Raw genomic sequence first — 48,084 nt, 5'->3', positions numbered from 1 at the left:
GCAGGAGCAGGAGCAGGAGCAGGAGCAGGAGCAGGAGCAGGAGCAGGAGCAGGATGAGCCTGAAGCCGAAACGGTCATCCAGGCAAGACTTCCGGAACAAATCGATATCCACTGGCCCGACTCAGCAACAGCTGAATCCACTCAGCAGTCCGAAGATAACTCACCGACAGAGCGGGCAGGCAAAGCCACTGAAAATCCGCCACAGGATGTGGTAGAAGATAATCCACTGCACCTGCAGAGCGACACAACTCTCTTTTATCCCCCCGCCAGACCCCGGCGAAAAACCTGGTTATGGCTGACACTTTCCCTATTGGCTTCCGCTCTGCTGGCTGCACAGTACCTGTATTTTTTCGCCGATGTGATTGGCGAGGATCCGGGCAATCGGCAATGGATAGGCCGCTATTGCGAGGTGGCGGGCTGTGAACTGTCACCCCTGCAGGACCTGAACAAAATCAGCAGCGATCAATTAATGGTCTACAGCCACCCGGATATACCCGATGCCCTGAGCGTAGATGCTGTCCTGATCAATGAGGCCAGCTTTGCACAACCTTTCCCGTCGCTGGTGCTAAGATTTGAAAACCTGCAGGGGGAAATCCTTGCGCAACGCCGTTTTCAGCCCAAAGAATACCTGCACGGAGACCTGGCCGACATGACCATGATGCCCGCCAGACAACCGGTGAAACTTAAGCTGGAGCTGATTGATCCCGGACAGGACGCCGTCAGTTATCTGCTATTCATTCCCAAATAATCTTTATTCCGTCGGCCAAGAGCGGGTATCATCAACACCCCGTTTTTTCCGAGCTTAGATTGAGGCAACCCAACTTGGTGAAGATTGGTCAACATGCGCTGGCATCACGAACCATACTGGCACCCATGGCCGGCGTGACAGATTTGCCATTTCGCCAACTCTGTCGAGCACAGGGTGCTGGCATGGCCGTATCGGAGATGATCACCTCCGATACCCGCCTGTGGCACACCCGGAAGAGCCAACAGCGGCTGATCCACAAGGATGAGCTCTCGCCTAGATCTGTACAGATTGCCGGCAGCATCCCCTCACTCATGGCAGATGCCGCCCGACAAAACAGGGAGCTCGGTGCCGAGATCATTGATATCAATATGGGTTGCCCCGCCAAAAAAGTTTGCAAACGGGCAGCCGGGTCGTCATTGCTCCAGGATGAGAAGTTGGTAGCAGCTATTCTTTCCGCCGTGGTCAGGGCCGTCGACATCCCCGTCACGCTGAAAATTCGCACCGGGTGGGACACTCAAAATCGAAACGCGCTCAACATTGCCCGGATTGCCGAAGACTGCGGCATCCAGGCGCTTGCTGTCCACGGACGCACCCGCGCCTGTCGCTTCAACGGCCAAGCTGAATACGACACAATTGCGAGCGTGGTTCAATCAGTCGATATCCCGGTATTCGCCAACGGTGATATCCGTTCTGCGAAGGATGCCAAAGCAGTGCTTGACCACACCGGTGCCACCGCCGTGATGATTGGCCGCGCTGCCCAGGGCAATCCATGGCTCTTTCGTGAGATCAATCACTACCTGGAACACGGCTCGCTACCGGAATCCCTCTCCGGGCAGGAATTCGCTGCCCAGGTGGTTGACCATATTCGCGCCATACACAGGCACTACGGGGAATATTCAGGTATCCGGATTGCCCGCAAGCATGTGGGCTGGTACGTTGAACGCCTGCCCGGCGGTGAAACCTTTCGCCGGTCTTTCAACCAGCTGGACAACCATAACGAACAAATAGACCACCTGCACACCTACTTGGCAGGACAGAACAATTGGGACCAAGCCGCATGAGCGCCATTGATACATTCACTATCCAGGCCGAGGTAAGTGCCGAGCCATCGGATACCACGCACCATCACAAATCCCTGCGCCTCTGTGTGGAAACCGCACTGCAACAATACTTCCTGCATCTGGACGGACAGCCGACCAATGATTTGTACCAGCTGGTACTTACAGAGGTGGAGGAACCCCTGCTTGAGGCGGTGCTCAGCTATACCCGCAACAACCAGAGCAAGGCGGCAGAAATGCTTGGCCTGAACCGTGGCACACTGCGAAAAAAACTCAAACAATACAATCTACTATAAAATACCAACACTGAGGACCATATGAGCGACTTGCGTAAAGTTTCCCGCGCCCTGATCAGCGTCTCGGACAAGACAGGCATTGTTGAATTCGCTAGGGCATTGTGCAGTCAGGGAGTCGAGGTCCTCTCTACAGGCGGCACCTACCGCCTACTCAACGAGAATGGCATCAGTGTCAGGGAAGTCTCGGATTACACTGGATTCCCGGAAATGATGGACGGCAGGGTCAAAACCCTTCATCCCAAAGTGCATGGAGGCATCCTCGGTCGCCGTGGCACCGATGACAGCATCATGAATGAACATGGCATATTGCCCATCGACATGGTGGTGGTAAACCTCTACCCCTTCGCCACCACCGTGGCCGATCCCGCCTGCGATTTGCCAACCGCCATTGAAAATATTGATATCGGCGGCCCTACCATGGTTCGCTCCGCGGCTAAAAACCACAAGGATGTCGCCATTGTGGTCAATGCCGGCGACTACAGTGCAGTGCTGGATGAAATGCAGGCCAACGGCGGCCAACTCAGTTATGACACGCGCTACAGCCTGATGGTCAAAGCCTTTGAGCACACTGCCGCCTACGATGGCATGATCGCCAACCACTTCGGTGCCCGCCCTTTCAATTTTGAGCCGGGCACCAACGAGAAACGCGACTTCCCCGACACCTTTAACACCCAGTTTCTGAAAATTCAGGAAATGCGCTACGGCGAGAATCCACACCAGAAGGCAGCCTTCTACGTGGAGGCCAGTCCGGCGGAGGCCAGCGTCGCCACCGCCCGTCAATTGCAAGGCAAGGAGTTGTCCTACAACAATATCGCCGACACTGACGCAGCCCTGGAATGCGTCAAGCAATTCGATCAGCCCGCCTGCGTGATCGTCAAACACGCCAATCCCTGCGGCGTGGCCGTGGCAGCGGATATCGGGACCGCCTATGACCTGGCCTTTGCCACTGACCCGGAATCCGCCTTCGGTGGCATTATCGCCTTCAACCGCGAGCTGGATGCGGCCACCGCCGAAGCCATCTGCGAAAAACAGTTCGTGGAAGTCATCATCGCTCCCAGCGTCTCTGATGCGGCAGTGACCGCAGTCAGCAGCAAGAAAAATGTGCGCCTGCTGGCATGTGGCCAATGGGGCAAAACCCGCCCACAGGACTTTGACTTCAAACGGGTTAACGGTGGCCTGCTGGTACAGGATCGAGATAACGGTATGGTCTCCGCCGCCGATCTGAAAGTGGTCACCGACCGAAAACCCACAGATGATGAGCTGGCAGACCTGCTGTTCGCTTGGAAGGTAGCCAAAATGGTGAAATCCAACGCCATCGTTTACGCAAAAAACAACCGAACTATCGGTGTGGGGGCAGGGCAGATGAGCCGCATCAACTCCGCCCGTATCGCCGCCATCAAGGCGGAGCACGCGGGACTGGAAGTGACGGGTGCCGTCATGGCCTCGGACGCTTTCTTCCCGTTCCGGGACGGTATTGATAACGCCGCCACAGTGGGCATCAGCTGCGTCATTCAGCCGGGTGGCTCAATCCGCGACGAGGAAGTGATCGCCGCCGCCAACGAACACGGCATGGCCATGGTGTTTACGGGTATGCGGCACTTCCGTCACTGATAATGCACGATGACGTTACTCCTATCACGTTGATTTTGTGGCGGTTGTGCCCTGCCAACACAACCGTCTCTGTCATTTAAGGCAAGAGAATTACGCATGAATATTCTGGTGATCGGCTCCGGCGGACGGGAACACGCACTGGCGTGGAAAGCAGCCCAGGGCAAGGATGTAGAAATGGTTTTTGTGGCACCGGGCAATGCGGGCACAGCGCGGGAACCGGGTGTCCAGAATGTCGCTATTGATGTCAACGACTTTGCAGCACTGGCAGATTTTGCCCAGCAGAACAACGTCGCCATGACCATCGTCGGCCCGGAACAGCCACTGGTGGACGGCATTGTGGATTTTTTCGCCGACCGCAGCCTGCGGGCCTTTGGCCCCTCGAAAGGGGCCGCACAACTTGAAGGTTCCAAGGCCTTTACCAAGGATTTCCTAGCGCGTCACAACATCCCTACTGCGGAATATCAGAATTTCACTGAGATCGAACCGGCGCTTGCCTACCTGCGCGGGAAAGGGGCTCCCATTGTCATCAAGGCCGACGGCCTGGCCGCGGGCAAAGGGGTCATTGTCGCCAAAACCCTGGAGGAAGCCGAAAACGCCGTGCACGATATGCTGGCGGGCAACGCCTTCGGCGATGCCGGCCATCGGGTAGTTATCGAAGAGTTTCTGGCTGGTGAGGAAGCCAGCTTTATTGTCATGGTGGACGGGGAGCACATCCTGCCAATGGCGACATCGCAGGATCACAAGGCTCGGGATGACGGTGACTTGGGGCCGAACACCGGTGGCATGGGGGCTTACTCCCCCGCGCCGGTGGTGACTCCTGAAATTCACGAGCGCGTCATGGCTGAGGTCATTCAGCCCACTGTGCAGGGGATGGCCGCAGAGGGCAACCGTTACACCGGTTTCCTGTATGCCGGGCTAATGATCATGCCCGACGGCACCCCCAAGGTGATTGAGTACAACTGCCGCTTCGGTGATCCGGAAACCCAGCCGATCATGATGCGGTTAAAATCTGACCTGGTCGCACTCTGTACTGCGGCACTGGACAAGACACTTCACCACTGCACGGTTGATTGGGACCCGCGGGCCGCACTGGGTGTCGTTTTGGCGTCGGGAGGTTACCCAAATGACTACCGCAAGGGTGATGTCATCTCAGGTCTTTCCGCTTCCGGCACAGAAGACAGCAAGGTGTTTCACGCGGGGACCAGAGAGGTTGATGGAGAGGTTGTCACCAACGGCGGGCGAGTGCTCTGCACCGTCGGGCTGGGCAACACGGTCTTTGAGGCCCAGCAGCGAGCCTACCAGCTGGCAGAACAGATTTGTTGGAATGATGTCTATTTTCGCCACGATATTGGCTATCGGGCGATCGCACGGGAGAAGGTTTGAAAGCAAGCTGAGCTACTGCTGCTGACGCTGCAACCAGACCTCAAGGCCCTGAGCATTCAGTTCAAGATCCATGTCAAGATCCTGCTCAATCATCGCCATGTCGGCATCCGGCCAATGAGCCTGTATCCGTGTCAGCGTGAGCGCTTTTATCCGCTTGTAAATCGTGCTCTCCCGCTCTGGCCCAGCCTCCAGAGACAGCGCCATGTCACACCAGACATTTATTTGCTCGCGCAGCGACATCACGTAATTTTCAGGTTCATCCAGCAGGCTGTAGTGGGTGAGATAAACCCGCCGGGGCCGATAACTCATTAGTAAATCCAGCGAACTGAGCAGGCGCTCAGGGGCAAACTGCACTGGTGTTGTGGTGGGCATGATAAACCGATCACTCCCCAGCGCCGGAGTCAGGTAGGCGAGACCAAACGTGTCTCCGGTAAACCAGCCACCACTGACCTTATCCCAAATACAACAATGGTGTTCGGCATGTCCCGGCGTATGACGAAACTCCAGTGTGCGCCCACCCAGATTCAGTCGCAACCCGTCCTCGGCGCTGATGATGCGATCTTCAGGCACAGCCACAAGCTCGCCATACAGCGACCGATAGGTAGACTCCCCGTAGACAGCGATAACACCCGCTACCAGTTTTGCGGGATCCACCAGATGACGAGCGCCGCGGGGATGAACAACCAACCGGGCTTCCGGGTAACGCTGCATTAACAATCCGGCGCCACCGGCATGGTCAAGGTGCACATGGGTGGGAATCACGTAGCGAACAGCGTCTGCCGCCAGACCCAATGAATCCAGTGCCTCACTGATAGCACTCACGGTGTGACTGGTCCCGGTTTCAATAATCGCCACCTCACCGTCGTCCACCAGCAGATAACAACAGGCTTGTCCCGACTTCACGTATTGCGCGTCGATACAATAAATACCGTAACCGAGATGCTGCTGTGGATGACCTATCATCTATTGCCCTCGTGTGTTGATGGAGGATTTTGCTACAATCTTGTCACCATCAACAGTTTAGGGCAAAACCGTGCGCACGAGGCAGCTTACCAAACTCGATCGACTTCTTCTTCAGGTAGACCGCGCCCTTCGCACCCTGGCAGCGGAGCCTCCGGCACCGACCCGCCTGTCACCGGGAAAAACAGCCGACGAGCACACGCTGGATGAGCCTGAAAAGCGGCATGCGATAGGTCTGATGCGAGTCAACCACACTGGAGAGGTCTGTGCCCAGGCGCTTTACCAGGGACAGGCTCTGACGGCCAAACTCTCTTCGGTTCGCACTGAGATGGAACAGGCTGCCGATGAGGAAATTGATCATCTGGCTTGGTGCCAGGACCGGCTCAAGCAGTTGGGTGGACACACCAGCCTGTTGAATCCAATCTGGTACGGCTTGTCTTTTGGAATTGGAGCAACCACCGGACTGGTCAGTGACAAACTTAGCCTCGGCTTTGTGTCAGCCACTGAACAGCAGGTCTGCCAACACCTCAAGAATCATCTCGAAATACTGCCGGGAAATGACACCAAAAGCCGGGCTATTGTGCAGAAAATGCTGGAAGATGAGGGCAAACATGCAGCAGTGGCAAAGGAGGCTGGCGGCCTGGAATTTCCCTCACCAGTGAAGGGCTTGATGTCGCTGATCTCCGGCGCCATGACCAAAACCAGCTACCATATTTAGGACCTGTTAATACGCATTGAATAGCCGCTGTTGTTTACCCAAAATAGTCAACGCGCGCGGGCGGCCTGTCGAGCCTGCTCCTTGATGTCCTGAACAATGCCAATAATCTGATCTTTGACCCATTGGTGAGCCGGCGACTTGATGGTCCGGACATGCTGCACCAATACCACCGGAACGGTATTATCAAACTCCAGTTCTTCCGGGTAGGGTTTACGCACAATACCGTATGACTCACTCTCGATTTTAAGGTCATGCATGGTGGCCATCATCAGGCAATCGGTATGCCACAGGGCATCCATGGCTGTCATCAACTGTGTGGTGACCAGGGTTTTCTGCCGCTTCAGACCATGTTTTGCCAACTCTCGGTCAAACCGGCTCTCGGCATTGGCCGAGATCGGACCCGTCAACAGCAGGTAATACTGAATAAAAGGGTATTCAAGCATTTCCACCAGGGTCAACTTGTCTTTCTTGGCAAGCGGGTGCTCGGCACGCATCCACACGGCTGGCGTGAAACTACCCAGCGGAGTCACATGATATTCACTGCCGTAGGGACGAGAAATTTCGATGGCAAAATCCAGATCACCATCCTCCAGCGCACGTCCTTCTTCCTCGGCCTCACTGGTCAGCGTCAGTGACATTCTCGGCGCTTCCCTGATTATTCTCTGGGTGAGGGTGGGCACCACCTGCACCGCGATGAACTCTGCCGTCATGATGCAAATTTCTCCCTCATAAGTAAGGGGGTCAAATTTGCTACTGGCCACCAAATCCGACACACCCGCCAACAGTGTCGGCAGATGGACAGCCAACTCATTGGTTCTGGGTGTTGGAATCAGCCCTCGCCCACTGCGGATAAACAAGGGGTCATCGAATAGGTCCCGGAGACGCTGAAGGGTTTTACTCATGGCTGGCTGAGTAATGAACAGTCGCTCCGCGGCCCTCGTCACACTGCGCTCTTCCAGCAACACCTGAAGGGCCACCAACAAGTTCAAGTCGACACGGGACAGAATTTTGGTATCCACAAAAACATTCCTATAGATTATGAATACTATTATCTTAATACATTTGAGTCATGGTTAGTCAATGACTATATTGACACTGTACCAAGCGGGGCCAAGACGTAGTTTTCACCAAGCGGCACCCCCTCACCGGTTACCTGGTGTCGCTGAACCCGAAGTCCCGTGAATGTGCCGGATGAGTGAAATACTCCCAGTATTGAATTATCAGGTCATTCAAGTGTAGTTCTCTTACTCCCTCTATATCTTTTTCAGGCAACGCAAGTTGCCTGTTTTTTTGCATGCACAGAAGAAATAAATACAGGGAATGAGTCAGATAAATTTAATACATTTCAATCATGATTAGGCGTGAACTATAGTTAGCCTATTGTTTGTTCAGACAGGTTGGCTTCTCAAACAATCCATTGATACTTTTTATCTCCCTCCTATTTAAAATCCCTTGGGCAGCTTCGCTGCCCTTTTTTTTGCGCGCAAGACACCACCCGGAGAGTCGGGGGAGCTCTTCAACCAGCGCGGGAAGTTTTTGGCGACTGTCAGCCAGAATGGATTTCGTAACTGTGTGTAATTGCGACACCGCCTCTGGTCAACATGATAGACGCGGAACAGTATTTCTCTGCGGACAGTTTTACCGCATTACTCACCAGGTTCTCTTTCAGGCCCCGGCCGGTGACCACGAAGTGGATGTGTATGCTGGTGAACACAGCGGGGACGTCATCCGCGCGCTGCGCATCAATTTCTGCCACACAACCCGTCACATCCTGACGGCTCTTTTTGAGAATATGCACCACATCAAACGATGAACACCCCCCCATACCACAGAGAACCATCTCCATGGGGCGGGCGCCCTGATTTGTGCCACCGTGATCCGGCGGACCATCCATCACGACCTGATGACCAGATTCTGTTTCTGCGGTGAATTTTACATCGCCACCCCAGATGACTTTTGCTCTCATGACGACACTCAATCCAAAAAGTGCCGAAAGGCTAACATAATTGATGTGCCTTTACTCCTAGAATCAACTGACTTGACGCACATGCGTATTGCAATAGGGAGCAACAGGTGATGGTAAAATCTAACTTGGACAGCGAGGCGTTTGTGCCCATAATGGGTGCTCTGTTTGAAAAACCTCGCCATGAGGAGGAAACCAAGTTGGCTCCTGCACCCATCACACCCCACATGCCAAACGCGGAAGCGTTCCTCGCTCACTGCCACCGCAGAAAGTATCCAGCCAAAAGTACCATCATTTACGCTGGCGATGAGGGCGACACCCTCTCCTACATCGTCAAGGGTTCTGTCACTGTCCTGATTGAAGACGACGATGGTCGCGAGATGATTGTGGCTTACCTCAATGAAGGCGACTTTTTTGGTGAAATGGGACTGTTCAAGCAGCCGGATCGAAGCGCCTGGATTCGCGCGAAAACAGAGTGTGAAGTCGGCGAAATCAGTTACGGCAAATTTCAGGAACTCTCCAGACAGCACCCGGAATTTCTATTTGCTATCGGCGTACAACTGGCCAAGCGCCTGCGCGATACCACCCGTAAAGTGGGCGATCTCGCCTTTCTGGATGTTACCGGTCGCGTGGCACGGACACTACTGGATCTGTGCAAGGAGCCCGATGCCATGACCCACCCCCATGGCATGCAGATCAAGATCACTCGTCAGGAAATCGGAAGAATTGTCGGCTGCTCCCGGGAAATGGTTGGCCGGGTACTGAAAACCCTTGAAGACCAGGGGTTGGTGTCGGTAAAAGGCAAAACCATGGTCGTGTTCGGTACTCGCTAATACCGGCTATCTGGTTATATGAAAAAAATTTACCGGGGGCCTGTTTGGCGCTACCCCAATCTAACCCCGCTCGTTACCCCTTCGCCCTGACAGCTCCAGCCTCCCTTAAACTGCCCCAGACGGATACAAAGAATGTCAATGAAAAATGCCGATATTCACTATCCAGTTCCCGGCTCATGTCAGTGCGGAAAAGTAACCTATGAACTGCTGGCTGCACCCATCAAGGTGATCGTCTGTCATTGCCGAGAGTGCCAGAAGCTTTCTACCAGTGCGTTCAGCATCACGGCGATGGTAAAGCGGGACGACTTAAAGATTAACGGAAAGATGCAAGCCTGGGAGCGGTTGGCGGAAAACGGTAACCGAAATTGCGCGACCTTTTGCCCGAATTGCGGCAACCGCATCTATCATTTCAATCCGGCTCAACCGGATATCATCAAACTGAAGCCGGGAACCCTGTCAGACACCCGCATGATCCATCCCGTTATGCATGTCTGGACAAGTGAAAAACAGGACTGGTACCAGATCCCGGAGGGCATCGAGCAACACTGGAAGCAACCCTGGTGACGGCGCTGGGCCTTAATTAAACATTTCCAGCAATTTCAGGCCTGGCTCACCGGCGCGCATAAACGTCTCACCTATCAGAAAGGCATTGACGTCATGCCCTCGCATGGCAGCTACATCATCGATTGTCACAATCCCGCTTTCCGTGATCACAATACGGTCGTCGGGAATTTTTTCCAGCAACTGAAAAGTGGTCTCAAGGGTCGTCTCAAACGTTTTCAGATCGCGGTTATTAATACCAATCATGGGGTTCTCAATCAATAATCCCCGATCGAGCTCCGCCTCATTGTGTACCTCAACCAACACATCCATGCCCAATTCCACAGCAATATCGTGCAGCTCTTCCATCAAGGGCTGCTCAAGCGCGGCGACGATCAGCAGAATACAGTCTGCACCCAGTACGTAGGATTCATAGACCTGATAGGGGTCAACAATGAAGTCCTTGCGCAGCACGGGCAAGCGGGTAGCCTCCCGAGCCATTTTAAGATACTCGTCGGCACCAAGAAAAAAAGCCTCCTCCGTGAGCACGGAAAGACAGGCCGCCCCGCCTTTTTCATAACTTCGCGCAATGCTCACCGGATCAAAGTCTTCCCTGATAAGACCCTTACTGGGAGAGGCTTTCTTTACCTCGGCAATCACCGCTGCAAGCTCCTGGTCAAGCTTGTGTTGCAGTGCCGCGGAAAAACCGCGAATTTCACGCGGCTCCCGGCACTGCTCTCTGAGCTCGGCCATTGAAACCTTTGCCTTGCGAAGCGCAACTGATTCGATCTTGCGATCGAGAATTTTTTTTAGCACCGTCGGTGTATTCACAGCAGCACTCATCATCTAACCAGCTCCTTGAGACAGCGGGTGAACGCTGCCAGATCATCCATCTTGGCCCTTGCCAGGCCGCTGCCTAGTGCATCCTGCGCCAGGCTGACACCTTCTGCCAGATCTGCGGCAACTCCCGCCACATATAGTGCAGCTCCTGCGTTCAGGGCCACCATATCGGAGGCGACTCCACCTTTTTTGGATAGCGCAGATTTGACCATTTCCAGGCTCTCTCTGGCATCGTTGACTTGCAAACTGACCAGCGATCCCCGTCGCAAACCGAATGTCTCCGGGCCAATCGTATATTCGACAATCTCTCCATCCTTCAACTCCGCCACCACGGTATCGGCGGCAATACTGATTTCATCGAGACCGTCTTCAGCATGGACCACCAGTACATGCCTGGCACCCAGCTCACGCATCACCTCGGCCACCGGTTTCAGCCAATGGCGGTCATAGACACCCAGCAACATATTCGGCACTCTGGCCGGATTGGTCAGGGGGCCAAGCAGGTTGAAGACCGTCCTCACACCCAGCTCACGCCTGGGACCGATGGCATACTTCATGGCACTGTGGTGGTTCACCGCAAACATAAAACCAATGCCGACCTCTTCCACACAGAGCGCCACCTGCTCGGGCGAAAGGTCAAGCTGCACCCCCGCACATTCCAGCAGATCGGCACTGCCGCTTTTGCTGCTCACCGAACGGTTGCCATGCTTGGCCACCCGTGCACCGGCCGCCGCCGCCACAAAGCTGCTGGCAGTGGAAACGTTAAAGATTCCAGCATTGTCGCCACCGGTACCGACTATATCGACCAGATGATCGCCGGTGATTGCAACCGGTGTGGCCAGCTCACGCATCACCTGCGCAGCGCCGGTTATTTCTGCAACCGATTCCCCTTTCATGCGCAATCCCACCAGAAAACCGCCAATTTGTGCGGCCGTGGCACCACCGGTCATAATCTGTTGCATCACCGCTCGCATCTCGCCGCTATCGAGGTCCCGACGCTCAAGGATACTGGCTATCGCTTGTTGTATATCCATCTTCTTCAGCCCCGGAGAAAGTTTTGTAGCAGGTCGTGACCGTGCTCGGTGAGAATGGATTCCGGATGGAACTGTACCCCTTCAAGGGCATAGTCGCGGTGGCGCAGGCCCATGATTTCATCCACCTGACCATCTTCGGTCCGCGTCCATGCAGTAATCTCGAAACAATCCGGCAGCGTCTCCCGCTCCACCACCAGCGAGTGGTAGCGCGTAGCCTCGAGTGGATTGGACAGACCCCGAAACACCCCGGTATCTGCATGATAGATAGACGAGGTTTTACCGTGCATCACCTGTCGCGCGCGCACCACTCTGGCACCAAAAGCCTGGCCAATACTCTGATGGCCCAGACAGATGCCCAAAATTGGAATTTTACCGGCAAAGGTTTTCACCAGCGCCACAGAAATACCCGCTTCATTCGGGGTACAGGGGCCGGGAGAGATCACGATTTTTTCTGGCGCCAAAGCTTCCACCTCGGCAATGGTTATTTCATCGTTACGAAATACCTGCACCTCCGCCTTCAGTTCACCCAGGTACTGAACCACGTTGTAGGTAAAGGAGTCGTAATTATCGATCATGAGTATCATGGAGAAAAATATCTCTTTATTTTCAATAAGTTAATTCCATTTAACACGTTTTATTTATAGTTTCCAGTCGATCACAGCATGGCTGTTTGGAGCGGTGACAAAGCGCGGGAAGAACAGCAACCACTGACACCTTTTTATCGAAAGCATCAACACAATGCATCGCTGATCAAAACAGGGCGGGGCAGGGGCACGGACCTGGATCAGGTTAATCGAACCAAGCGAAGACACCCTTGCAACCGGCCTCGCAAAACGGCTGCGATTATAGCATGGCAAGACTCTTGACCGTCTACGGACGCTCCCCCTGCAACGCAACGTCACCCCGGCGAGAAACAACGCATTTGGTCATAGAGATTGTGGTGGCAGAATTGAGCCATCCACATCACTTCAAAGCACATGACATAGAAGTAAATAATGAACACGGGTTGACCGCTGACAGATGCAGCCATAATATATGGTTATTCGAATATACAAATATATTAGGGCGCTTAACAGGTCAAACAATGACAAGAAATGAAAAAGATAAAAAAATTCGCAGAGCCTGAAGGGGTATGCCTCATGGAAGCTGACCAATTTTACAAATGCCTGGCAAACGAGACTCGGTTGCGCTGCTTAATGTTACTGCTTGCCAGGGACGAGCTTTGTGTCTGTGATATTGCGGATGCACTGGACGCCTCACAACCCATGACCTCGCGCCATCTGGCCCAATTGCGGACCTGTAACCTGGTGAGCGATCACCGAAAGGGGCAGTGGGTCTACTACAGCCTCCACCCCGGTCTGGAATCGTGGCAACGGGCGGTACTGGCCACTACACAAGAAGGGCTCGGGACAGAAGCCCCCTTCGGCGAGGATCTGTCGCGCCTTCAGGCTATTGAGCGGCAGAACAGGAGCTGTTGCTGAGAGTTACTATTGAAATATTACTGACTGCAGGCCGCAGTCACGTGCCAGCGACTGAGGCCCATAGCTACCGTTCACTGTTATCAAAAATTTCCGGAGTCGACTATGAGCATCAAAATTGGCATCAATGGTTTTGGCCGCATGGGCCGTCTGGTATTACGCGCCGCCTGGGACTGGCCCGAGCTCGAATTTATCCATATCAACGACCCCGCCGGGAATGCGGCAACACTGGCGCATTTGTTGACCTTTGATTCCGTTCACGGCCGCTGGTGTCACGGGGCCACCGCTGACGACAACGCCATTGTGGTGGGCGGGCAGCGCATGACCACCAGCCGCAACACCCGTATCGAAGACACCGACTGGTCGGGCTGTGACCTGGTCATCGAAGCCAGCGGCAAGATGAAAAAAGTCGTCACTCTCAATGCCTATCTGGCCCAGGGCGTCAAGCGGGTGGTGGTCACCGCTCCGGTAAAAGAGCCGGAGGCGCTGAATGTGGTGATGGGTGTGAACGATCACCTCTACGACCCGGACCGGCATCGGATCGTCACAGCGGCCTCCTGTACTACCAACTGCCTGGCACCGGTGGTCAAGGTGATCCACGAGCACCTGGGCATTCGCCACGGCAGCATGACCACTATCCACAGCATCACCAACACCCAGACCATTCTGGATGCACCCCACAAAGACCTGCGCCGGGCCCGCGCCTGTGGTGAAAGCCTGATTCCCACCACCACCGGTTCGGCCACCGCCATCACTGAAATCTTTCCCGAACTCAGGGGCCGACTAAACGGTCATGCCGTGCGTGTGCCGCTGGCCAACGCATCACTCACTGACTGTGTGTTCGAGGTGGAGACACCGACCACCGCCGAAACCGTGAACCAGTTGCTCAAGGCGGCTGCGGAGGCCGGCCCACTGAAGGACATCATGGGCTACGAGGAACGGCCACTGGTGTCGATCGACTACAAGACCGATCCGCGCTCCAGCATCATCGATGCGTTGTCCACCATGGTGATCAACAACACCCAGGTGAAAATCTACACCTGGTATGACAACGAATGGGGCTACGCCAACCGGACCGCCGAACTGGCGGTGCAAGTCGGGCGCTCGGACCAAAGCACATAGCAATCAAGGCAGTGGGAAACTGGGACATTTAGCAATCGGGGTATTTGAAAAAAGGCACATGACATGTTGAGCCAACTCTCCCCGGCCATCCGGCAGTACCTGGTAGTGACCGGCAACTACTGGGCCTTCACACTGACTGACGGCGCCCTGCGCATGCTGGTGGTACTGCACTTCCATGGGCTGGGTTACTCACCGCTGGAAATCGCGCTGCTGTTCCTGTTTTACGAGATTTTTGGCGTCATCACCAACCTGGTGGGGGGCTGGCTCGGCGCCCATCTCGGGCTCAATCGCACCATGAATTTCGGGCTGGCACTGCAGGTCGTCGCCCTGGCCATGCTGCTGGTACCGGCGGCAATGCTGACCGTACCCTGGGTGATGGCGGCCCAGGCCATGTCCGGCATCGCCAAGGACCTGAACAAGATGAGCGCCAAAAGCTCGATCAAGCTGCTGGTGCCTGCCGACGCCCAGGGTATGCTCTACAAGTGGGTGGCCATTCTCACCGGTTCAAAAAACGCACTGAAGGGCACGGGATTCTTTCTCGGCGGCTTGCTGCTGATGTGGCTGGGCTTTACCGGTGCCGTGGGGGCGATGGCTGCAGCTCTGGCGCTGGTCTGGCTGACAAGCCTGGTATTGCTGAAGAAAGATCTCGGCAGGGCAAGCAACAAACCCAGATTTCGCGATATTTTTTCCAAAAGCCGCGCCATCAACATCCTCTCCGCCGCACGCATGCTGCTGTTCGGTGCCCGGGATGTCTGGTTCGTGGTGGCCCTGCCGGTATTTCTGTCGCAAACCCTGAATTGGAGCCATACACAAACCGGTGGATTTCTTGCCCTCTGGGTGGTTGGCTACGGCGCAGTGCAGGCGATCGCCCCGCGCATTACCGGAAGGGACCGAGAGTCAGTGCCGGATGGCCGATCGGCTACCCGATGGGCAGCGGGCCTGGCTATATTGCCTGCATTGATTGCTCTGGGACTGGTGACAACGGAAATGAGCCCTGCCCTGATCCTGATTGGTGGTCTGCTGCTGTTCGGTGCCCTGTTTGCCGTCAACTCTTCGCTGCACAGCTATCTGATCGTCAGCTATGCTGGCAGTGACGGCGTGTCACTGGACGTGGGCTTTTACTACATGGCCAACGCCATGGGACGGCTGATCGGCACGGTGCTGTCGGGCTGGGTGTTTCAACTGGCCGGCCAGGGCGCGAACGGGCTGGCCGCCTGTCTGTGGATTTCCGGCGGCATGCTGATTGCCACCGTTATCATTTCGCTCGGCCTGCCCAAAAAGGCACACCCCGGGCCCCATGGAACCGAGCCACAAGGATCCAAACCTGAGGGAAAAACACCACAATGAGCCGCCTGCTTGAACTCTGCCGCAATAACCCCCGCCAGACGTATCTGCTGGCGTCCATGCTGGCAGTGTTTTTGGCGATCTATTTCATCCCGGCGGGCACCGAACGCTTTGACAATGCAGTGCTCGAAGCCATTTACCTGACCAACTGGTATGCCCGAGAACACGTCATCCTGTGTTTGCTGCCAGCGTTCCTGATTGCCGGGGCGATGGCCGCTTATATCAGTCAGGGCGCAGTGATGCGTCACCTGGGACCACAAGCCTCCAAACCGGCGGCCTTTGGTATGGCATCGGTATCGGGCACCCTGCTGGCGGTGTGCTCCTGCACTGTGCTGCCTCTATTCGGCGGCATCTACAAACGCGGCGCCGGCCTGGGTGCAGCCATCGCGTTTCTCTACTCGGGTCCGGCCATCAATATCATGGCCATTGTCGTCACGGCCAAGGTACTCGGTGCCGAGATCGGCATTGCCCGCGCCGTCGGGGCCATTATTTTTTCCATCGTAATCGGCACCATCATGCACCTGATTTACCGCAAGGAGGAAAGTCAGCGGGCTATTACAAACACTCGCGGCTTTGGTGGCGAGGATGGGGACAAACCGACCGGGGTCATCGCGACTTTCTTCATATTGATGGTCGGCATTCTGGTGTTTGCCAACTGGACCGCCGCCGACAGCGCTGTCTGGATGCAGATCTACCAGTGGAAATGGCAGATAACTGCACTCCTGTCTGTGGCGTTTGGAGCGCTGCTGGTGTGGCGCTGGCAGTGGCCAGCATCACAGCTGCTGATATTGGCAGCGGTCGTTGTGATTGCCGCACTGGCGGTACCCGCTGCGCCGGAATTGCCATTCGCGCTCGGCATTGCCGGACTGATGCTGATCTCGGCACTGCGTGACAGCGACCGCGAATGGGCTGCGCAAAGCTGGGATTTTGCCAAGCAGATACTGCCGCTGCTGCTGGCCGGGGTGTTTGTTGCTGGCTTTGCCCTCGGGCGGCCTGGCCACGAGGGAATTATTCCCTCTGCATGGGTAGCCGCAGCCGTCGGTGACAACTCCCTGACATCAACGATAATTGCCTCCGTCCTCGGCGCACTGATGTACTTTTCAACACTCACCGAAGTGCCAATTGTCGATGCTCTGATGGGTGCCGGTATGGGCAAGGGACCCGCCCTGGCGCTGCTGCTGGCCGGACCGGCCCTGTCGCTACCCAACATGCTGGTGATCCGCACAGTGCTCGGCACACAAAAAACGCTGGTGTACTGTGGCCTGGTGGTGGTCATGGCAACAACCACGGGCGTCATCTACGGCAACTTCTGGTAAGGCGCCAAAACCATTTTCGACGACATTTCTCAACCACAAGACAGGAGCAACAACCCATGAAATTTACCATTTATGGCTCAGGCTGCGCCAAGTGCAAACAGCTCGCAGCCAATGCCGAAACTGCCGCGACTTCTCTGAACCTGACCTATGAGGTGGAAAAGATCACAGATACCAACGCCATTATCGATGCCGGCATCATGCGCACCCCGGCGCTGGCTATCGATGGTGATATTGTCATCGAAGGCAAGGTATCGTCTGCCGATGAGGTCAAGGCGCTGTTGGGCTGAAGTGCCATTGACCAGTTGAGCGCCACAACATTTTCCAGCTAATTTCCCGGCTAAAGAGTACCCGCAATGACAGAAGCCCCGTCCAGCAAACCCGCGTCTCCACTCAGCCTGTTTGAGCGTTACCTGTCACTGTGGGTCCTGATCTGTATTATTGCCGGGCTAACGCTGGGAACCCTGCTGCCGGATACCTTCCAGCTGCTCGCCGGACTGGAGTACGGCTCGGTCAATTTTATTGTGGCAGTGCTGATCTGGTTCATGGTGTACCCGATGATGGTGTCGGTGGATTTCACCAGCCTCAGGCGCATCCACGAACGGCCCAAGGGCCTGGTGATCACCCTGGCGGTCAACTGGCTGATCAAACCTTTCACCATGGCCGCATTGGGCGTACTGTTTTTTGAATTTGTGTTCGCCGACCTGATCGACCCCGACAACGCCAGCCAGTACATCGCCGGCATGATTCTACTGGGCGCCGCCCCCTGCACGGCCATGGTGTTTATCTGGTCACAACTGACCCGGGGCGATGCCACTTACACCCTGGTCCAGGTGTCTCTCAACGATGTCATCATGATCTTTGCCTTCGCACCGATCGTCGCCCTGTTATTAGGTGTGACCGATATCAGCGTGCCCTGGGAAACCCTGCTGCTGTCGGTGGCGCTCTACGTGGTCATCCCGTTGATAGCTGGCACCCTGACCAGGATGTGCCTGATCCGCAAGGCCGGGCCCGGGATTCAGGGTGAAGCCCAGATATCGCGCTTTACCTCACGCATCAAGCCGCTGTCGGTGTTGGGGCTGTTGGCGACCGTGGTACTGCTGTTCGGCTTTCAGGGACAGATCATTCTCGATCAACCCCTGCTGATTGCGTTGATTGCCATACCTCTACTGATTCAGTCCTACGGTATTTTTGCCATCGCTTACGCGGCGGCCTATTTCTGGCGAGTACCGTTCAATGTGGCCGCCCCCTGCGCCCTGATCGGCACTTCCAATTTCTTCGAACTGGCGGTGGCGGTGGCCATTGGCCTGTTCGGCCTCAACTCCGGCGCGGCGCTGGTCACTGTGGTCGGCGTACTGGTAGAAGTGCCCGTAATGCTCTCGCTGGTGGCCTTCGCCAACCGGACCAGCCACTGGTTTCCCGCGAGCAGGACAAACACATGTCCAGATCCAGAGTGTCAGCCAAGGAAATACTGATGGTGACACCCGTGACCACTACTCTTTCACTCTCAGAGGAAAGCGACATAAACCGGCTACAGTACCAGAGAGATTACACCAAAGCTGGCAGCACTTGGAGGGTTTGACCGGATGATCTGCCCGGCCAACTTTCTGGGGTTGTCAGCCCATTTGATGGCCTTGCTCACATCACCAGATCAGCGGCGCGAAAAATCGCACGAGCCTTGTTCATGGTTTCCTTCCACTCCAGCTCCGGCACCGAGTCCGCTACGATGCCGGCACCGGCCTGCACGTACAGCTTGCCGTCCTTGATCACCGCCGTGCGAATGGCAATGGCGGTATCCATATTGCCGTTCCAGCCGATATAACCTACTGCTCCGCCATACACACCGCGCTTGACCGGCTCCAGTTCGTCGATAATTTCCATAGCGCGAATTTTCGGTGCACCGCTCAGGGTTCCCGCAGGTAGCGTAGCCCGAAGCACATCAATAGCCGTGGTACCCGGAATGACCTGTGCGGTGACATTGGAGATGATATGCATGACATGAGAGTAACGCTCCACCGACATTTTTTCGGTCAGTTTGACCGTACCGGTTTGCGCTACGCGACCCACATCATTGCGACCCAGATCGATCAGCATCAGGTGTTCGGCAATTTCCTTCGGGTCAGCGAGCATGTCCGCTTCCAGCGCACGGTCCTCCTCCGGGGTGTGACCGCGGCGGCGGGTGCCGGCAATCGGTCTCACAGTCACCTCACCATCCTCGAGTCGCGCCAGAATTTCCGGCGAGGAACCGGCAATCTGGAAATCATCCATATCCAGAAAATACAGATAGGGCGAAGGATTCAGGCAGCGCAATGCGCGATACAGATTCAGCGGTTCCCCATCGAAATCCATGGAAAGACGCTGGGAAGGAACCACCTGCATCACATCACCGGCCAGCACATAATCCTTGATTTTATTGACCGCCTGTTTGAAGTTCTGCTCGCCAAAACTCGAGACAAATGCCGATTCCTGCAGACCGCTGCCCTGCATATTGAGGGGAGGCAATTCCGGCAGGGGTTTTGCCAGTTTGACTTCGAGCTCATCCAGACGGGTCTGGGCGAGATTCCAGGCATTCGGCTCAGAGGCATCTTCGTGTACTACCAGAATCAACTTGCCCAGCAGATTGTCGAAAATCACCACTTCGTCGGACACCATCAACAGAATATCCGGGGTGCCCAACGCATCTTGTGGCACAGACTTCTTCAGCCTTGGCTCTATGTAACGAACGGTGTCATAGCCAAAATAACCCACCAGCCCGCCGGTAAAACGGGGCAGTTGCGGCAGTTCAGGCATCCGGTAACTGCTCTGGAATTCCTCGATTTCCCGAAGGGGATCATCCGTGATTCGCGATACCAATTGCTCACCATCGCGCTCGATGGTCAATTGGTCACCGTAAACTTTAAGAATGGTAGTGGCCGGCATGCCAATCAGCGAATAGCGCCCCCATTTCTCGCCGCCATGAACGGATTCAAACAGGTAGGAATAGGGGCCTCTGGCCAGTTTAAGGTAACAGGACAGGGGGGTTTCGAGGTCGGCCAACACCTCGCGGGTCACCGGGATGCGGTTGTAGTTCTGCTCGGCCAGCGCGGCAAATTCTTTCGGGGTCATGGTCATTCCCTTGCGTCATTGGACGCAGATAGATCGGACAATAGGGCAACTTGGATGCCGCCTTTCAGGCAGCGGGGTTCAGCAACTGCGCCATCGCCAGCTGAGGTGAGCAGAAGAACTACAAGATTGGCCGCTACCGGATACCATGGATCCCTCCAATAATCAGTGGGCGCATTCTAAAGGATTCCCCGAAACCTGCAAAGTCGCCTCGGCGTTTCAGCGTAAGGCGGATCGCATGGCGGCAATGGCCGCAGCGTAATCCCCTGCACCGTAGATAGCGGAACCCGCTACGAAGGTATCGGCACCGGCATCGGCAACCGCCCGGATATTGTCGACCGTCACACCGCCATCGACTTCCAGCCGGATATCGCGACCACTGGCATCAATCATCGCCCGTGCTTCGCGGAGCTTATCGAGCGTGGCAGGGATAAATTTCTGGCCACCAAACCCCGGGTTAACTGACATCAGCAGCAGGACATCCACCTTATCCAACACATATTTTACCTGTTCCAGACTGGAGGCAGGGTTCAACACCAATCCCCCTTTGCAGCCAGCATCGCGAATCAGTTGCAGAGATCGGTCCACATGCTTTGATGCCTCTGGATGAAAGGTGATCCAGCTGGCACCGGCTTCGGCGAAGTCGCCAATCAGCTGATCCACCGGTTCCACCATCAGATGCACATCGATCGGTGCACTGATGCCGTAGTGGCGCAACGCCTTACACACCATGGGACCAATGGTCAGATTCGGCACATAGTGGTTGTCCATCACGTCAAAGTGGACAACATCGGCACCCGCTTCGAGAACCGCGTCTACCTCCTCCCCTAGCCGGGCAAAATCTGCCGAAAGAATGGAGGGCGCTATCAGATAATCTGTCATGGTCAGGCCTGTGTACTAATCAATGGCGAGTTACTATTCAATGACGGCTTACTATGCCGCAGAACAGCAGGCGTCGCAATCTGATACACGGCGACCCGAGAAGATTCTGCCGTGGCAAGTAGTGGGCTATTTTTTCTCCGGCGGCTCGGGCACTTCACAGCCCTTGACGCAGCAGCGGCCGGGCTGCCTTGAGGGGCGTTGACCCTCATCAAGCACACCGCGATCCAGCAGCCGCTCCACCAGATTCTGCTTTTCATAGACGGGGTAATTGCGCCAGATCTCACGCTTCATGGCCTCCGGTGAGCCACCACCGTGCAGGGAAATCACCGAATACCAGCCGCCCTGATGAGAAGCGGTCAGGTCCTCGACAAACCGGGCCACCTCGAGACGCTGGGCGGCGGGAATGTCGGGTCGACCACCCAGAACAGCGGCCAGTGATGCGGCGGTTTCGGGATTGTGATCTTCATCGGGGCCGGGCAGGGAGACGATCAACCCACCGGAAACATAGTGCGCCAGTTTGTGCATGTCATAAATCTTGGTGGCCAGCAAAAGCTTGCCGATATTGGAAAAGACCGGATCGGGCATCGCCACGCCGGCGGGATCACTCACGCAGTAAACCGACGCGGCCACACCACAGGCAAAAAAACTTTCGGTGATGGTAATCAGCTCCACCATGGCATCGCGAATATGGCCGTGGCGATCTGGATCCAGACCATTGGCCTCGGTGATCAGCGCACCGGCACCGATCAATAAATCGCCAAACCCGGCCCGGGCACCGATACAGGAGTGGCGGTGATGGGTGGCATAACTGGTGGTCAAAAAACCACCCTCCTCGTATTCACCCGCCAGAAACACGCGCGCGTGGGGCACAAAGACCCTGTCGAAAATGACCACGCCGGTCGACTGGCCATATTTCGCGGAGAATTTTGCCGCGCTCTCACCGGGTCGACCTGCGGGCCGGGCCACGATGGTAATCCCCGGTGCGTCAACCGGCACGGCACAGGCCACGGCGAAATCGGCATCTTCTTCCGTGTGAGTGCGGCAGGGCATCACCAGAAACTCATGCATATAGGGGGCGCCGGTGACAATCGCCTTGGTGCCGCTGATCACAATCCCGTCCACCCGACGCTCCACGATATGCACATAGGTATCCGGATTTTCCTGCTGCCCCGGTCGCCGGGAGCGGTCGCCCTTGGCATCGGTCATCGCTACGCCCAGGGTGAGGTCGCGCTCCTGAACATCGTGCAGATAGTCGAGAAAACGCGGATGGTAATCGGTACCGTGATTGGCGTCTGTCAATTGGGTTGACTGAAACAGCGCATTCAGACCGTCCTGAGACAGGTAACGCTGAGCGCAACCGGATTCGGCGCAGACCAATCTGACGGCTTCCAGCTTTTGCAGCAGGTCATTGGCACTTTCATTGATATGCAACATCCGGTTGACCTGTTTCCCGGAAGTACTCTGGGTTGCCGTCATCAGCGCCGCATGGCGAAGATTGCAGGCATAGTCATAGGTCACTCCCACTGCTGCAATGCCGGGAGCCAGGAGCGGCTCATCCACCACACTGTCTACCTGACTGCCATTGATAAATACCCTGGGTTGATAGCGCCGCAGGGATTCACGATACTCAGCTGCCGTCATCAGCATGGAAAATCTCCCAAATGTTGGTTTGCGGACGCAATCTAACACTGTTAGAATTTTTCTGTCAAACCAAGCCGAGCCTGCCTGTCATGCCAACCTCGCCGACCAAGCAACCCGTCACCGAGTCTCAACAAATCGTCAAGGGCAAGCGCCCCTCGGCCAGCAGTGCGCTGAAACGTGACATCATTCTGCGGGCGGCTCGCCGGGTCTTCGAAGCGGAGGGCCTCGAAGGGGCGAGCTTACGCGCTATCGCCAAAGAGGCCGGATACACCCCCGCCGCGCTGTATTTTCACTTCGATTCCAAAGAGGCTGTCTATGCGGAATTGCTGACCCACTCCTTGACGACGTTGAATACCGACATTGCAGCCGCCATTCAACAGGCCGACACGCCCGTGCAACGACTCAAGGCCTCCGCCATGGCGTTTTTTAATTACTATCGAACTAATCCCGGCGATCTGGATCTGGGTTTTTACCTGTTCCGTGGTGGCATGAAGCCCAAGGGGCTCGGCCGGGCGAGGGATGCCGAGCTCAATCAACAGCTGCAATCCAGTCTGCAACCCATCACGGATGCCGCCCTGGCCATGGGCGCCAGCGCAACCCATGCCAACGAAATAACGGCCAGTGTCTTCGCCTACGCCACGGGCCTGCTATTGCTGGCACATACCGGTCGCATCAGAATTTTCAATGCCAGCGCCGAGCAGATGATGGCCAGTTTTTCCGACACACTGACCACCCGGATCGACGGAGAAATACCATGCTGACAATTGATCCGACGCAATCCCTGCTGCTGGTCATTGATATGCAGACCCGACTGTTACCAGCCATCCATCAGGGCGACCAGGTCATCCGCAACCTCGAACAGCTCATTCAATCGGCCAGAACTCTCGGTATACCCGTCGTTTACACCGAACAGAATCCCGGGGGGCTTGGTGCCACAATACCGGCATTGGCGGCCCGCAAGGGGGAAGCGGTTCTGGAAAAGATGACCTTTGATGCGGTTAAAACCGGGCAACTGCTGGCACTGGCCGGTGACCGCCGACAATGGGTAATTGGTGGCTGCGAAAGCCATGTCTGTGTTCTGCAAACCGTACTCGGACTCAGGATGGCGGGCAAGAAGGTCTATCTGGTGAGCGATGCTACCGGTTCCCGAAAACCCCATGATCGCGAAACGGCCATTGCCAGAATGGCCCGCCACAGCTCGGAAATCGTCACCACCGAAATGGTGATTTTCGAATGGTTGGAAAGCGCCGAGCACCCCCGGTTTCGCGATCTGCTGCAACCGCTGAAATAATCAGAGGAAACCGACCAGGGACCTGCAATCCCGATCCGGAGCCTTTTTGGTATGGCGGGTGAAATTCACCCGTAAATATGAGACAGTTCAATCTCCTTAATACCAGTCTGAACACCCCATGAACACGCACAGTTTTCGTCTGATCGTATCCTGTCCGGACCGCGTTGGTCTGGTGGCCGCCGTGAGCTCATTCCTCGCCAGCGAGGGTGGTCTGCTGACCGAAGCAAACTACTATCGGGACCCCGACAGCAACTGGTTCTTTATGCGCCAGGTGATCGCCGCCGATTCGCTGCCCTATGGTGCGGAGGAACTCACTGCGCGCTTCGCGCCGCTGGCAGAACAATACGACATGCAATGGCGGCTGACGGATACCAGCAAGCCGAAACGGGTAGTGTTAATGGCCAGCACCCAGGCCCACTGTCTGTCTGACCTTTTATACCGCTGGCGCAGCGGTGAAATGCAGTTTGATATCCCCTGTGTGATCTCGAACCATGATGAACTGCGCAGTTATGTGAACTGGCATAATATTCCCTATCACCATATACCGGTGGATCAGAGTGACAAGACGGCGCACTTTGCAGACGTGGCAACGCAAATTGCCCAGAGCAGGGCGGATGTGATCGTGCTGGCGCGCTACATGCAAATCCTGCCGCCGGCACTGTGCGCCACCTACCCGGGACAGATCATCAATATCCACCACAGTTTTTTGCCGGCCTTTGTCGGAGCAAAACCCTACCACCAGGCGGCGGAAAGAGGTGTGAAGCTGATCGGCGCCACCTGTCACTATGTGACCAGCGACCTGGATGCCGGCCCGATTATCGAGCAGGATGTGGTCCGCATCAGCCATCACGACAGCGTTCCGGACCTGGTGCGCAAGGGCAAGGATGTGGAAAAAAATGTGCTGGCCAAAGGCCTGCGCTATCACCTTGAGGATCGCGTGCTATTGCACGGCAACAAAACTATCGTTTTTGAATAGCACCGCCTGCATCATCGGCGGCCATTTTTGCCCGACATCCAGAATTTCTGCATTTCGATATACATGAAAGAGGCCGTCCAGCCGATCAGGATAAGACCGATCAGGGCTTCCAGTACGGAAAGAAAACGGATATGGCCAAATGGCTCGATGTCGCCATAGCCGAGCGACGTGTAGTTACTGAAGGAGAAATAAATACAGTCCAGCAGGGAGCCGTCAAAGTTGCCGCCCAAAGCACTGCCCCCCACTTGCAGCAGCAGATAGTAGGCCCAGGCAAAAACCCATATTTCCGCCACATGGGCAATGAAGGCCGCAAAGACTGCCACCAGAACCCGCAACCGTGGCCGGATATTCAGCATTGGCAAAACCGTCGCCAGCCGCGATAACACCTCATAGTGAATGAGCACAGCCAGGGCAACCACCACCGAATTGAAGCCAAAAACGCCAGCAAGCTCTGTCAACTCTAACTCCCCACGATGACAAACCGATATGCCCGGTAGTTGAACAGCACCATGGCCATCATCAATACCACGGTAATAAACCACTCGTTGCCACGCAGGCCGATATGGGACCAGACATAGTGGCGCAGAAACTCCCACTGGGTTACCAGTCGTTCACCGCGCCGCTCGCGCAGCCAGACCTCGAGCCTGGTGAGCGGGCAACGCCAACCCACCAGCATAATCGCAATGCCGTACAGTGCCCCGGCCAAGTGCCACCAGAGCAGGATGGGCCACTGAAAAGCCAGCAAACCACCGGCGATCACAAACAGTACGAAACCGAAATGCACCAGTGCCACCATTAAAATCAGAAAAAAGTAGGCCATAGCGCTAATGTAACGCCAACAACCGGGTATTGCATCTCCCCGAGAGGGCCGCATGCCATTACAGTTATTGCATTCACCAACCGTTGTCGTAACACTTGTCGGAGTTATTGTTCAGGCACACTTATGAAATATACCGACCTGCGAGAATTCATTCAGTTTCTGGAACAACGCGGTGAGCTTAAACGCATCTCCGTGGAAATCGATCCCTATCTGGAAATGACCGAAATCTGTGATCGAACCCTGCGGGCTGGCGGCCCTGCACTGCTGTTCGAAAACCCCAGGGGCTTTGACATCCCGGTGCTGGGCAACCTGTTTGGCACACCGGAACGGGTCGCCATGGGGATGGGCCAGGAGAGTGTCGCCGCCCTGCGCGAAGTGGGTGAACTGCTGGCTTTTCTGCGAGAGCCGGAACCACCAAAAGGCGTTCGGGATCTCTGGGAGAAGCGCCATAAATTCAAACCCATCCTCAACATGCCCGCCAAAGTGGTGAAAAATGCTCCCTGTCAGGAAGTAATTATCGAGGGCGGCGACGTGGATCTGGGCAAACTGCCCATCCAGACCTGCTGGCCCGAGGATGCAGGCCCACTGATTACCTGGCCTCTGGTGATTACCCGGGGACCGGAAAAAGAGCGCCAGAATCTCGGCATCTACCGACAGCAGGTGATTGGCAAAAACAAGCTGATCATGCGCTGGCTGTCACACCGCGGTGGCGCACTGGACTTCCGCGACTGGCAACTGGCGCATCCGGGGAAACCCTTCCCGGTAGCTGTCGCGCTGGGTGCGGATCCGGCCACCATTCTCGGCGCAGTCACCCCGGTGCCGGACACACTCTCTGAATACGCGTTTGCCGGACTACTGCGCGGCGAGAAAACCCGCGTGGTCAAATGTCTGGGCAGCAATCTTCAGGTCCCCGCCAGTGCGGAATTCATTCTGGAGGGTTACCTCTATCCCGATGAAATGGCCGATGAGGGACCCTTTGGCGACCACACCGGTTATTACAATGAAGTGGACCGGTTTCCGGTATTCACGGTGGAGCGCATCACCCATCGTCGCAACCCCATCTATCACAGCACCTATACCGGCAGACCACCGGATGAGCCGGCCATTCTCGGCGTGGCACTGAACGAGGTGTTCGTGCCCATTCTGAAAAAACAGTTTCCGGAAATTGTCGACTTTTATCTGCCACCGGAGGGCTGTTCCTACCGGATGGCCGTGGTCACCATGAAGAAACAGTACCCGGGCCATGCCAAACGGGTGATGATGGGGGTCTGGTCATTTTTGCGGCAGTTCATGTACACCAAGTTCGTGGTGGTTACCGATGATGATGTCAATGCAAGGGACTGGCAGGATGTGATCTGGGCCATGACGACCCGGATGGACCCGCGACGGGATACGGTGATTATCGACAATACGCCTATCGACTACCTGGATTTTGCATCGCCGGTCTCAGGCCTCGGCTCAAAAATCGGTTTCGATGCCACCAACAAATTTCCCGGCGAGACCCATCGCGAATGGGGTCGCCCCATTACGATGGATGCCGGCGTAACGAAAAAAATCGACGAGATCTGGGACTCTTTGGGAATTGAGGGGAATTAATCCTCTCCTGAGTGTCGGAACAGATGGCCGCAACGCACCTCTTCCGACACTCACTCATCTTTTCTCACTTACTTGTGGGCAATGGGTTTCTCAGTAAACAGGTAATCTTTCAGCTCATGATCAAAGGTCGGATCCTGACGGCGAATCCATTCCAGCACCATCGCGGCGTGCTCTTTCTCCTCATCGCGATTGTGGGCCAGAATGGCCTGCAGCTCGGGATCCTTACAGGCATCCACTCGCTGGTTATACCAGTCAACAGCCTCCAGCTCCTCCATCAATGAGGTGATGGCACGGTGCATATCCCTTGTTTTGTCGGTCAATTCGTTAATGGGTTCGTGGTAACCTTCATTGGCCATGTTGGCATCTCCTGTGTATGTCTGATTAAACGCTTTCAGTAATTAATCCGTGTGGCCGACAATCAATCTAGCGACTGCCAGCGGCTAAATCAAATAGTAGGGCCGATTTTCGGCAAGCACAGCCCTGCCCCCATAATACCCCCGATCAGCTCAAGCGTTGTCTGAAATCCTCATAACCAAATTGACGAATCACCCGCAACTGGTCGGTTTCCGGGTTCCACAGGGCAATCGAGGGCAAATTGATGCCATTGAAGGTCGTCGTTTTGACCATGGTGTAATGACTCATATCATCAAAGACCAGTCGCTGCCCCACTTCTAGAGGTGACGCAAAGCTGTAATCGCCAATCACATCCCCCGCCAGACAGGTCATGCCACCAAGCCGATAATTGTGGGCCAATTCACCGGGCAACCCGGCACCGATGACGGTCGGACGGTAGGGCATCTCCAGAATATCCGGCATGTGGCAGGTGGCAGAGGTATCGAGGATTGCCTGGGCCATGTCGTTCCAGGCCAGATCCAGCACCTCGGTGACCAGTACCCCGGTGTGAATAGCGACCGCCTCGCCGGGCTCGAGAAATACCTGCACCTGGTAGCGAGTGCTGAAATCCCTGATCAGCTCAATCAACTCATCCACCTGATAACCCGGCTCGGTAATGTGATGGCCACCACCAAAGTTAACCCACTCCATCTGCGGTAGCAGGTGTCCGAATTTCTCCTCCACCGCCATCAGAGTCCGCTTCAGGGGTTCCACATCCTGCTCACAGAGGGTATGAAAATGCAGTCCGGTAATGCCCTCCAGGGATTGCCCGGCAAACTGTGACAGGGGAATACCCAGTCGGGAACAGGGGGCACAGGGATCATAGATGGGCACATCGCCCTCGGAGTGCTGGGGGTTGATGCGCAGACCAAAGCGCAAATGGGGACGGGCTATTCTGGCTTCCTGTAACAGCGGTTGAAAACGCTGCCATTGGCCGAACGAATTGAACACCACATGGTCGGCCAGCTTAAGAATTTCCCGCAGATCCTGTTCCGTATAGGCCGCAGAAAACACGTGCACCTCGCCGCCGTACTCCTCGCGACCGAGTCTCGCTTCGTGCAAGCCACTGGCGCAGGTGCCGGACAGGTATTTGGCCACCAGCGGCGCCAATCGCCAAAGTGAAAAGGCTTTCAACGCCGCCAGCACCCTGGCACCACTTTCTTCCTGAACCCGATGCAGAATTTTGAGATTTCGCTCCACTGCCAGCTCATCCACGACAAAACAGGGGGAGGGCACCCGACTTGGGTCAAATGTTTCCAGCGCGTTTTCTGCAATTGTGTTATTACCTGTCAAAAATCAAACTCCTGTGTTCAGCACAAATCGTCATCCGGCTTTAACCTCCGGACACCATCACCCTGGGACCACACCGTGGCGCACCATTATACGTCTTTCAAAACCGGTAAAACTGCCGACGACAAACACAACAACTGCCATCGTCCTGCCAATCAACGATCAACTTACCGTCGATGCTACAACCATGTCCGCAGAGCCATAAATGGATTCCATATAACCACACAGGTACTGCTAAACTGTGTCCTAGTGAAGATACAGCCTGCTGACGCTGGCTTATACTTCGCATGTTTACGGATTACCACCCATTGACAAGATATTTCACCATGGATGCACCTCAGCCGCGAACGGATCATCAACACAGTGGGGAGTCCCATCCTCAACCGATAACACCTATCCGTTCATTTCAATGGGTCGGCTACAACGCCGCAGTCGCGTTGCTTTACTTCATCACGGCCAAAGCATCACTGCTCATTTACGTATCTGCAGGGCCTGCATCCCCCATCTGGCTTCCCGCTGGCCTAACAGTTGCCGCATTACTAATCCTCGGGCGGCGCCTGTGGCCCGGTGTGTTTCTGGGCGCGTTTCTGTCAGACCCGATGCTGACGCCAACCGCCGCAGGGGTCATTGCCGCCAGCAGCTATGCTGCAGGCGTGACGGTACAGGCACTACTCGGCGCAACCCTGGCAAGAGCTTACCTTGATCGCCAGGCGCTATCGGTTATACCTGGTCGCGAGTGGCATTTTCTGTTCTCGGCAGGTCCCTTGGCCTGCCTTATGTCACCGACTATTGGCGCCTCATCCCGTTACCTGATGGGCATGCTGCCCGCCGAGAATGTAGCCCAGCAATGGCTGGGGTGGTGGGCAGGGGATTCCATCGGGGTAGTGCTGATTGCGCCCCTGTTGCTATTACTCTGGCCGAACAGCCAACCCGGAGCCAGACCGCGTTACCGGCTTCTGTTACCACTGCTGATGACCACGATACTTTTAGTGGCCGGCAGCCTGACCCTGTCGCGCCTTGAGTTGGCAGAAGCCAGAACCAACTTTTCCCAACAGGTCAAAACACTCACGGAGCTGGGTTTCTTGACGCTGAAGGAAAAGATTTCGCCGCTCTACGCAGTCCAGTCCTTTTTCTCGGCAAGCGAACAGGTAACGGAGGCAGAATTTCTTCGCTTCAACAAGCATATCTCAAATCAACCACATATAGTCCGGATAGACTGGGCACCCCGTGTTAGCGCCGATCGGCGACAGGCATTTGAAACCGGGATGCGCGAACAAGACACCGGTGAATTTGCCATCAGCACCGTAGATCAGGATTGGCAAAAAATCAGAGCACCGGCAGGGGATGACTATTATCCGGTCCAATTCAGCACCCTTTCAGAAGATACTGCCTTCAACCCGCTGGGACTTGACCATGGTCAGTTTGATGATCGCCGTCGGGCGATCAACACAGCCATTCGCTCTGGAGAAGCTACCGCCAAGATTATAAATCTACACCCTTCCCTCACCGATATGCTGGTATTGTTTATCCCTGTGCTTGAACCAGAGAACAGTCAAACTTCCGACCGGAAAGACGTTGTAAAGGGCTTTGTACTCGGCATTATTGATTTCAGACAGCTGTTTCTGCCACTGGATCTCGCCGCCCGGGAAAATCAATTGCATTATCGGGTCACCGGTTTCTCGAACAGCGGCGACAAAACGCTCCAGGTCGGGGCACTGCCTACCGAAATACCCCCTGCCTGGAGTCAAAGCATCCGTGTGGCTGATCAAATCTGGCGACTGGATATGGCGATCGGTAATAACGCCATCAGCCATGTGGTCCGCTGGAGTTTTATCGGTTTCTCGCTGTTGGCTGGATTGCTGGTATCTTTCGCTGTGCTCAGCAGCAGAGCCTACCAACTCGCGAGTTATCAGCATCATCAGGCCATGCATAACAGCAGGGAACTACTGAGTGCGATTATTGAAAGTGCCGACGACCAGGTCGCTGCCGTGGATACCGAATTCAAACTCACGGTATTCAATCCCGCATATGCCGAGTTCGTTCAACAAGTGTTCGAGATGACGCCGGAAGTGGGGCAGATTATCGATGGTATTCCCCCCAAATCCGGAGTCGACGTCGAATATGCCGGTGAAATTCGCAACAATATCAAAAAAGCCCTGGTCGGAGCGGCTGTCAAAACCAGCAAAAAAGTCACCCTGGCCGGTCAGACCAGAGTCTTTGAAGTCAACTATAACCCCATAATCAGCACCGACGGCACCATCATCGGTGCCACCCGAATCGCCCGGGATATCACATCACAACGAGAGCTGGAGGCCAGCCTCCAGCAGCGACTCGATGAGTTGCGCCGCTGGCAGAAAACCACACTTGGCAGAGAATCCCGCACACTCGAGCTAAAACGCGAGGTTAATCAGCTGCTTTTACGTATGGGCAAAACCCCTCGTTACGATGACCGGGGCGAAATACTATGAGCGCGGCCTTCCTGCCACTCCTACAAAATACGGCCCTGTTACTCGCGGTAGTGCTGCTTTATGACATGAGCCGCTCGTTGCACCCACCCGTCAGGCCATCCCTCAACCATATTGTGGTTGGCCTGATCATGGGCACCATTGCTGCTGCCCTGATGCTGTCACCCTTCACTTTTGCGCCGGGTATCCAGTTTGACACGCGTTCGGTGCTGATCACGTTGACAGGCCTGTTTTTTGGCACCCTGCCGACAATTGTTACCGTAATCATCGCTTCACTTTTCCGGCTCTATCAGGGCGGGGCGGGGGCCTGGACTGGCGTCGCGGTGATTCTCGTCTGCGGCACACTGGGTCTGCTGTGGCGACACGTCAGGGCCAGCTCAATGACCACTCTGGACTGGGCAGAGCTGTACAGTCTTGGCATTGTGGCGCATGTCCTCATGTTGGCATTGATGCTGACTCTGCCCGGTGATCAGGCAAATGCAGTACTGGCGACTATCACCCTTCCCGTAATACTGATTTATCCGATTGCGACGGTACTGCTGGGCCTGCTGATGGCAAAGCGACTGCAACAGGAACAGGGTGCCAACCGCCTGGAAGAAAATGAAGAGCGACTCCGACTGGCACTGTCTGCGGCGGGGCTGGGACTGGCGGACATTGACCTGCAAAGCGGCAGACTGATAGTCAACGAGGGCTACAACCGGATTCTGGGGCGTAGTCTTGACCAATCCCACGAAACACTCAGCGCTGCCCTTGCCTGCATCCACCCGGATGACAGACAACACGCTCTGGATACCTTTCGGCGCTACCTGAATAACAGTGTGCGCAAAAAACCCGGCGAGCTCTATCAGGAGTTTCGCATTCGCGATACTGCCAATAACTGGATCTGGGTCGCGTCACTCAGCAAGCTGGTGGCATGGGATGATAGAGGAGTTCCGTCCCGTATGCTGGCCACCCTCACCAATATCAATCCGAGGAAAGAGTTTGAACAGGGCCTTGAGACTGCCCATCGCGAGACGAACCGCCTGCTCCATGAATCAACCCAGGCGCGACTGGCATTGCTGGGGGTGCTGGAGGATCACCAGACCGCAGAAAAGGCACTGAAGGAGAGCGAAAGAGCGCTCAATGAAGTCAGCCGTATCGCTCTGGTAGGTGGTTGGGAATACGATTGCGATTCGGGAATTATGCAGTGGACGCAGCAAACCTGTGAAAATTTCGGCGTTGCAAACAATATCGCACCCAGCTTTTCGTTGATCTATTCCCTGCTTGAGGCCGCCGATCGCACCACCCTGAAGGAGTCGCTGGAAAGCTGCCTCAATGAGGGAAAATCCATCGATCTCGAGCTTTCCATCGTCAGGGACAGGCAGGTTATCTGGCTGCGATTTATCGCCAAGGCCGCCCGGAACACGCTTTACCGTGTCACCCGGCTGAGGGGTACCGTACAGGATATTACCCAGCGGAAACTGGCCATCGAAAAACAACAGCAGAGCTATAATCTGCTGATGAAGCTGGCCGCACAGGTACCCGGCATGATCTTCCAGTTTCAACTGTTTCCCGACAAAACCAGTGCGATTCCCTGGTGCAGCCCCGCAATCAGAAACATTCTCGGCCTGGAAGCCGCCGACGTGGCAGATGATGCATCCCCAGCTTTTGATCGCATTCATCCCGATGATGTCACCCACCTGCTAACCCAGATACGTATTTCAGCCGAAAAACTCTGCCCACTGCACGCGGAATTCCGGGTCGTGTTGCCGGAAGAGGTAACCGAGTGGCGGCTCTGCGATGCCATTCCGGAAAGGCTCAGCGACGGCAGTACGCTCTGGCACGGGATCACCACTGACATCCACAGCCGCAAGGAAAACGAGGAAGCCCTGAAGCTGGCAGGACTGGTCTACCAGAATAGCAATGAGGCCATGATGGTCACCGACGCGGCCGGTACCATTATTGATGTCAACCAGACCTTCGCCACCATGACCGGCTATTCTCTCCAGGATGTTGTTGGCCAAAATCCCAGTATTTTGCGCTCCGGCAAGCATACAACGAGTTTTTATGCGCGTATGTGGAAGATGCTGGAAACCACTGGGCACTGGGAAGGGGAGTTATGGAACAAACGAAAAAGTGGCGAAATTTTTGCTGAATGGCTTTCCATCAACGCTGTCTATAACCCCGACGGCTCGGTTCATCGGTGGGTAGCACAGTTCTCCGACATCACTGAAAAGAAAGCCAATGAGCAACTCATTTGGGAACAGGCCAACTTTGACCCATTAACCGAGCTGCCCAACCGCAGGATGTTTTACGATCGCCTGGGACAGGAAATCAAAAAAGCTCACCGCTCGGCATTGTCGATGGCCGTGCTGTTTATAGACCTTGACCATTTCAAGGAGGTCAACGATACCCTGGGCCACGAAAAAGGCGATCAGCTACTGGTTGAAGCCGCCAACAGAATTGGTCACTGTATCCGCGAGACCGATACCGTGGCCAGGCTCGGTGGTGATGAGTTCATTATCATTCTCAGCGAACTGGAAGAGCGCTCAACCATTGAACGGGTATTGACCGGCTTGCTCACACGCCTTTCCGAGCCCTATCCACTCGACAATGATGTCGCGTTTGTCAGCGCCAGTATCGGTGTCACTCTTTATCCCGAGGATGCTACCAACATTGAGGGGCTACTGAAAAACGCTGACCAGGCCATGTACGCGGCCAAAAAAGAAGGGCGCAACGGCTACCAATACTTTACCCAGTCCATGCAGGAATCCGCCCTAAAGCGGATGCGTATTGTCAATGACCTCAGGATGGGGCTGGAAAAGCTCGAATTATGGGTCGCCTATCAGCCGATCATCAATTTGCGAACCGGCGACATTCACAAGGCCGAAGCACTGATGCGCTGGCAACATCCCATTGAGGGATTAATCGGCCCGGATACTTTTATCCCGATAGCCGAGGAAACCGGTCTGATTCATCTGATTGGCCATCGCCTGTTCGAAGATGTCGCGGTGATGTCCCAATCCCTGCGCGAGGACTTCCATCCAGAATTCCAGATCAGCATGAATGTCTCACCTGTGCAACTGAATAACCGCAGTAAAAACGTGTTTCAACTTTGGAGTGAATCGATGTTTGATCTGGGTCTGCCGGGGCAGGCCGTGGTGCTGGAAATTACCGAGGGTTTACTGCTCGAGCAGCGCACCATGGTTACCGAGCAGCTGCTGGCCTTCCGGGATGCCGGTATTCAGGTAGCCCTGGATGATTTTGGCACCGGCTACTCATCACTGTCCTATCTGAAAAAATTTGATATCGATTATCTGAAAATTGACAAGACCTTTGTCAGCAACCTGCGGCCCGGTAGTGAAGACCTGGCTCTGTGCGAAGCCATTATTGTGATGGCCCACAAGCTGGGCATAGAAGTCATTGCCGAGGGAGTGGAAACCGGCGAACAGCGGGACCTGCTGACAGCCGCCGGTTGTGACTATGCTCAGGGCTACCTGTTTGCCAAACCCATGGCCGGGGAATCCTTTAAGGCTCATTTGCTGGCGGAGCAAACATCACCCACAACAAAGCAGTTGCCCTGAATCCCCGGAAGAAAGTAGCGCCAACCCCGCGATCAGAACGGGTAGTCCTCGATCACGGTCCAGGGCAAACCATATATATTCATATCATCCATGAACGGATCGGGATCCATCTGCTCCATGTTCCACACGCCCGGTTGCAGCCACTTGCCTTCCAGCATCATCTTGGCGCCGATCATGGCGGGCACGCCGGTGGTGTAGGAAATCGCCTGGGATTGAACCTCGGCATAGCATTCCTGATGGTCACAGATGTTGTACAGGTAAACGGTTTTTGGCTTACCGTCCCTGACGCCGGTCACCACGCAACCGATACAGGTTCTGCCTTTGGTGCGCGGGCCGAGGCTGGCCGGATCGGGTAGCAGGCGCTTCAGAAACTGGATCGGTACGATCTGCTGGCCATTGAAATCCACTGGCTCGATGCCGGTCATGCCGACATTGCCCAGCACTTCCAGATGTTTCAGGTAGCTCTCACCGAAGCTCATCCAGAATTGGGCACGCTTCAGGCTGGGAAAGTTTTTCACCAATGACTCAAGCTCTTCGTGGTACATGCGATAGATGTTGTAAGTACCCACGCCGTCCGGACAGGTGAAGGACTGCTTGGTGGACATCGCCGGGGTAGTGACGAACTCGCCGTTTTCCCAGTGGCGGCACTCGGCGGTCACTTCGCGGATGTTGATCTCCGGGTTGAAGTTGGTGGCAAACGGATAGCCGTGATCGCCGCCGTTGACATCGATAATGTCCAGGGTGTGGATTTCATCGAAGTAGTGCTTGGCGATGTAGGCGGTAAACACATTGGTGGCGCCTGGATCGAAACCGGAGCCCAGCAGCGCCATCAGCCCCGCCTGTTTAAATTTGTCCTGATAGGCCCACTGCCAGCTGTACTCGAACTTGGCGGTATCCAGCGGCTCGTAGTTGGCGGTATCCATATAATTGACGCCCGCTTCCAGACAGGCATCCATAATGGTCAGATCCTGATAGGGCAGCGCCACATTGATCACCAGATCCGGTTTGACGCGATTGATCAGCGCCACCAGTTCCGGCACGTTGTCCGCATCTACTTGGGCGGTCTCAATGGACCGATCGAGCTGCGAGGCAATGTGCCGACATTTCGCTTCAGTGCGACTGGCGAGGACTATCTCCTCAAAGACATCCGGCAACTGGGCGCACTTGTGGGTCACAACGCCACCGACCCCACCGGCACCGATAATGAGTACTTTTGCCATGCTTAACTCCTCAACCTTTCTTTTTGCCAGTCGGCAAACAGATAATCTTTCTCAGAACCAACGCTATTTGCGAAAACGGATTGGCATCACGCCACGATCAGTCGTGGCTTAACACAATCCCGACCCTATCAGTCCCGCTCAAAATAGGTGTAGCCATTCAGGCTGTTACTGAAAGTCTTTAACATCCGCTGGCGTTCAGCCACGCTGATACTGCCAGAACGCACAGCGGTCTCGGCACAGATACGAAATTTCTCATACAACTCCTTGGGGTTGTATTCTACGTAACTGAGCACATCGCCGATGGTATCGCCCTGAATTTCCTCAACAAATTCAAACTGTCCCTCGCCATCAATGCGAACACTCACCACATGGGTATCACCGAACAGATTGTGCAGATCTCCCAGGGTTTCCTGGTAGGCACCCACCAGAAACACACCGAGGTAATACTCTTCACCCTCTTTGAGGTCGTGCAGTGGCAGGGTGCGCGTTTCACCGTCAGCATTGGCAAACAAATCAAGTTTGCCGTCGGAATCACAGGTCAGGTCAGCAATAATCGCCTTGTTGGTAGGCGCTTCGGTCAACCGATGGATTGGCATGACCGGAAAAATCTGATCGATTGCCCAGGAATCAGGCAGCGACTGGAACAGACTGAAATTACCGTAATAAATGTCAGCGAGCGCCTCATCCAGATTGGCCAGCTCTGGCGGAATGCGACGCAGCGATGGCAACAACAGGCGAGTGCGCTGCAACACTTCCAGGTACAGGTTTTCCGCGAGGGCGAGTTCGCGCAGTTGCACCTGACCCTGACGAAACATGCGCCGCATGTCCTCCCGGTAGTGAGCCGCGTCATTACAACACTCCTGAAGATTGGTGTCGTTCAGCGACTGCAGGGTTACCCAGAGATTATCGAGCGATTCAGTACAGTCCTCTGGCAGCTGGTCGGGAATACCATTGGACTTGAAATAACTCACGTCGAGAATATTGAACAGCAATACCGAGGAGTAGGCCACGGTGGCCCGTCCCGACTCGGTAATCAGGGTCGGGTGAGGAATATCGCTGTTGTTGAGCGCCTCGGTGATGGTTTCCACGATATCGACACAGTACTCTTCCAGCGAGTAGTTCTTGCTGTGGGTTTCGTTGGTGCGGGCACCCGTGTAATCCACCGCCAGACCGCCTCCGAGGTCGAGATAACCCAGTGGGGCACCCTCTTTCACCAGATCCACGTAGTAGCGGCAGGCTTCCTGGACACCGTCGCGAATATTGCGAATATTCGGGATCTGGGAGCCAATGTGATAATGCATCAGTTGCAGGCAGTGCAGCATATCTGCCTCGCGCAACTGATCCAGCACATCAACCAGCTGCGTCACTGTGAGGCCGAATAGTGAGCGGTCACCGCTGTCTTCAAACCAGTGACCCTCGACCTTGGCGGCCAGTTTCAGGCGTACACCGATCAAAGGCTCGATACCGAGGCGTTTGCTCTGTTCGAGAATAATACCCAGCTCGGAGGGAGTCTCGATAACAAAGAAACATTTCAGGCCCAGCTTTCTGGCGTGCAGGCCAAGCTGGATAAATTCTGCATCTTTGTAACCATTACAAATGATACAGGCCTCACGATCCTGCAGATGCGACATGGCGATAATCAGTTCCGCCTTGCTGCCCGCCTCAAGGCCGTGATGATACTGACTGCCAAACTTGGCAATCTCTTCCACCACATGGCACTGCTGATTGACCTTGATAGGAAAGACACCGCGGTACTCGCCCTGGTAATTCATTTGGCGGATGGCTTCGGCAAAACTTTCGTTGAGATATGTGATCCGCTGGTCGAGCAGATTTTCAATCCGCAACAACACCGGCATGGCATGGCCGCGCTGTTCCAGACCCGCGACAATATCGAGCAGGGAAATTTGGTGAGAGCGCCCATCGTGAGGAGCAATAACCGTTATTTCACCCTTTTCTGAGAGACCAAAGTACCCGGCACCCCAGTCGTTGACGCCATAGAGACTCGCCGAATCCACAATGGACCAGCTATGGCCTTGATGATCATTCAAGATAACCACTCCGACATAGTTATAATTCTGTATAACCGCCGAACATAACCAGAATATGTCAATATCATTCCAGCTACCCTCTGACAGAACATTGAAGCACGGTATCAATGGCGCTGGCGGGTCCGCCAGGTAAACGCGCCATCACGATCAGCCGGGCTGGCTAGCGCCACTTTCACCAAAAAGCACCGTGAGAGAAGGCCATTCTAAAGGAGACGACTTTAAATTCCGAATGAACTTTTAAGCGGGGTCAGGAGAACGTTATCCATCGGGCATCGCAAATAGTGCGCAGGCCCTAGCTCATGTCTGCCCAGGGGTTTGACTTGTCGAATATCACTGCGTTGCCAAAACCCGGCATGGTCAGCCCATCACGGCTGAACTGAATGGCACTGTCATCAATGACCTGCTCGCCAAACCGGTAAATGACATCGAGCTCTGCCCGATCTGCCCGCAACTCATAGTCCGCTGCCCGCTGGCGGGTCTGCTCAAGGCGCGAACGGTATTCAGCCATTGCCGCACCATAACGACGGCTCAGCATATCCTCGACCTTGCGGGGGGAGATAACCACGGCCGTTGCATTATTGCCACCAAAACCCTTGGAGTTAATCAGCGCCAGATCCATGCCCCGCTCCTTGACATCCCTGTCTTGCAAAGGGAACGAAGTATGGGTTTGGCAAACGTCGGCGGCAACCCGATCAATGGTTTTGATGCCCGGAATCAACTGATATTTGAACGTGCCCAACGCCGACATCAACTGATCGCCACTGGCTGAAGCAATCGTATGACCAACATAGGCCTTGACCGCTGCCACCGGCCAGTCACTGATCCCGAAAGCGGCGGCCACCCGGTTGAAAATTTCTGATTCGGTGACGCGATTGGCAGGGGTGCTCGAACCGTGGGCATGAATAAAGCTGTTGTGCTTAACCGTGTCTTCACCGAGGATTGCCACTGCCGATGCAACCGCCTTGGCAAACGATACATAATTGCCGGCACCGGGTGCGGAAATGGATTTCTTCAGACCATCGGCATTGATAAAGACCTCGGGCACGGCTCCGTGAATATCAGCACCCAGCTCCACGGCCAGCGCATCGTCCATCAACACCACAAACTGCGCTCCCTCCGCCAAAGTGAAACCACAGTTTTCACCGAAAGGCCGACTGGCTCGCCGCCAATCCGGCAGACTGGAACCGTCGAGCTTGCAAAGTCCTTCGTCGGTGCCCAGCGCGCCCATATTGGTAAAACCTTCAAATATCTCAGGCGTCAGACTGGCTTCGGCATTACCCACCACCGCAACACGACGCCGACCACTGCGGATATCCCGCACAGCCGCCTGTAGCACATAGAGAAAGGAGGCACAGGCTCCCGTAATCGCCTCGGTATGCCCCACACTGCCCAGCACATAGGCATTGATAAAATCTGCCGGCATGGTATTGAGCCCCAGGGCAAGCTGCTTGGAGGAGGTGCGCTCACTGCGCAAACGACTTTGCAATAATCCGCCAAAACCCTCCGGGGCCAGCTGTCCAAACACACTGGAGCCATAGACACCAATTTCGTCCGGGTGAACAGCAGCGACTATCTGCTCCCAGGGGACACCGACGGAGTGAATCGCATCGCTGGCGCCCAGTAATGCCAGTTGCAATCCTCGCGGATGAAATCTCGAACTGTACTGGGCTGCGGGATCAAAACCGGAGGGTAACTGGCCCGCTGCCTTGGCCAGTTGCTCGGTCTGCACCGGCACCAGAAATTCTCCGGTATCACGAGAGTGTATTTCAAAACTGCCGTCCTCAAGGGGACGTACGTCCCAGTGCCCGGGAATCTGCGTCGGCATATCACGGCGGCTCAGGGTAAACCGCACACCGCCTTCATCGTGTTGCTGCATTTGTACATGTTTGTGGCCAGTGATTTCTTCAGGGTTGTAGATGGCATTTTCCAGGCGACGGATCAGGGTTCCAGCCATAACCTGATCGGCAAAGGTCGAGGCCACGGCAGCAGCATCATAGGATTGTCCGGACTGGTCACGGTACGAACTACCATCCCACCTCACCAGGCCCATAAGACAGGCCAGACCCACCAAGGTTTTATTGCGCTCAACGGGGGACAGAGACTCAACTACCGTTCGGCGAAAACCCTGGTGCGAAGAGCTGCGCCCAGCGGCGTTGTAGCCACCAAAACCGACAATAACAGGTAAAGCTTGCATGTTGAGCCACATCCAGTTGAATTTATAGATGCAGTCTATCAGGCATTCCGGGTTGATTTTTGTCTGTTATAGCCATATATTTTTCCATTATGGCCAAAGAGACGATTGATCGACCACCACCACTGCGGGTTTGCACCCTGCTTTACAACAATTTGCTGACGACCAGTGCCACCCTGCCGGTGGAAATGCTGCGCACTGCCGAGGCGGCCGACCGGGCAGCTAACCCCAAAAATACCCGCAGCATTATAGCTACCACCCTGTCCATTGATAATCAGCCGATCACCTCGCCCTCGGGCTTCGCCATTAGTCCCTCGGCGACAATTGACGAGATAGACCGCTGCGACATTATCAGCCTGCCCGCACTGTGGCGAAACCCACGGCCTGCCCTGAAAAAATACAGCAACTATATCCCCTGGTTACAACACCAGGTAAGGGAGGGTGCCACCGTCATCGCAGTGGGCACAGGTGTGTGCTTTCTGGCAGAGGCGGGCCTGCTGGATCAGCAACCAGCCACCACCCACTGGCATTATTTTGATCAGTTCCAGCGCGACTACCCACTGGTAGCCCTGAAGAGACAGTACTTCATTACCCAGGCCGGCAACCTCTACTGCGCGGCCAGCGTCAACGCCATGGCGGAGCTGATGGTACACCTAGTGGCGAGGTTGTACGGTCGCCAGGCAGCCACACAGGTGGAGCGCAATTTCTTTCACGAAATTCGCAGCTCCTTCGAGCCCACCAGCTACTTCTCTGACAATGTGGAACACCACCCCGATGAACAGGTGGTGCAGGCACAAATCTGGTTTGAGGATAATTTCAGCAAGCCGATCAGGATTGTGGACGTGGCAAAACAGTTCGGTTTCAGTATGCGCACGTTTGACCGCCGTTTCAAAAATGCACTGGGCCAGACACCACTGAAATACCTGCAACGCACCAGACTCAACAATGCCAGGGAGTTACTGCAGAAATCCAACCTGTCTGTCGCCGAAGTGGCTGCTCACTCCGGTTACCAGGATGCTGCTGCATTCAGCAAAATATTTCATCGCCAATTTGGCACATCACCGATGAAATACCGCGAGACCGTGCGCGGCAAACTGTTTACTGCGCATTGACTAAACGCTACGACGCCCCGCTGGGGTCAGATTGACATCATAGAATATAGAGCAACCATTCAGCAGCCATGGCAGGCTTTTCAACGCCCTGGATATCAATGCCAATCCCCACGGTCAACAGCCGATTTTTGCCTTTCGGCTCGTCGGACAAAACCTGCCAGTTAAGACGAATGCGACTACCGACCGGAACCGGCGAAATAAAACGCAGACCATTGACCCCATAGTTGATCACTGTCGCATCGCCAATAATGGCCAGCAAGTCGTCCAGCATCATATGGGGCACCATGGAGAGGTAGAGAAAGCCATGAGCAATGGTTTTACCAAACGGTCCTTCTGCGGCTCGCTGCTGATCCACGTGCAGGTACTGATGGTCGTGGGTCGCATCGGCAAACTGGTTGATCTGGGCCTGCGTGATTTCAAACCAGTCAGACTGGCCACTAATGGGTTGTATCATGAAAACATTCCAGTGAGAGTGGGAGTGACGGTGCTACCGGTCGAGAAATTCCCGGATCGCTGGGGCAACCGTATCCGGCATGGTGAGCATGAACAAATGGCCACAATTCATCAGCCACAGCTCGGCGTTGGGGATACGGCTGGCGAGAACCTTCGCGTTAACCGGCGGAATGATGGGGTCATCGGCACCATGCACTATCAGGGTTGGCATGGTGATTTTGTGTAGCCAGTGCAGACTCGACCAGATCGCCAGTGCCAGCAACTGATAATAGTAACCGCGCGAACTGGTAGTCTGTACCCGGGAAGCATGCCTTTCCACCTGGGCTGGATCAGTGCGCATTTTACCGCCATAGAGATCGCCGGCAATGCGGGACATGTATTTTTTGTCCAAATAGCGGCGTGGACTGATCATTTTTGCCAGGGTGGATGGATGCCCGGGAAACATTGCTGAGCCGCAACTGGTCGCACAGAGCACCAGCTTTCTGCAGCGTTCCGGGTACTGGCGGGCAAATTGCTGGGCCAGGGTGCCACCCCAGGAGAGCCCCAGCACATCCACCTGCCGATAACCCAACTGATCGAGAATTTTTACGGTCAGCTTTGCATAGGTATGCAACCGCCAGGGCAACACGGGGGCCTCCGACTTGCCCGCCCCCGGAACATCAAAAATAATCACCTCACAGCCCGGCATAGCCGCAATGAAACCTTCCAGAACCTCCAGACTGGCACCGATGCCATTCAGTAGTAGCAGGGGTTTAGGACGAACATCGCCGCCCCGCCTGATGGCAACACGAATATTCAATCCCATGACTGTCAACCAGTAGATCTGTAACCCGCTGGTTTTCACGCTCACCAGATGCTCCTCAATGTGTTCAGCCGAAGACATAAGTGCCGGGGGCATCCTCCAGAGGTCTGAAGTGCTTGCTGCCTAACACCTTCGGTGCAGCTTTTCGCACTCCGGAGCGGGCCTGAAGCCAAGCGGACCAGTCGGTCCACCAGGAACCCGCAAACTGTTCAGCCCCTTCGAGCCACTCGTCAGCATTATCTGGCAAGCTGTCATTACTGAAGTAACGCGCCTTAATATTGGAGGGGGGATTGACCAGACTCTGAATATGGCCACTGGAACTGAGCACAAACTTGATGTTTCCCCCAACAATCTGAGTGGTCTTGTAGCAGACTTTCCAGGGCGTAATATGATCCGACAACCCGGCCGTTACATACTTGTCGCAATCTAGCGCAGCCAGATCAATGGTCACGCCATTAATCTTCATCTCTCCGGCTTCCAGGGTGTTGTGCTCATAAATATCCAGGAAGTCGCAGTGCAGTTCTGCGGGCAAGTTGGTTGAATCACTGTTCCAAAACAGGATATCAAAGGCCGGCGGGGCCTCACCCATCAAATAGTTGTTGATGTGATAATTCCACACCAGATCATTGGGCCGCATCCAGCTAAACACCCGGCCGAGTTCGGCCCCTTCCAGAACACCCCTTTCCCGCGATTTGAGACGCGCTGCCTGAAGGGATGCCGGCGTGGTGAAAACCCCCAGCTCCATTTCCCGAGAATTCATACTGAGCATACAGACGGACAGACTCAAAGAATGCACCACATCACGACCGGTCTGCTTGAGGTAGGAAGACAGAATTGAAGCCGTGATACCGCCGGCACAGGCGCCAACCACATTGAGAGATTGACTTCGGGTGATTGCGAGGATGGCATCGACGGCTTCGGTGGCTGCCTCAATGTATTGAGGCATTCCCCAGTGCGCCTGTTCCTCCGAGGGGTTCCGCCAACTGATCGCAAACACCTGGAATCCCTGGCCGAGGCAAAAACGAAAAAAGCTTTTTTCCTCATTTAGATCATAAATGTAAAACTTGTTGATCTGGGGAGGGATGATCAGTAGCGGCCTGCGAAACACCCGGGCAGTACGCGGCTTGTATTGAATCAGCTCCAGCAGCTCATTGCGAAAAACGACAACACCCTCCGTCGTCGCCAGATTGCCACCCACCCGAAACTGGCTTTTATCCACCTGAGCAGGCATACCGTTGTTGTCTTTCAGGTCGTGAGCATAGTTCTTCAGCCCTTTCAGCAAACTGCTGCCGCGGGTTTCAATCGCTTTTCTGAGTGCTTTTGGATTACCCAACAAGAAGTTGGTCGGAGCCATTGACGTGATCAGCATCTCTTTGACGAAACGGGCCCGCCGCTCTTCCATTTCCTCCAGGCCAAGGTCATCCACCAGTTCATCCAATGACTCCTCCCAGGCAAAATAGGCCTGCTTGAGCTTGTGGTAAAGCTTGTTTTCATCCCAGGAAGGGTCAGCAAAACGCCGGTCATTCTTGTGACCTTCGTACTTGTCCGTACCTTTGAGAATATCTGTAACCTTGCCGGCGAACCGCTTGCTGTAGCGCAATACCTTGGAGGGCTGTGCCGCCGTTTGTTTAACTGTTTTCTTGACGGCCGTCTTGAGGTCCTCTGTACTGACGCCCACCAGCGGATTGAGTGATACTGTCATCTCAATTGCTTTGGCCAGAAGCTCCTCGTGCTTTTCGACAGCCTTTTTTTTACGCTCTTTGGACACTATTGGACCCTCAAAAAGTCACTTGGAGGCAGGGAGGGAACACCGAATTTATCTACTCTACCACCAGCACCAGAGGTACGCATAGTAAGGATTTGCTCATCTGCCCGGGGCGAAAGGCGCAAACAGGGCCCGATGCTCTGTGACGGTCAGAACTAAAATACCTGAAAACGGGATGCAATCCCCCGCTTGCTGCTAAAGCACTTCTGCGAGCAGTTGTTCAATTTTATCCAGATCGGGGATCAATGCCTGCTGCTCTCTGACAGTAACCATCATCAGAACACAGGGTGGCGGCTCTGCCGGGGGAACCTGCTGCAGCAACCCATCGTCTGCCAACCTGATCAAGTGCGGAAAATTCTGGATTTGCAGGGCATAAAATTGGCTCAGACCGTCCGGCAGTATGCGGTATAACACCAGCGCCATCGCCCGGTCACCCAACATCGTCCGCTCGTCGCCAACCAGTGATTCAAAGGAAACCAGTGGAATACGTTCGGTTCGCCAGTTTATCCAGCCCTGCAACCAGGGGGGTTGTTGGTCGTCCCGTTGACAGTCAACCTGCTGCACAATCTCGGCAACCGCTGTCATGGGAACCAGCAGGCGGTGACCGCTGAGCGACACAAGCAGGCTGTCCACTTCATCGGGCAACAACGGATTATCGATGACCGGTTTGCTCACCGCTTGCTCCCCTCAGCAGTTATAGCTTTTTCTGGGGCAATGACTTCTAAGGACACGCCTTTTATCCGGATAGCAAACAGCACAACTATTCTCCTGATTCAGTTGCTACGGGCATGAGATTGGCCATGGCTTTCAATAGCTCCTGCTCTTGATAGGGCTTACCCATGTAGTGCTCGACACCCAGGGAGAAAGCCCTGTCCCGGTGCTTTTTACCCGACCTTGAGGTAATCATGATAATCGGTATTTGTTTCAGCTCGCTGCTGCCCTTGACGCGACGCGCTACTTCAAAGCCATCCATACGCGGCATTTCGATATCCAGCAGCATGAGATCCGGCCTGTGTTCCTGAAGCAGGGTCATCGCCTCAAGGCCATCTCTCGCCGTAATCACGGAAAAACCTTCCCGCAGCAAAAACCGGCTGGTCACCTTGCGCACCGTCACGGAATCATCCACGACCATTACAGTGGCAACAGGAGACGATGTCTCGGGTTCACCGATTTCTTCACTGTCTGCAACAGATGTGGTCATCAAGCGGCTGCGCAGCAGCGCCAATAGATCCAGAATGACCACAACCCGCCCATCGCCCATCACCGTGGCACCCGTCAACCCGGGCACTTTGCTGAGCTGGATACCAAGACTTTTCACCACAATTTCCATGCTACCCGCCAGACCATCTACCTGAATGGCGAAATGGCGGGTTTCAGTATGTACCAGAATCAGGAATACCGACTGGCTTTCCATATCCAGTTTCGGGGTTGAGCGATGGTGCAACAGACTATCCAGATAGAGCACTTCGTAGTACTCGCCGGCATATTCGAGGCGCGCCTCAGGGTAGAGATAGTAGTATTCAAGCTCTACCGGGCTGACTCGGACGACACCATCCACGCTACTCAGGGAAAGCGCATACAACTCGTTACCCACCTCAATCATCAGCGCTCTGTTGACCGACACCGTGAACGGCAATCGCACAACAAAACGGGTACCCTTGCCGGGGTCAGTGACGACCTGCACGGATCCCCCCAGTTCGCGTACCTGGCTGTTGACCACGTCCATGCCCACACCGCGACCGGAAACCTGGGTTACTTTGTTCGATGTGGAAAATCCCGGCTGAAAAATAAACTCGATGACGTCCTGATCATCCAGTGGGCTGTCCCCGGGAATCAAACCCTGCTCAATCGCCCGATGGCGAATGGCTTCGACATTAAGCCCGCCGCCGTCATCGGACAACAGCAGGAGAATATCGCCGGCCTCTCTGGCCAATCCCACAGAAATCACCCCGGTTTGCGGTTTTCCGGCAGCACGGCGGTCTGCTGCAGACTCAATCCCATGGTCAATGGAATTGCGAATCATATGTTCCAGTGGGGCCAGCATCTGCTCCATGACAGAGCGGTCCATCTCACCGTCTATATTGATCAACTGCAGTTCAACTTTCTTCCCCACCTCATCACTGACCTGCCTGACCATCCGGCGCAACCTGGGCACAATCCGGCTGAACGGCACCATCCGGGTGCGCATCAACCGCTCCTGAAGATCCGTGTTAATACGCGACTGAATCAACAGCTGCCCCTCTGCAGACCTGGCCTTGCCTACCAGCGTTTCCTTCAGATCCTGAATATCGTACGCAGATTCCAGCAACGCCTGTGACAATTGCTGCAGTTGGGAATAACGGTCCATTTCAAGTGCGTCAAAACCCTCCGGAGGTTGCATCGCCTCCATTTGTTCCTGCCGGAGCATCATGTGCGCTTCTGTTTCGACGCCAATACGCCGAACCTGATCACGGAGGCGGGTGATGGTGGAACCCATTTCATCGAGCGTAACCGAAAAATCACTGATCTCACGCTCTACCCGGCCCCGTGAGATACTGGTTTCACCGGCCAGATTCACCAGACTCTCCAGTAGCGGGGCTGACACTTTGACCATTTCCGTGGATGCAGCCGCTGGGCGCTGAGGAGGAGTAATGCCGGGTATTTCAGTGAGACTGGCCCGTAGCTGGGCAGGAATTTGACTGATCCCGGGTGATTCCCCCACGACAACCGTCTTCTCTACCAGCTCGACTACCGATTCTGCCTGGGGCGCACCCTCACTGTCATTGCCGAGCAATACTTTGGCTGCTACCAGTGCCGACTGGAGCTGATCCTGCTTGTGCAGCCACCGGCTGAACATCCCCTCGTCCAGCTGATCGCGCTGATGTTCCACGTCGAGGATGTCGGTTTCAAAATCATGGCTCAACTCACCGAGCTGCTGCAGCCCGGCCATTCTGGCACCGCCCTTGAGCGTGTGCAGCGATCGCTTGAGTGACTCCACTGCCTCACGACTCTGCCAATCCTGTTGCCAGTCCTGCAGACAGCGATCAATGTCTTCCAGCAGCTCATTGGCCTCTTCGATAAAGATCTCAAGAATTTCCAGATCGATCTTTTCACGATCAAGCGGCACAATTTCCAGCGCCGGGAGGTCCCTGCTTTCAGCGACATCTGACTCAACAGAGACCACTGCAGGTGGGGCAGAATCTGGCTCTGGCTCTGGCTCTGGCTCTGGCTCTGGCTCTGGCTCTGGCTCTGGC

42 protein-coding genes are annotated in these 48,084 nt (G+C 55.1%); 21 read left to right on the top strand and 21 right to left on the bottom strand.

Annotation, left to right across the window (positions count from 1 at the left end; translation table 11 throughout):
* The 5 genes from AACZ64_RS12255 to purD all read left to right on the top strand — a co-directional run.
* Positions 1-748 (top strand): DUF3426 domain-containing protein (locus AACZ64_RS12255; protein WP_339640220.1); only part of this gene is annotated, 748 nt, incomplete at its 5' end.
* Positions 749-822: 74 nt separating this feature from the next.
* Positions 823-1,809: a tRNA dihydrouridine synthase DusB gene (gene dusB, locus AACZ64_RS12250; protein ID WP_036859028.1), complete on the top strand. Its 987-nt coding sequence runs from the start codon at positions 823-825 to the stop codon at positions 1,807-1,809.
* Positions 1,806-2,102, top strand: coding sequence for a DNA-binding transcriptional regulator Fis (gene fis, locus AACZ64_RS12245; RefSeq protein WP_036859026.1), 297 nt, complete (start codon positions 1,806-1,808; stop codon positions 2,100-2,102). Before dusB ends, fis begins: the two co-directional genes overlap by 4 nt.
* 21 nt (positions 2,103-2,123) lie before the next feature.
* Positions 2,124-3,713, top strand: coding sequence for a bifunctional phosphoribosylaminoimidazolecarboxamide formyltransferase/IMP cyclohydrolase (gene purH, locus AACZ64_RS12240; protein WP_293615395.1), 1,590 nt, complete (start codon positions 2,124-2,126; stop codon positions 3,711-3,713).
* Positions 3,714-3,809: 96 nt separating this feature from the next.
* Positions 3,810-5,096: a phosphoribosylamine--glycine ligase gene (gene purD, locus AACZ64_RS12235; RefSeq protein ID WP_293615394.1), complete on the top strand. Its 1,287-nt coding sequence runs from the start codon at positions 3,810-3,812 to the stop codon at positions 5,094-5,096.
* Positions 5,097-5,108: 12 nt separating this feature from the next.
* On the opposite strand, the gene AACZ64_RS12230 is transcribed toward purD, so the two are convergent.
* A complete protein-coding gene (locus AACZ64_RS12230; protein WP_293615393.1) occupies positions 5,109-6,059 on the bottom strand; it encodes an MBL fold metallo-hydrolase in 951 nt (316 codons plus the stop codon).
* Between the two features lie 70 nt (positions 6,060-6,129).
* Between AACZ64_RS12230 and coq7 the strand changes: the two genes are divergently transcribed.
* Positions 6,130-6,774: a 2-polyprenyl-3-methyl-6-methoxy-1,4-benzoquinone monooxygenase gene (gene coq7 / locus AACZ64_RS12225; RefSeq protein ID WP_339640217.1), complete on the top strand. Its 645-nt coding sequence runs from the start codon at positions 6,130-6,132 to the stop codon at positions 6,772-6,774.
* A gap of 47 nt (positions 6,775-6,821) precedes the next feature.
* Here coq7 and AACZ64_RS12220 read toward each other — a convergent pair whose 3' ends face one another.
* Complete coding sequence (locus AACZ64_RS12220) at positions 6,822-7,793, bottom strand: LysR family transcriptional regulator (RefSeq protein ID WP_293615391.1); 972 nt, start codon at positions 7,791-7,793, stop codon at positions 6,822-6,824.
* 527 nt (positions 7,794-8,320) lie between these two features.
* Complete coding sequence (locus AACZ64_RS12215) at positions 8,321-8,740, bottom strand: OsmC family protein (protein ID WP_293615390.1); 420 nt, start codon at positions 8,738-8,740, stop codon at positions 8,321-8,323.
* 224 nt (positions 8,741-8,964) lie between these two features.
* Between AACZ64_RS12215 and crp the strand changes: the two genes are divergently transcribed.
* Together crp and AACZ64_RS12205 are read left to right on the top strand one after the other, a co-directional pair.
* On the top strand, positions 8,965-9,570 hold the full coding sequence (gene crp, locus AACZ64_RS12210; protein ID WP_293615398.1) for a cAMP-activated global transcriptional regulator CRP: 606 nt from the start codon (positions 8,965-8,967) through the stop codon (positions 9,568-9,570).
* Positions 9,571-9,702: 132 nt separating this feature from the next.
* On the top strand, positions 9,703-10,134 hold the full coding sequence (locus tag AACZ64_RS12205; RefSeq protein ID WP_293615389.1) for a GFA family protein: 432 nt from the start codon (positions 9,703-9,705) through the stop codon (positions 10,132-10,134).
* A gap of 12 nt (positions 10,135-10,146) precedes the next feature.
* Here AACZ64_RS12205 and trpC read toward each other — a convergent pair whose 3' ends face one another.
* From trpC to AACZ64_RS12190, 3 genes are read right to left on the bottom strand one after another with little or no spacing between them, the layout of a single operon-like run.
* Positions 10,147-10,953, bottom strand: coding sequence for an indole-3-glycerol phosphate synthase TrpC (gene trpC, locus AACZ64_RS12200; RefSeq protein ID WP_339640224.1), 807 nt, complete (start codon positions 10,951-10,953; stop codon positions 10,147-10,149).
* Positions 10,953-11,984 (bottom strand): anthranilate phosphoribosyltransferase, encoded by a 1,032-nt coding sequence (gene trpD / locus AACZ64_RS12195; RefSeq protein WP_339640214.1) that lies wholly within the window; start codon positions 11,982-11,984, stop codon positions 10,953-10,955. The genes trpC and trpD overlap by 1 nt, the downstream gene beginning before the upstream one ends.
* Before the next feature lie 5 nt (positions 11,985-11,989).
* Positions 11,990-12,568: an aminodeoxychorismate/anthranilate synthase component II gene (locus AACZ64_RS12190; RefSeq protein ID WP_339640212.1), complete on the bottom strand. Its 579-nt coding sequence runs from the start codon at positions 12,566-12,568 to the stop codon at positions 11,990-11,992.
* A 555-nt stretch (positions 12,569-13,123) separates the two neighbouring features.
* Between AACZ64_RS12190 and AACZ64_RS12185 the strand changes: the two genes are divergently transcribed.
* The 6 genes from AACZ64_RS12185 to arsB all read left to right on the top strand — a co-directional run bounded on the left by AACZ64_RS12185 (position 13,124) and on the right by arsB (position 18,716).
* Positions 13,124-13,465: a metalloregulator ArsR/SmtB family transcription factor gene (locus AACZ64_RS12185; RefSeq protein WP_293615386.1), complete on the top strand. Its 342-nt coding sequence runs from the start codon at positions 13,124-13,126 to the stop codon at positions 13,463-13,465.
* Positions 13,466-13,567: 102 nt separating this feature from the next.
* On the top strand, positions 13,568-14,584 hold the full coding sequence (locus AACZ64_RS12180) for an ArsJ-associated glyceraldehyde-3-phosphate dehydrogenase (RefSeq protein WP_293615385.1): 1,017 nt from the start codon (positions 13,568-13,570) through the stop codon (positions 14,582-14,584).
* 63 nt (positions 14,585-14,647) lie between these two features.
* On the top strand, positions 14,648-15,931 hold the full coding sequence (gene arsJ / locus AACZ64_RS12175; protein ID WP_339640209.1) for an organoarsenical effux MFS transporter ArsJ: 1,284 nt from the start codon (positions 14,648-14,650) through the stop codon (positions 15,929-15,931).
* Positions 15,928-17,244: a permease gene (locus AACZ64_RS12170; protein ID WP_293615383.1), complete on the top strand. Its 1,317-nt coding sequence runs from the start codon at positions 15,928-15,930 to the stop codon at positions 17,242-17,244. The genes arsJ and AACZ64_RS12170 overlap by 4 nt, the downstream gene beginning before the upstream one ends.
* Before the next feature lie 56 nt (positions 17,245-17,300).
* A complete protein-coding gene (locus AACZ64_RS12165) occupies positions 17,301-17,531 on the top strand; it encodes a thioredoxin family protein (protein WP_293615382.1) in 231 nt (76 codons plus the stop codon).
* Positions 17,532-17,597: 66 nt separating this feature from the next.
* Entirely contained in the window at positions 17,598-18,716 is a 1,119-nt protein-coding gene (gene arsB, locus AACZ64_RS12160) for an ACR3 family arsenite efflux transporter (protein WP_293615381.1), read from the top strand.
* A gap of 163 nt (positions 18,717-18,879) precedes the next feature.
* Here the strand turns inward: arsB and trpE are convergent, their stop codons facing one another.
* From trpE to AACZ64_RS12145, 3 genes are all read right to left on the bottom strand, one after another.
* Positions 18,880-20,346 carry an anthranilate synthase component I gene (trpE, locus tag AACZ64_RS12155; protein WP_293615380.1) on the bottom strand — a complete coding sequence of 489 codons (1,467 nt, stop codon included), beginning with the start codon at positions 20,344-20,346 and terminating at the stop codon, positions 18,880-18,882.
* Positions 20,347-20,562: 216 nt separating this feature from the next.
* Complete coding sequence (gene rpe / locus AACZ64_RS12150; RefSeq protein ID WP_293615379.1) at positions 20,563-21,225, bottom strand: ribulose-phosphate 3-epimerase; 663 nt, start codon at positions 21,223-21,225, stop codon at positions 20,563-20,565.
* Positions 21,226-21,351: 126 nt separating this feature from the next.
* Positions 21,352-22,872 (bottom strand): 4-hydroxyphenylacetate 3-hydroxylase N-terminal domain-containing protein, encoded by a 1,521-nt coding sequence (locus tag AACZ64_RS12145; protein WP_293615378.1) that lies wholly within the window; start codon positions 22,870-22,872, stop codon positions 21,352-21,354.
* Positions 22,873-22,955: 83 nt separating this feature from the next.
* Here AACZ64_RS12145 and AACZ64_RS12140 point away from each other — a divergent pair, with 83 nt between their 5' ends.
* From AACZ64_RS12140 to purU, 3 genes are all read left to right on the top strand, one after another.
* Positions 22,956-23,627, top strand: coding sequence for a TetR/AcrR family transcriptional regulator (locus AACZ64_RS12140; protein WP_293615377.1), 672 nt, complete (start codon positions 22,956-22,958; stop codon positions 23,625-23,627).
* Complete coding sequence (locus AACZ64_RS12135) at positions 23,621-24,157, top strand: isochorismatase family protein (RefSeq protein WP_293615376.1); 537 nt, start codon at positions 23,621-23,623, stop codon at positions 24,155-24,157. The genes AACZ64_RS12140 and AACZ64_RS12135 overlap by 7 nt, the downstream gene beginning before the upstream one ends.
* A gap of 118 nt (positions 24,158-24,275) precedes the next feature.
* On the top strand, positions 24,276-25,133 hold the full coding sequence (gene purU / locus AACZ64_RS12130) for a formyltetrahydrofolate deformylase (protein WP_293615375.1): 858 nt from the start codon (positions 24,276-24,278) through the stop codon (positions 25,131-25,133).
* A gap of 11 nt (positions 25,134-25,144) precedes the next feature.
* On the opposite strand, the gene AACZ64_RS12125 is transcribed toward purU, so the two are convergent.
* Both AACZ64_RS12125 and AACZ64_RS12120 read right to left on the bottom strand, forming a co-directional pair.
* Entirely contained in the window at positions 25,145-25,591 is a 447-nt protein-coding gene (locus tag AACZ64_RS12125) for a potassium channel family protein (protein ID WP_293615374.1), read from the bottom strand.
* A 2-nt stretch (positions 25,592-25,593) separates the two neighbouring features.
* Positions 25,594-25,953, bottom strand: coding sequence for a DUF2784 domain-containing protein (locus tag AACZ64_RS12120; protein ID WP_293615373.1), 360 nt, complete (start codon positions 25,951-25,953; stop codon positions 25,594-25,596).
* Positions 25,954-26,076: 123 nt separating this feature from the next.
* On the opposite strand from AACZ64_RS12120, the gene ubiD reads away from it, so the two are divergent.
* A complete protein-coding gene (ubiD, locus tag AACZ64_RS12115) occupies positions 26,077-27,549 on the top strand; it encodes a 4-hydroxy-3-polyprenylbenzoate decarboxylase (RefSeq protein ID WP_293615372.1) in 1,473 nt (490 codons plus the stop codon).
* A 68-nt stretch (positions 27,550-27,617) separates the two neighbouring features.
* Here ubiD and AACZ64_RS12110 read toward each other — a convergent pair whose 3' ends face one another.
* Together AACZ64_RS12110 and nspC are read right to left on the bottom strand one after the other, a co-directional pair.
* Positions 27,618-27,905 carry a ferritin-like domain-containing protein gene (locus AACZ64_RS12110; RefSeq protein ID WP_036858975.1) on the bottom strand — a complete coding sequence of 96 codons (288 nt, stop codon included), beginning with the start codon at positions 27,903-27,905 and terminating at the stop codon, positions 27,618-27,620.
* Between the two features lie 145 nt (positions 27,906-28,050).
* Entirely contained in the window at positions 28,051-29,235 is a 1,185-nt protein-coding gene (gene nspC / locus AACZ64_RS12105) for a carboxynorspermidine decarboxylase (RefSeq protein ID WP_293615371.1), read from the bottom strand.
* 323 nt (positions 29,236-29,558) lie between these two features.
* Between nspC and AACZ64_RS12100 the strand changes: the two genes are divergently transcribed.
* Together AACZ64_RS12100 and AACZ64_RS12095 are read left to right on the top strand one after the other, a co-directional pair.
* Positions 29,559-31,700: an MASE1 domain-containing protein gene (locus AACZ64_RS12100; RefSeq protein WP_293615370.1), complete on the top strand. Its 2,142-nt coding sequence runs from the start codon at positions 29,559-29,561 to the stop codon at positions 31,698-31,700.
* On the top strand, positions 31,697-35,260 hold the full coding sequence (locus tag AACZ64_RS12095; RefSeq protein WP_339640202.1) for an EAL domain-containing protein: 3,564 nt from the start codon (positions 31,697-31,699) through the stop codon (positions 35,258-35,260). Before AACZ64_RS12100 ends, AACZ64_RS12095 begins: the two co-directional genes overlap by 4 nt.
* 32 nt (positions 35,261-35,292) lie before the next feature.
* Here AACZ64_RS12095 and AACZ64_RS12090 read toward each other — a convergent pair whose 3' ends face one another.
* From AACZ64_RS12090 to AACZ64_RS12080, 3 genes are all read right to left on the bottom strand, one after another.
* Positions 35,293-36,510, bottom strand: coding sequence for a saccharopine dehydrogenase family protein (locus AACZ64_RS12090; protein WP_339640222.1), 1,218 nt, complete (start codon positions 36,508-36,510; stop codon positions 35,293-35,295).
* Between the two features lie 98 nt (positions 36,511-36,608).
* A complete protein-coding gene (gene speA, locus AACZ64_RS12085; protein WP_293615738.1) occupies positions 36,609-38,528 on the bottom strand; it encodes a biosynthetic arginine decarboxylase in 1,920 nt (639 codons plus the stop codon).
* Positions 38,529-38,820: 292 nt separating this feature from the next.
* On the bottom strand, positions 38,821-40,722 hold the full coding sequence (locus AACZ64_RS12080; RefSeq protein WP_293615739.1) for a beta-ketoacyl synthase: 1,902 nt from the start codon (positions 40,720-40,722) through the stop codon (positions 38,821-38,823).
* 89 nt (positions 40,723-40,811) lie between these two features.
* Here AACZ64_RS12080 and AACZ64_RS12075 point away from each other — a divergent pair, with 89 nt between their 5' ends.
* Positions 40,812-41,831: a helix-turn-helix domain-containing protein gene (locus tag AACZ64_RS12075; RefSeq protein ID WP_339640201.1), complete on the top strand. Its 1,020-nt coding sequence runs from the start codon at positions 40,812-40,814 to the stop codon at positions 41,829-41,831.
* A 37-nt stretch (positions 41,832-41,868) separates the two neighbouring features.
* On the opposite strand, the gene AACZ64_RS12070 is transcribed toward AACZ64_RS12075, so the two are convergent.
* The 5 genes from AACZ64_RS12070 to AACZ64_RS12050 form a co-directional block, all read right to left on the bottom strand.
* Positions 41,869-42,285: a MaoC family dehydratase gene (locus AACZ64_RS12070; protein WP_293615741.1), complete on the bottom strand. Its 417-nt coding sequence runs from the start codon at positions 42,283-42,285 to the stop codon at positions 41,869-41,871.
* A 33-nt stretch (positions 42,286-42,318) separates the two neighbouring features.
* Positions 42,319-43,134 carry a poly(3-hydroxyalkanoate) depolymerase gene (gene phaZ, locus AACZ64_RS12065; RefSeq protein ID WP_293615742.1) on the bottom strand — a complete coding sequence of 272 codons (816 nt, stop codon included), beginning with the start codon at positions 43,132-43,134 and terminating at the stop codon, positions 42,319-42,321.
* A gap of 19 nt (positions 43,135-43,153) precedes the next feature.
* On the bottom strand, positions 43,154-44,854 hold the full coding sequence (locus AACZ64_RS12060) for an alpha/beta fold hydrolase (RefSeq protein ID WP_339640199.1): 1,701 nt from the start codon (positions 44,852-44,854) through the stop codon (positions 43,154-43,156).
* A gap of 192 nt (positions 44,855-45,046) precedes the next feature.
* Positions 45,047-45,526, bottom strand: a complete 480-nt coding sequence (locus tag AACZ64_RS12055) for a chemotaxis protein CheW (RefSeq protein WP_339640197.1) — start codon at positions 45,524-45,526, stop codon at positions 45,047-45,049.
* 85 nt (positions 45,527-45,611) lie between these two features.
* Positions 45,612-48,084, bottom strand: a 2,473-nt coding sequence (locus AACZ64_RS12050; protein WP_339640195.1) for a hybrid sensor histidine kinase/response regulator, incomplete at its 5' end; no start/stop codon positions are given.

Origin of the sequence: uncultured Porticoccus sp. (assembly GCF_963975625.1) — a bacterium.
Classification (GTDB): domain Bacteria; phylum Pseudomonadota; class Gammaproteobacteria; order Pseudomonadales; family Porticoccaceae; genus Porticoccus.
The sequence above is the reverse complement of the archived record's forward strand: the minus strand, read 5'-3'. Positions and strand labels throughout refer to the sequence as shown.

Coding starts and splice junctions, on each gene's coding strand:
- AACZ64_RS12205 (WP_293615389.1), top strand. CDS start 9,703: ATGTCAATGAAAAATGCCGATATTCACTATCCAGTTCCCGGCTCATGT.
- AACZ64_RS12190 (WP_339640212.1), bottom strand. CDS start 12,568: ATGATACTCATGATCGATAATTACGACTCCTTTACCTACAACGTGGTT.
- arsJ (WP_339640209.1), top strand. CDS start 14,648: ATGTTGAGCCAACTCTCCCCGGCCATCCGGCAGTACCTGGTAGTGACC.
- crp (WP_293615398.1), top strand. CDS start 8,965: ATGCCAAACGCGGAAGCGTTCCTCGCTCACTGCCACCGCAGAAAGTAT.
- AACZ64_RS12170 (WP_293615383.1), top strand. CDS start 15,928: ATGAGCCGCCTGCTTGAACTCTGCCGCAATAACCCCCGCCAGACGTAT.
- purU (WP_293615375.1), top strand. CDS start 24,276: ATGAACACGCACAGTTTTCGTCTGATCGTATCCTGTCCGGACCGCGTT.
- AACZ64_RS12135 (WP_293615376.1), top strand. CDS start 23,621: ATGCTGACAATTGATCCGACGCAATCCCTGCTGCTGGTCATTGATATG.
- trpE (WP_293615380.1), bottom strand. CDS start 20,346: ATGACCCCGAAAGAATTTGCCGCGCTGGCCGAGCAGAACTACAACCGC.
- purH (WP_293615395.1), top strand. CDS start 2,124: ATGAGCGACTTGCGTAAAGTTTCCCGCGCCCTGATCAGCGTCTCGGAC.
- AACZ64_RS12095 (WP_339640202.1), top strand. CDS start 31,697: ATGAGCGCGGCCTTCCTGCCACTCCTACAAAATACGGCCCTGTTACTC.
- rpe (WP_293615379.1), bottom strand. CDS start 21,225: ATGACAGATTATCTGATAGCGCCCTCCATTCTTTCGGCAGATTTTGCC.
- AACZ64_RS12165 (WP_293615382.1), top strand. CDS start 17,301: ATGAAATTTACCATTTATGGCTCAGGCTGCGCCAAGTGCAAACAGCTC.
- AACZ64_RS12080 (WP_293615739.1), bottom strand. CDS start 40,722: ATGCAAGCTTTACCTGTTATTGTCGGTTTTGGTGGCTACAACGCCGCT.
- AACZ64_RS12110 (WP_036858975.1), bottom strand. CDS start 27,905: ATGGCCAATGAAGGTTACCACGAACCCATTAACGAATTGACCGACAAA.
- AACZ64_RS12070 (WP_293615741.1), bottom strand. CDS start 42,285: ATGATACAACCCATTAGTGGCCAGTCTGACTGGTTTGAAATCACGCAG.
- AACZ64_RS12185 (WP_293615386.1), top strand. CDS start 13,124: ATGGAAGCTGACCAATTTTACAAATGCCTGGCAAACGAGACTCGGTTG.
- ubiD (WP_293615372.1), top strand. CDS start 26,077: ATGAAATATACCGACCTGCGAGAATTCATTCAGTTTCTGGAACAACGC.
- AACZ64_RS12140 (WP_293615377.1), top strand. CDS start 22,956: ATGCCAACCTCGCCGACCAAGCAACCCGTCACCGAGTCTCAACAAATC.
- AACZ64_RS12075 (WP_339640201.1), top strand. CDS start 40,812: ATGGCCAAAGAGACGATTGATCGACCACCACCACTGCGGGTTTGCACC.
- AACZ64_RS12100 (WP_293615370.1), top strand. CDS start 29,559: ATGGATGCACCTCAGCCGCGAACGGATCATCAACACAGTGGGGAGTCC.
- purD (WP_293615394.1), top strand. CDS start 3,810: ATGAATATTCTGGTGATCGGCTCCGGCGGACGGGAACACGCACTGGCG.
- trpC (WP_339640224.1), bottom strand. CDS start 10,953: ATGAGTGCTGCTGTGAATACACCGACGGTGCTAAAAAAAATTCTCGAT.
- AACZ64_RS12215 (WP_293615390.1), bottom strand. CDS start 8,740: ATGAGAGCAAAAGTCATCTGGGGTGGCGATGTAAAATTCACCGCAGAA.
- AACZ64_RS12180 (WP_293615385.1), top strand. CDS start 13,568: ATGAGCATCAAAATTGGCATCAATGGTTTTGGCCGCATGGGCCGTCTG.
- trpD (WP_339640214.1), bottom strand. CDS start 11,984: ATGGATATACAACAAGCGATAGCCAGTATCCTTGAGCGTCGGGACCTC.
- AACZ64_RS12120 (WP_293615373.1), bottom strand. CDS start 25,953: ATGGCCTACTTTTTTCTGATTTTAATGGTGGCACTGGTGCATTTCGGT.
- AACZ64_RS12230 (WP_293615393.1), bottom strand. CDS start 6,059: ATGATAGGTCATCCACAGCAGCATCTCGGTTACGGTATTTATTGTATC.
- arsB (WP_293615381.1), top strand. CDS start 17,598: ATGACAGAAGCCCCGTCCAGCAAACCCGCGTCTCCACTCAGCCTGTTT.
- AACZ64_RS12145 (WP_293615378.1), bottom strand. CDS start 22,872: ATGCTGATGACGGCAGCTGAGTATCGTGAATCCCTGCGGCGCTATCAA.
- fis (WP_036859026.1), top strand. CDS start 1,806: ATGAGCGCCATTGATACATTCACTATCCAGGCCGAGGTAAGTGCCGAG.